Here is a 56,925-nt window from a genome sequence, read left to right as displayed (position 1 = left end):
GATCGGGTTCAAGCCCGGAGAGGGCCGCCGTGAGGGTGTGCTCGGCTCGATCGCGCTGGCTGTTAACGAGGACGGCAAGCTGCGCTACGCGGGCCGCGTCGGTACGGGCTTCAGTGATCGGGTGCTGGTCGACCTGACCGAGCGACTGCTTCCGCTCCAGACCGACAGTTGCCCGGTCGAAGACGTCCCGCGGGCCGAGGCCCGCGGCATGATCTGGGTACGTCCCGAACTGGTCGGCGAGGTCACCTTCGGCGAGTGGACACCCGACCATCACCTGCGCGCCGCCAGCTGGCGCGGGCTGCGTCGCGACAAGAATCCCTCCGACGTGGTGCGGGACAGCTGACGAGCCGACCCCTGCTGCTGACACTGCCGCTGACCCCTGCTGGCGATCGGCCCTTGTCGTGTGCTCTCCTGCGGCAGCCTCTGGCAATGCTCCGCGAGACGGAGCACCGCCAGAGCCTGCTCCACAACACCCCCTCGCTCGCTCCGGACCGCTCGAAATGATCTTGATCGGGTGCACTGTCGGAGGCATGTGCCATGGTTCAAGCAGCTCTGGAACACCTATCGAACGGATGATCGGCAGGGGCTCATCCGGCAAACCGAAGGGAGCAGTGTCATGGGGGGACGCGAGCGGCGGGGAACTCGGATCAACTCTCGTCCGTCGGCCGGCGGCGCAGGCCGGCCGTCCGGTGGCGCAGGAAGCGTGCAGCTGCGCAAGCCGGCTCTGCACCAGCGCAGCCTGTCCGAGCGGACGCCGGCAGCCAATCGGACGGCCAAGTGGGCCGGGCTCATCCGCCGCGTCCGCCGAACGCTCGACCTGAGCCAACGCGACCTGGCCGAGGCAATCGGGGTGAGTCCAGCGACCATCGGCCGGGCCGAGACCACCGGAGCCATCTCGATCACGGTGCTCGCCGCGATTCTTGAGCTCGGCGGGATCCGGTTGGTGGCCCTTGATCAGGACGACGAGCCGGTCACCCCGATGCGTGAAACGGCGGCCCGTAACCACGCCGGCGCGCGCTATCCGGCTCACCTGGACGCGTGGATCCCCACCCTGCGCGATGCGCCGATCGGCGGGTGGCGGCACGATCGACCGGTACCGCGGCTCACCTTCCACCACCGGCACTGGCGTGACGAACGGCGGCAACGTATCGGGGCGGTCGGATCGGATCACTCCAGCGAGCTGGAGCTGCGGCTGCGCCGTCCCGACCGACGGCGCGCCCGAATGTTCGAGCGGCTGCACCCGTCGCCGCACCGGGAATGGGTTTATGAAGAGTGCCAATGCGGGCCCGAGTGTGAAACCACCTGTCACCCCAGCTGTCCGTGCCAGTGCGAACCGCCCGGCTGTAACGAGGGGTGGAGCTTTGCCGGAGGCTGACCGAAGGGGCCATCGTCCTGGGTAGGCTGACCGGCGGATCCACCCGCCGCCCGAAAGGCCACCCTGTCATGACCACCGAGCCGGCCCTCGACGAGCCGGTCCGCGTCGACGCGGCGGCGGATCCCAGGCGCGCGGTGAGAAGGCTGAGCATTGCCGGGCTGGTCGGCATCGCGATCTCCTGCGCGCTAGAGATCGTCATGCACATCACCCCAGGCGGCCGCCGGCTGGATCCGTTGCGCACCACCATCAGCGAGTACGCGCTGGTCCCCGGCGCCTGGATGTTCGCGGCCGGGGTGCTGGTGCTGGCAGCGGCATCGGTGCTCATCGGCGCAGCGCTGCACCACAGCGGCACCATTAGGTTCCGCGGTGGCTGGGCGGTCTGGTACTCGCTGTGGTGCGTCGGCCTGGTCGGTCTCACCGTGATCACCAAGACGATGATCGGACCCGACCCAACCGTCCAGGGCCGCATCCATTGGTCGTTCACGCTGCTGGCGTTCGTATCGCTGCCCATCGCGCTGCTGCTGGTGGTCCGTCGGCACGTGCGCCGGCAGCTGGATTTCGGCAATGCTCCGCGAGACGGAGCATTGCCAGAGCCGCCCGCACCACACCGCGCCGTTCGGATCATCGCCATGCTCACCTGGATCTCGTTCGGCTGGTTCGCGGTGTTGGCCGCGCAGACGGTGCTCAGTCTGCTCGGCAAGGACGGCCTACTGCCGTGGGTGGGGATCATCGAGCGCGGAGTGGCGACCACCGAGATCGTTGCGGTCGGGGTGCTTGCCTGGTGGGTGCTCGATCGCACCGCGGAAGGGCGGCCCGCCGGGCAGCCGGATACCGTGCTGTCATGACTTCAACGCAGGACCTGGCAGCGCGGCTGGCTCCGGAGCTGATCGCGCTGCGCCGCAAGATCCACGCGAACCCCGAGCTGGCGTTGGACAACCCCGTCACCCAGCAGACCATTCTGGATGAGCTCGCCGGGCTCGACCTGGAGATCACCAAGGGTCGCAAGCTCAGTTCGGTGGTGGCGGTGCTGCGTGGTACCGCGCCGGGAGCCAGCGGCACCGACCGTCCGGTGGTGTTGCTTCGCGGCGACATGGACGGGTTGCCGGTGGTCGAGCAGACCGGCCTCGACTACGCCTCCGAGAACGGGCTGATGCACGCCTGCGGTCACGACCTGCATGTCGCCGGCCTTGTTGGTGCGGCCAAGATCCTGCACGAGCTGCGCGATCAGCTGCCCGGCGACGTGGTTTTCATGTTCCAGCCGGGTGAGGAAGGCCCGGGCGGGGCCGATCCGATGGTGCGCGAGGGCCTGCTGGAAGCGGCCGGACGCCGGGTGGACGCCGCCTATGCGCTGCACGTCACCAGCGCGGGGGAGGCCAAGGACATGTGGTTCGGTCGGCCCGGGCCGTTGATGGCCGCCGCCGACGAGTTCTTCGTGACCGTGCGCGGCCGCGGGGGCCACGGCAGCCAGCCGCACAACTCCCTCGACCCGGTGCCGGTGGCCTGTGAGATCGTGCTGGCGGTGCAGACCATGGTGACCCGCAAGTTCAACGTCTTCGACCCGGTGGTGGTGACCTGCGGGATGATCGCCGCCGGCAGCAAGGACAACATCATCCCGGACGACGCCCGGCTGGAGATGACGGTCCGCACCTTCTCACCGGACACCAACGCCAAGATCAAGGACGAGCTGACGTCGGTCGCCAACCATGTTGCCGCGGCGCACGGCATGAAGGCCGAGATCGACTACCGGCGTGGTTACCCGGTCACCGTCAACGACCCGGACGAGTACAGGTTCCTCACCGACGTGGTGACCGATCTGTTCGGCGCCGATCACTACACCGAGATGCCGTTCCCGGAGGCCGGCTCCGAAGACTTCTCGTTCGTCGCCAACGAGGTGCCGTCGGCGTTCATCTTCTTGTCCGCCTGCACCAGCGACGACCCGAAAACCGCGCCGGACAACCACTCTCCGCGCGCCGCGTTCGACGACTCCGTTGTCCCGGACGGGGCAGCACTGCTCGCCGAGACCGCGCTGCGCCGCCTGCAGAAGGCCACCGCGGAGCGCTAGCGGAGCGCGACAGGCCCGCGGAGCGCTAGCGGAGCGCGAACCACCGACCACCGGGTGTCACAAACCCGGCACGGTGAGCGTTGATCAGCCATGACGCACACCGGCTTCGCCGAATTCGCAGGCGCCGAGCTGCCGCAGTTGCTGCGGTTCGCTTCCGCGCTCACCGGCAGTCCCGATACCGGCGGCGATCTGGTGCAGGACGTCATGGTCAAGGTGCACACCCGCTGGCGCCGGATCGCGCCGATGCAGCACCGTACCGCATACCTGCGTCGAATGATCACGAATGAATGGATCTCGCAGCACCGCAGGTGGCATACCAGGCAGGTGCGGCCGACCGATCAGGACGAGCTGGTCCAGCTGGCCGGCGACCACAGCGACGACCCGGCGCTGGTGATCACCGACCGCGCCGAACTCCGGCACCGCCTCGCGACTTTGCCGCCGCGACAGCGGGCCGCCGTTGTACTGCGGTTCTACGTCGACCTCGATTACCACGACATCGCCACCGATCTCGGGTGCAGCCAGGTCAACGCCAGGGCGTTGGTCAGCCGCGGGCTGGCTGCGCTGCGTCGGGACGCCGCCGAACCGCGCACAGCCGAACCGCGCGCCGCCGAACCGCGCGGCACGGCCCCCCACCCCACCGGCCCCCTTTTTACCGAATCGCAAGGAGTTCTCCCATGAGCACCACAGCCCTGCACGACGAGCTCACCGCCCAGGCCGCCAACGCTCGCGATGCCGGCGCCGCCATGGCGGCCATCGAGGCCGCCATCGGCGCCAGGCAACGCAGGCGCCGGCTCGCTTACACCGCGGGCGCGGGGGTCGCGGCGGCCGCGATCATCCTGACCCCAGCGCTGCTGGTCAACACCCCGGGTGAGCCGACGCAGCCCGCCGCGGCGCAACCACGGGCCACGTCCGGATTGGTCGCCGCAGCCACCCCGGCCAGTGCGCCGTTCGCGTTGCCGCAGTTGCCGAACGGCTGGGCCTTCGCCCGCAGCGACAACGGCGCGGTCGAGTACGGCCCAGGGGGCATGGTGGTCAGCGAGACGTCCACCGAGGGTCCCGGACCGGACATCAAGATGTCGTACCCCTCCATGATCGTGGTGCTGCTCGCCGAGCCGAAGTCGGCGCCAGGCGCCATGGACCGCACCGTGAACGGGCGACAATTGTTGCTGCGCAACGACAACACCAACCCGGCAGGTGGCAGGACGGTGATCGTCGACGTGGGTCGCGGTCTCCGCGCGATGGTGCAGTTCCCCGCCAGTACCGCTGACCTTCCCGATCAGCAGCTGCTTCAGATCGCATCGAAGGTGCAGATCCGTGACTACGCCGCGCAGGGGGTCGGCTGACGCGACTCATCGACCGGCGCCGAGCACCAGCCACGCGTCCCGTCGGTAGCGCAGGCCCAACGTCACCGCGCGGGCGGTCAAATACACTGCGGTGTAAGCGATCCAGAGCCAGAGCAGCCCGACCGGCCCGGCCGGCGCCCAGGCCGCGACGGCCCAGGCGAATGGCAGGTACACCAGGACCGCGAGGCAGCCGGCCCACGCCAGGTACTTCCCGTCGCCGGCGCCGATCAGCACCCCGTCCAGCAGGAACACATAACCGGCCAGCGGCTGCGCCACCGCGACCACCAGCAGTCCCAGCGTGATGGCGTGCCGCACACCGGAATCCGGCGTGAAGACAGCGCCGACCCAGGGCGCGGCGAGCAACACCAGCAGCCCGATCACCGCGCCGGCCCCCAGCGACCAGCACACCATGGCGCGCGTCACGCCCCGTACCTCGGCGGCGTCACCCGCCCCTAAAGTCTTGCCGGTCAACGCTTGTGCCGCGATCGCGAGTGCGTCCAGCGCCAGCGCGAGGAAGTTCCACACGGTGTTCACCACCTGATGCCCGGCCAGCCCGACCTGGCCGAGCCGTGCCGCGGCCATGGTGGTGGCCAGAATGCCCACCCGCAGCGCCAGGGTGCGGATCAACAGTGGGACGGCGGCGGCCCCGGCCCCGCGAATGCCGCGTCGGTCCGGTCGCAGGCTGGCTCGGTGGTGACGAGCGTGCCGCACCACCACCGCGACCAACGCCGCCGCCATCAGGGTCTGCGCGATCACCGTGCCGATCGCCGAACCGGCGACGCCCCAGCCGAAACCGTTGACCAGCAACAGGTTCAACCCGATGTTGGAGATCGCCCCGGCCACCGCGACCCACAGCGGGGTGCGGGTGTCCTGCAGGCCGCGCAGCACCCCGGTGCAGGCCAGCACCACCAGCATGCCGGGCAGGCCTGGCAGCGACCACAGCAGATAGCTGGTGCCGTACCGGGCAGCATCGCCGCTGGCGCCCAGCGCCCGGATCGCGGCCGGCCCGGCCAGCATCCCGACGACGACCAGCGCAAGGCCGATCCCCAACGCCAGGTAGATGCCGTCCATGCCGAGGCTGAGCGCGCGCCGCAGGTTCCCGGCGCCGAGCAACCGTGCCACCTGCGCGGTGGTGCCGTAGGCCAGGAACACCGACAGGCCAACGGCGGTGGTGAGAATGGTGGCGGCGACCCCGACGCCGGCCAGCTGCGCCACTCCGAGATGGCCGATGATCGCCGAATCCACCAGCAGGAAGATCGGCTCGGCAATCAGCGCGCCGAGCGCCGGCAGCGCGAGGGCGAGGATCTGTCGGTTCAGGCTGGGCGCAACCACGTCCCGCATGCTCTCAGACCGGCACCGGCCGCCGACGCGGCGACCACCGGCAGGACCGGACCACCGGCAGGACCGAACCACCGGCAGGACCGGACCACCGGCAGGACCGGACCACCGGCCGCACCGTCAGCGGCTGGCCACGGTGATCCGCACCGCGCTGGACGCCGACGGCAGGTAACCGGCGCTGCCGGCGAAGGTGGCCCGGTAGCTGGCCGCGGTCTTGGCCCCGTAGATGCGGAAGGCGTAGTTGCCGATGGCGTTGGTGGTGCCCGTTGCGCCCAGCATCCACTGCCCGCCGACCAGCTGATACAGCTTCACCTGTTGCCGGGGGACGCGGGCGGTGCCGGATCGCAGCCCGACGTTCACGGTGCCGGCCTGCCCGGGGCGCAGGGTGGAGTCGTTCACCGCGATCGCTACCGAGGTGCCCCGTTTGGCCGGCGCGGCCGGCTTGTCTGCCACCGCCGTCAGGTGGTAGTAGCCGATCAGCCGAGACGTGTAGTACGAGCTGAACGTGCTGGTATGCACCACGGTGCCGGGGGTGCTGTTGTGGATCAGCGTCGGCACCCCGGCCGCATTGCGTCCGGCGTAGATGCCGACGTGGGTTGCCGGACCGCGTCCGCCGCTGCCGAAGAACGCCAGGTCGCCCGGCTGCGGGCTGCTGGTCTTGGTGAAACGGCCTGAGGTGCGGACGCTTTCGGCGCTGCCGGCGCCGATGTCGTAGCGGAAGCCCTGGTAGTAGGCCCACCGGGTGAAGCCGGAGCAGTCGGTGTTCGCCGGGCTGCTGTTGGGGGTGGGGCCGTGGCCGCCGCCGTACCGATAGGCGGCGTTCATGGTGGTGGCCCGCTTGGCCGCGGCCAGCGTGGCGTCCAGCTTGGGATGGGCCGACGCCGCGGCCGCGACGGTGACGCCGGGCCCGGCGGTGGGCACCAGGGCGGGGGAAAGGGTCGCGGTGGTGGGCACCACGAGCAGGGTGAGAACGGCGGACAGCAGGCGTCGTCGCATCAAGGGGGCTGCTTTCGGCTGTTGGAGAGCCAGCCCCCGACAGCTGGCGTACCACGATGCCGAGCACCGTGGTGACGTGCAGGGACCGGCGCACGCTACCGCATCACCGGCCCCCGCCGCCAACCGTCACCCGGTTGTGTGCTAGAGATGCAGCTTCTTCTTGAGCTCGTCGAACCGCTTGTCCCTGTCCTCCTTGCGCTCCTGCTTCTTCTGCTTGCGCATCTCCTCGCGAGCGGCCTTCGCGGCGGCCTCGGCGGCGGCCTGCTGGGCCTCCAGCTCGTCGATCACCTCGTCCAGCGGCTGGCGGATCAGGGTGCCGCCGGCCTGCGCGACGAACGCGTCGAGCGGCTCGGTGCTGGCCTCTTCGGTCTCGGCGATGATCGCGTTGTGGCCCGGCTTGATCAGCTCGCTGAACGCGGCGATGGCGTCGTCGCCCTTGTCCATCCGGCTGGCGTCCACCAGCGCGCCGGTGGTGGCGCCGACGCCCCAACCCAGCAGCATGCCAAGGGGACCGCCGAGCACCCCGACCAGCATCCCGATGATGGAACCGGAGGCCAGACCCGCGCCCCACTTGCTGTCGGTCTGCTCCGGAATGCTGAAGCGCCCGTCTTCGGCCCGGTCGACGATTGCCGCGGCAGTGATGCCAACCCCGCCGGCGTTCTGCAGCTCTGAGAACGCCTGAAAAGTCTTGGCGTTGTCGTCGAAAGTTATTGCCACCGCGTACTTTTCGGCCATCCAAACCACTCCTTGCGTTGCGGGCGGCTGAGGCCTGATCGGCCCCAGACGGAACCGGTGGCCACCGGCTGTCCGTGTATCGAGCCTAGGCGCGATGGCCGGTTTGCGATATCCGAAAGTGAAGTAGTTTCGTGTCCGGACAACGACCCTTTCGCCCGGTAACAAATCGAGACCCGGTAACACATCGAGAATTGCTGCATCGACCACCTGGTCGGCGGTACCGCGCCGATGATTGTTCGCGCTCAGCTGCGGCCGGCGGTTCGACCGGCAACTCGTCCGGACAACAAACAACCGCCAAGGAATGTCCCTTCCAGAGCCCGATAACCGTGCATGCCGCCACCGCCGAAGCCGGCGGCCTCACCCGCGGCCAGCAGCCCGTCCAGCACGCTGCCGTCGCTGCGGCGAACCGCTCCGGTCAGGTCGGTCTCCAAGCCCCCCAACGTTTTCCGAGTGAGGACGTGCAGCCGCACCGCGATCAGCGGGCCCTTGCGCGGGTCCAACAGCTCGCCGTCGTCGGCGATCCGCATCATCCGATCACCGCGGAATCGGCGGGCGGCGGCGACCGCGGCGATCTGCGGGTCCTTGCCGAGGCCGCTGCGCACCTGCAGGTCGCGGGCTACGATGACGCGCTCCAACTCGCCGGCATCGATCAGTTGGCCGCCGCCCAGCTCGTTCATCTTGCCGGCCAGCTCGGCAACGGTGTCCGCGGTGACGAAGTCGACGCCACCGTCGACGAAGGCCTGCACTGCTGCGGTGGGACCTTTCCCGAGACGTGATTTTGCAAGCTGCACAACGGATTTGCCGGTGAGGTCAGGGTTTTGTTCCGATCCGGACAGGGCGAACTCCGGGCCGATGATCGCCGAGTTCAACACGAACCAACTGTGCGCGTGACCGCTCGCCGTCACCTCGCGCAAGGCGCCGAGCGCGTCGAACCCGGGGAACAGCGGGCTGGGCAGCCGCCGGCCGGTGGCGTCCAGCCACAGTGACGACGGCCCGGCGAGAATGCGGATGCCGTGGTTGCTCCACACCGGGCTGTGGTTGACGACGCCCTCGGGGTAGTGCCACATCCGGTCCGAGTTGATCAGCCGGCCGCCGGCCCGCTGCGCGACGCCGAGCATCAACCCGTCGGTGGAATCCGGTACTCCGGAAATCATCTCGGCAGGGGGATCGCCGTAGCCGACCGGCCAGTTCGCCCGCACCAGATCGTGGTTGGCACCGATCCCACCGGAGCTGACGACGGTGACACCGGCGGCGATCACGAACTCACCGGCCACCTCCCGGCTGGACCGCTCACCCCTGGCGGCCGCCGACTCGGCGAGGATCTCGCCCCGCGCGCCGGTCACCGCCGCTGCGTCGCCGGTATCGGTCAGCAGCTCGGTGACCCGGTGCCGGAACCGCAGCTGCAGCCGGCCGTCCCGCAGGTGCTGCTGCGCGCGCCGGACGAACGGCGCCAACAGGCCGGGTCCGGTGCCCCAGACCACGTGGAAGCGCGGGACCGAGTTGCCGTGTGCGGTCTCCAGCAGGCTGTCGCCGGCGGCCTGGTAGCCGCCGCGCTCGGCCCACTGCACCACCGGGAACACCTTGACGCCCAGTTCCCGCAGCCAGCCGCGCAGCTCACCCGAGGCGAAGTCGACGAAGCCATGGGCCCACTGCCGCGGCCAGTAGTCCTCGTCGCGGTCGAAACCGGCAGAGCCCAGCCAATCGGCCAGTGCCAGCTCGGCGCTGTCGTGCACGCCCATCCGCCGCTGCTCCGGGGAGTCGACCATGAACAGCCCGCCGAACGACCACCAGGCCTGCCCGCCGAGGCTGGCGCCGGGTTCCTGGTCGACGACGATCACCCGCTTGCCGGCGTCGGCGGCCTCCACCGCGGCGACCAGTCCGGCCAGGCCGGCCCCGATCACCAGCACGTCGGTGCTGTCGGAGCTGCCGAACGTCTCGGGCGTCTCGGGCATCTGGCCTCCTCGGGATGAGGTTCCAGTGTGCAGCACGCGCACCTGGCCGGCAGCGATGCAGGCCCCCGGTCGGTCGAAGCTCCCGCTGCATCGCCGGGCGTTATGCGGCAGGCTTGGCCATGCGGTACTTCATCGATGCCGGCCGTCTGAGCGCTGGCATCGCCAGCGGAAGGAGCTGTGATGGCGGAGCAGAACCGAACCGGCAGCGATGCCGAGCAGAACGCCGACGCGGTCACCAAGGTGGCCGAACTGATCAAGGGTCAGCGGATCTGCATGATCACCACCAACAGCGCCGACGGGCTGGTGTCCCGGCCGATGACGTGTCTGGACACCGAGTTCGACGGCACCTTGTGGTACCTCGGTCTTGCGGATTCACCGCTGGCCAACGAGCTGGCCGCGAACCCGTCGGTGAATGTGGCGTTCACCGAGCGTTCGTCGTGGGTGTCGTTGCGCGGCAACGGATCTGCCACTCACGACCCGGAGCGGGCCAACCAGCTCTGGAGTGATTTCGCCAAAGACTATTTCCAGTGCGAGCCGGACGACCCGAAGGTCGCGGTGATCAGGGTGGACGCCGAGGGTGCCGAGTACTGGGACTCGCCCGGACCGGTCGGCATGCTGCTCGACATCGCCAAGGCCAGGGTGACGGGCAAGCGCCCCAACCTCGGCGTGAGCGGTTCCGCCGATCTCTGACCAGTACCGGCGCCGGCGCGTCGGCGACTCGGATCCGGTGCCGCGCGGATGACGCGCTCGGTGATGTGGTTCCGGCGCGACCTGCGCACCGTCGACCAACCGGCGCTGGCCGCCGCGGCCCGCACCGGGCAGGTAGTGCCGCTGTTCGTGCTCGACCCAGCGTTGTTGGGGTCGGCGGGGACGGTGCGCCGGGACCGGTTGCTGGCGTCGCTGCGCGCCCTGGACGCTGCCTGTTCAGGGGCGCTGGTGGTGCGCACCGGCGACCCGGTCGCCGTGGTACCGGCACTCGCCGCGGAGCTGGGTGCGGCAGCGGTGCACGTCACCGGCGAGCCGAGTCCGTACGGCCGCCGGCGGGATGCCAAGGTGCGAGAAGCGTTGCACGCCAAGCACATCGACTGGGCGGTCACCGGAACGCCGTACGCCGTCGGGCCGGGCAGGGTGACCAAGGCGGATGGCACGCCCTACCGGGTGTTCACGCCGTTCAGCCGGGCCTGGCGCGATCACGGTTGGCATTCACCCGCCCGTGACGTGCGGGTGCGCTGGGCGCGCGGCGTCGACACCGAACCGCTGCCGGGCGACGGACCGACGGCGGCTTCACCCGGTTCGCCGGACGAGCGGGTCGGGTACCCGGCCGGGCAGGCCGCCGCCAGGCAGCGCTGGCAGCAGTTCCGCGACGACGCGCTGGCCGGTTACGACACCGGGCGGGACCGGCCGGATCTGGACGGCACCAGCAGGATGTCGGTGTACCTCAAGTTCGGCGAAGTGCATCCGCGCACGTTGCTGGCCGACCTGGTCCGGCCAGGGCGCAGCATGAGCGCGGCGGAGCAGCGCTACGTCACCGAGCTGTGCTGGCGCGAGTTCTATGCCGACGTGCTGTGGCATCAGCCGGGCTCGGCCTGGGCCGATCTGCATCCGATCGCAATGGATTACGCGGAGCCGGATTATGCGGAGCCCGATGCGGACTTCGACCGCTGGCAGGCCGGCCGCACCGGCTTCCCGATGGTGGACGCCGGCATGCGCCAGCTGGCCGCGCAGGGGTGGATGCACAACCGGTTGCGGATGATCACCGCGAGCTTTCTGGTCAAGCACCTGCACGTGTGGTGGCCGCACGGGGCCAGGCACTTTCTGAACCTGTTGGCGGACGGCGACATCGCCTCGAACAACCACGGCTGGCAGTGGGTCGCCGGCACCGGAACCGACGCCGCCCCGTACTTCCGCATCTTCAACCCGGTCACCCAGGGCAAGCGCTTCGACCCGAGCGGCGACTACGTTCGCCGCTGGATCCCCGAGTTGGCACACCTTGCCGGCGCCGCCGCCCACGAACCATGGAAACACCCGGACGGCTACTCGGGCGGCTATCCCGAGCGCATGCTCGACCTCGCCGAGCAACGCCAAGAAGCACTGCGCCGCTATCAGAACCGCTAGTGCGTGCGGCGTGGGGTGCGACCCACGTTGCGGTTGCCGCCGAGATTGGGTCGGTCTGCTTCCTGTCGACTACCGTCGCAGCGTGCCCACCGCTCCGACAGCCGTAACCTGACAATGTGGACTCCGCGGACGTCCTGGTGATCGGGGCAGGGCAGGCCGGGTTCGGCTGCCCACCACCTGGACCGCACGGGCACCGACCATCTGATTCTCGACGCCGAAACCGCCCCTGGCGGAGCTTGGCTGCACCGCTGGAAATCGCTCACCATGGCCCACCGTCAACGGCATCAGGGAGCTGCCCGGCTCGCAGCCGCCCGAGGTGGGCAGCGACGTCCCGGCGAACATCGCGGTGCCCGACTACTTTGCCGACTACGAAAAGCGTTTGGCCACAAGGGTTCGCCGCCCGGTGCAGATCGTGCAGGTGCGCGGCGACGGCACCGGGCTGCTCGCCACCGACACGGCCGGCCGACAGTACCGGGCCAGGGTGCTGATCAACGCCACCGGTACCTGGAACCGGCCGTTCTGGCCGTTCTACCCCGGCCGCGCCAGCTTCGCCGGCCAGCAGCTGCACGCCCACGACTACACCGGGCCGGACGCGTTCGCCGGAAAGCGGACCGTGGTGATCGGCGGCGGCATCTCCGCCGTGCAACTCGCCATGGAGATCGCACCGGTGGTGGCGTCGCTGCGCTGGGTCACCCGGCGCCCGCCGGTGTGGGTGGAGCGCGAGTTCACCGCGGAGCTGGGCCGGGCCGCGGTGGCGATGGTGGACGAGCGGGTGCGGCGCGGGCTCACCCCGAACTCGGTGGTCTCGGTGACCGGTCTGCCGCTCACTCCCGCGCTGCGCGCGGCCCGCGACGCCGGTATCCTGGAGCGGCACCCGATGTTCAGCAGTATCGAACCGGGTGGGGTGCGGGACGCAGACGGCACCTTCCGCCAGGCCGACATGCTGTTCTGGTGCACCGGTTTTAGAGCCTCGCTCGGGCACCTGGGGCCGCTGCGGCTGCGCGGGCACGGCGGCGGCATCGCGATGGACGGCACCCGCACCGTCGTCGACCCGCGGGTGCACCTGATCGGCTACGGCCCGTCCGCGTCCACCGTCGGCGCCAACCGGGCCGGCCGCGCCGCGGTCCGCGATATCAGGGCACTGCTGGGACTTTCCGCGAAGCGGCCGCGGGGACGCCACAGCGTGGTCAGCTAGAGCGGTCGGCTAGCCGGCCCAGTCCGGGTCGGCAGCATTGCGCTTGGCCGGGTCGACATCCGCCGCGCTGGCGCCCTCGTCCAACGCCAGCGCGAGTGCCCGGTCGATGCCGACAGTGCCCTCCGGCAGCAGGGTGTCAACGCCGCGGCCGTCGTCATGCACCACGGTGTCGTGGATGAGGCTGCCCACCAACGGTTTTGCCAGGTCAGGCGGGAGCGGTGTGATCAGCCCGATCCATTGCGACGCCAGCCACGGCGTCAACAGCGGAACCGTGATCATCAGCGGCCGGCGCCGGCCGTCCGCCTGTGCGAAGCGGTCGATGAGCTGCCGGTAGCTGAGCACCTCGGACCCGGCGATGTCGAAAACTCCGCTGACGTCGGCGGGCAGCCGCGCGGCGCTCCGCAGCGCCGTCAGCACGTCGGTGATGGCGATCGGCTGCACGCGGTTGTTGAGCCAGCGCGGCGCGACCATCACCGGCAGTCTGCGGGTCAGGTGCCGGAGCATCTCGAACGACGCCGACCCGGCACCAATAATGATGGACGCTTGCAGCACCGCGGTGGGCACGCTGGAGCCGAGGAAGATCTCGCCGACCTGAACCCTTGAGGCCAGATGAGGACTCAGCTCGCGGGTGTCGGGGTGCAGCCCGGAAAGGTAGACGATGCGCCGCACCGCCGCGGCCTTCGCGGCGTCGGCAAAGGTGTGGGCGAGGGCGGCGTCCTGCTCCTGGAAGTTGTCGGCCTTGCCCATCGAGTGCAGCAGGTAGTAGAGCGTATCGACCTCGGTGCAGGCGCGCCGCACCGCCTCGGCGTCGGACGCATCACCCTCGACGACCGACAGCAACTGGTTCTGCTCGGCCGCGCGCGCCCAGGCCTGCTCCCGCAGTTTCGCCGCCGATCTGGTGAGCACCGTGAGCCGGACCCCGTCGGCGAGCAGCAGCGGGCAGAGCCGGGAACCGATGTACCCGGTCGCCCCGGTGACCAGGGCGCGGCGCGGTGTCGATGTCGCGGAGCTCGCCGGTGCGGAGGACGTCACGTGGCCATCTTGACACGCCGAGCGGGCATTGTCGCTTGCCGATAGTGTCGGCACACCACTGACGCAGCAGGAGAACCCGAAATGGTACATGTCAGCAGAACTTTCACCGTCGAATGTCCAGCCGAACGGGCCCGCAGCTACCTTGCCGATTTCTCGAATGCACCTGAGTGGGATCCGGGGACGGTGAGTTGCGAACGCGTCGGCGACCGCGGGGCGCCGGTCGCCGTCGGCGCACGCTGGCGCAACGTCAGCAAGTTGTTGGTGATCACCACCGAATTGGACTACGAGCTGGTCGAGGACACCGCCGAGCGCATCAGGCTGGTCGGTCGCAACAAGACGGCGACGTCCACCGACACCGTTTCCATCAGGGCGCTCTCGGCTGCCAGCACCGAGCTGACCTACGACTCGCGGGTCCAGTTCAACGGCTGGGCCAAGGTGTCCGACCCGTTGATGACGCTGCTGTTCCACTACCTGGCCGGCAAGACGGTGAGCGGGATCACCGCGGCACTGCAGCGACCCACGGCGTCGTGAGGCTGCTGCTGACTGCAGGTATGGGAGCCGGCGGCCGCCTCGGGGCCCGGTGAAGAGTCGTCGCGGAGTGATGATCAGTGGGGTGCTGAACAGCTCGGCGAAGCGCTCAGGGGTGCCGAACAGTGCTCCGAACCGTTCGGTGTACTTGGCCAGGTAACCCGGATTCGCGCTTGGCGGTGGTATCTCGCCGGCGCCGGCCGCGCTGGCGTCACCTTCGATGCGGACGTTGCTGCGCCCGATGTCGGTGACGTCCAGCCCGAAGGCCACCCGCGGGTTGGGGGCCAGATTGCGCAGCTTCTTCTTGCCTGGCTGGCTGTAGATCAGCACCGTCTCGTCGTCGGATCCGCCGATCGGGGAGTCGCGCCACAGGAACCACACCGGCACGCTGGTCAGCTGTCCGCTCGGGTCAACGGTGGTGAAACAGGCCATCAGGTTCGATCGCAGGCGGGCCTCTGTCAGCTTCACCGTTCGAATGCTACGGACGCACACCGACACCGTCCCCGCCACAGGGCGAGACCCCGCACACACCAACGCCGCCGACGAAAGACTCGTCGGCGGCGTTGGTGGTGTTGGGTGAGATCAGACCGGGGTGACGGCGGTGGCCTGCGGCCCCTTGTTCCCCTGGGTCACGGTGTACTCGACCCGCTGGTTCTCGTCCAGCGAGCGGTACCCGGAGGACTGGATCTCCGAGTAGTGCACGAAAACATCAGGCCCGTTGTCGTCCGGGGTGATGAAGCCGTAGCCCTTCTCGGCGTTGAACCACTTGACGGTTCCCTGTGCCATGCAACTTCTCCAAATACTTGGTGAGGCGGGCCGTACCGGATGTACATGCCCGGGTCCGCCAACCTCGAACGACCTCAGGGAACCGAGAACCGCTGGACATCGACGTTCCCGGGAAGGCGCCCCGGGAATGACCGCGCAAAGTGTCGCATGGATCACGCATGGATCGCTACCCGGGTCGGTCAGTTGTTGATGAAAGTGTCGATCGAACTGCTTCAGCCCAGCATCCGGCGCAGGAAACGCTGGGTGCGCGGGTCCTGCGGCGCGGCGAGCACCTGCTCGGGCGGCCCGGACTCGGCGACCTGCCCGTCCGCCAGGAACAGCACCCGGTCGGCGACGTCCCTGGCGAAGCTCATCTCGTGGGTGGCCACCAGCATCGTCATGCCCTCGGTCTTCAGCTCGGTGAGCAACGCCAGCACCTCGCCGACCAGTTCGGGGTCGAGCGCGGAGGTCACCTCGTCGAACAGCATCAGTCGTGGCTTGTTCACCAACGCGCGGGCGATCGCCACCCGCTGCTGCTGTCCGCCGGAGAGTTGGTCGGGACGGGCCTTGGCCTTGTTCGCCAGCCCGACGCGTTCCAGCATGGCCATGGCGTCGGCCCTGGCGGTGGCCTTGCCGACGCCGCGGACCTTGCGCGGGGCAAGCATGATGTTGTCCAGCACGCTCATGTGCGGGAACAGGTTGTACGACTGGAACACCATGCCGACGTCAGAGCGCACCCGATCGGCGTTGACCCGCGGGTCGGTGATGTCGGTGCCGTCAAGGGTGATGACGCCGTCGTCCACCACCTCGAGCAGGTTGATGCAGCGCAGCAGCGTCGACTTGCCGGAGCCGGACGCGCCGATCAGCACGATGCACTCGTGTTCGGCGGCGGTCAGCGAGATGTCGCGCAGCGGAACGTGATCGCCGTACGACTTGCGCAGGTTGCTGACCGTCAGCAGCGGGCCGGTGCCGCCGCCACCGCCTTTCGTGCTGCCGGCACCGTGGGCACCCGCGGCAGTGTGATCGCTGCCGGCACCGTGGGCACCGGCGGTTCCGTCCGGGCCGGACGACGATGGCTGCTGCCCCGCAAGGGGTTTCGTCAGGTCTGTTGGGTCGGTGGGCTGGCCCGCCGCGCTCATGGGCTCGCCTGCCGCACTCATACCGTCCCCCCGACGCCGTGGAAGCCCTGCCGCCGGGCGATCCAGTCGGTCACCCTGGTCAGCGGGATGGTGAGGATGACGAACAGCAGGCCGGCGTACACATAGGGCGTGTAGTTGTAGCTCTGCGAGGTGGCGATCTGCGCGTTCAGCACCGCGTCGTACACCACGCCGAGCACCGAGATCAGGCCGGTGTCCTTGAGCAGCGAGACGAAGTCGTTCAGCAGCGCCGGCAGCACCCGGCGCACGCCCTGGGGCACCACCACGTACCGCATGGTCTGGCCGTGGGTCAGCCCGAGTGAGCGGGACGCCGCCCGTTGTGACGGGTGGATCGACTCGATGCCGGCCCGCAGCACCTCCGAGACGTAGGCGCCGTACGAGAGCACCAGGCCGACGGCGCCCCAGAACAACGCGGAGTTCGGCAGCCAGCTGATCTGCAGGGCCGGCATGCCGAAGCCGAACATCAGCAGCACCAGAATCTGCGGCAGCCCGCGGAACAGGTCGGTGTAGCCGATCGCCAAGGCGCGCAACGGGAACCACACCGGACCGCGGAGTGAGCGGGCCAGCGCCGCCGCCAGCGCAACGATCAGAATGGCGATCTCCGCGATCACGGCGATGCGCACGTTCAGCCACAGCCCCTTGAGCACCTCGAGGGCGATGACGGTGCCGTCCCGCTGCCGCTCGAACACGTACCCGACGTCGAAGAACGTCTCGCGGAACCGGTCCCAGCCGGAGCTGTTGACCACCAACACCGCGATCACCCCGACCACCACGACGGACGACACGGCGGCGATCAGCGTTGAGCGTCGGGCCCGGCCCAGGCGGTACGCGTCGCGCTGCTGCTGCAGCGGCGACGGACTCCAGCCGTCGTTGGTCGAGGTGCTCACGCGATCACTTGGTCAGGACCGGTGCGGTGTCCTTGCCGGAGAGCCACTCGGCGTTGAACTTCTCCAGCGAACCGTTGGCGCGCAAGGCATCGACGGCCTTGGTCGCGCACGCCGTGATCGGCGAGTTCTTGGCCAGCAGCAACCCGAACTGTTCCTTCTCGCTGGTGGTGCCGGGCAGCTGGCCGACGATGGCGCCGTTGTCCAGCTGGGCGCTGGTCATGTAGAAGGCGGTGGGCAGGTCGACGACGAGGCCGTCGATCTGCTTGTTCTTGAGTGCCTGCGCCGCGGCGGCGTTGTCCTTGAACACCGAGGGTTTGCTGTTCGGGGCGATCACGTCGTTGAGCGCGGTCAGGCTGGTGGTGCCGATCATCGCGCCCAGCTTGGCGTCCTTGAGCTGACCGACGGAGGTGGCGCCGTCGATCGGGCTGCCCTTGGTGGTGATGACGGTCTGCGTCACGTCGTAGTAGCCGGACGACATGTCGACCCGCTTCAGCCGGTCCTGGCTGATCGAGAACTGATTGATGTCGAAGTCCCAGCCCTGCTGCCTTGCCACCGCCTCGTCGAAGCCGACCCGCTTCCAGGCGACCTTGTCCTTCGGGTAGCCGAGCTGTTCGGCGACGGCGTAGGCCACCGCCGATTCGTAGCCCTTGCCGTTGGTCGGGTCGTTGTCGACCATCCACGGCTCGTACACCGGCTCCGAGGTGGCGATGGTCAGCGTGCCCGGTGTGGTGGTCTGCAGCTTGTCCGGGGTGCAGTCGCCGCCAAGGGCAGCGCCGCCGGAACCCGCCGCACCCGAACCAGCAGCACCGGAACCAGCAGCACCGGAACTGGAACCGGCATCCGATCCCGCCGGTGCGCCGGTGGTCTGCCCGGTGGCCGCGGAGGTGTCGGACCCGCCGCCACTCCCGGCACTGTCGGAGCTACCGCACCCGGCGAGCGCCGTCAGCCCGGCGGCGGCCAGCACCGCCAGCGTCCGCGCGGACCGCAGCGAGCGCCGACCCGTCGTACGGGTGAGCGTGGCCGGCACCGAACGATCGGCGGGAGGGACCGAAGACATGCGCACTCCTGGAATCACTGGGCGCCGGTGGCGCCGATGGTGGGCAGTGGGCCCGCCGCGCCCCGATGGGGCCAGCCCACGCGATACCCATCGAGCATACGGAGCGGGTGCCGCCGGACGGAATTCGCTCGGGCCGCGCCCGCGGCATCGCGATCAGCACCGGCGGGTCCACCGTCAGCACCGGTGTCCGGGCCGGCGCCGCCACCGGTGTTCACCAGCTGGACGGTGAGCACCGGGACCGAGCCCGGTCAGGTGGCCATCAATCACGGCTACGACGACGTGCAGCTCACCGGTTTACCCTGATTACTGTGAGCCAGAATCCGGAGCAGCAGGCCGACCAGATCATCGCGTTGTTCGACGCCGACGTGGTGGACAACGAGGGCGCCAGGGTCGGCCCGGTCGACCAGGTCTTTCTGGACGAGAGCGACGCCCCGTCCTGGATCACCGTCGACATCAGGCTGCTCGGCAAAGATCTGAAGTTCGTGCCGCTGGCCGGGTCCACCCTCGCCGACGGTGTCGTGCAGGTGGCGTACTCCAAGCAGCAGATCCACGATGCGCCCGAGCTGGAGACCCCGGACGAGGCGAAGAGCACCGAAGCCAGCGCGGCGAACAACCTGTTCGACTACTACGGGGTCGCGGCAACATCGTTGCGCCCCAGCGGTTCCGCCTGAGCCGGCGGTACCAGCTGGACCGCAGCTTCCGCCGGTTCGCCTGACCCAGCGGGTCCGGTGCGGATCAGCGGTGCCTGCTGGTCGCCGCGCCGGTCAGCGCTTTTCCTGGATGGGCATCACGACCTCGCGGACGATCAGCTGCACCGCCGCCGCCACCGGCACCGCCAGCAGCGCGCCGGTGACGCCGAGCAGCGCACCGCCCACCAGGATCGCCACGATCACCGCGCCGGTGGAGATGTGCACGGTACGGCGCATCACCCGCGGGTACAGCCAGTACGCCTCGAAGAGGTGCTGGCACAGGTACACCACGCCGGAGATGATGCCGAGGGTGATCGAGTGGGTGAAGCCGAGCAGCGTCATCGACACCCCGACCACGATCGGCCCGACCACCGGCACGTAGTCCAGCAGCGCGGCGCCCAACGCGATCGCCCACGGATACGGCAATCCGACGATGGTGGCGTAGACGCCGGCGAAGATGCCGGCCTGCACCGCGATGATGGTGGCGCCGGCCAGATACCCGCCCATCTGCTTGAGGATCTTGTCGCCGAGGTCGGTCACCCGCAGCCGCTGCGACGCGGGCGCCAGCCGGAACGCCGCCGCCTTGATCCGCGGGAAACCCGCAAGGAAGTACAGCGTCAGGATCAGCACGACCACCAGGTCGAACAGCACCCCGGCCGCGGTGAACAACCCGGCAGCGGCGTTGCTGGTGAGGCTGTCCAGCAGTGCCGAGTTCTGGATCTTCTCGATCAGCCCGAACTGCTTGTCCAGATCGCTGATGGTGGAGTTGGAGCGCAGGTTGTTCAGTATGTTCGGAATATTCTGAATGAATGCGGTCAGCTGGGTGACGATCGGCGGGATGATCGCGTAGATCGCCAGACCGATCACCGCCAGCAGCGCGAGGAAGACGATCGCCACCGCGCCGCCCCGCGGCATCTTGCGTCGTTCGAAGAAGCGCACCGCCGGGTCGAGGCCGATGGCCAGAATCGTTGCCACCGCAATCACAATCAGCGTCGAGCGGATGCTGTCCAGCGACAGGTAGGCGATGTAGGCCAGCAGCAGTCCGACCCCGCCGAAAAAGCCGGCCTTGAAGGGGGAGAACACCCGCTCCTGCTGGTATTCCTCGGCCGCGGCCGCCGCCTTGGTGGCCGCGGCCGCCGACTCTTCCGCCGCCCGCATGGTGCGCTCGGCCGCCGTCACCTTGGTGACGAGCTGGGTGAGGCTGTCCCGCAGGCTGCGCCGGCTGTCCTGCTCCGTCGCGTCAGTGTCGGTGTCGGTGTCGGCAGTGGCAGCGGTCGCTGCGTCAGTGGTGGTGGCGGTAGTGGCAGTAGTTGCAGCGGCGGTGGCTGGGTGCGCCCCGGCGGCGGTGCCGATCGGGGCAGCGGCACCGGCCTCCGCAGCGACCCCGGCGTCCGCAGCGACGCCGGCGCCGCTGCTGCCGCCGGCGCCGCGGGTGGGGCTGTCGGCCGGTTGCTGCCCCGACCCGGACGTCGGCCGGTGCGCGAAGCTGAGCCGGCCATCGACCATGCGGCCGCGGCTGTCGTCCATCGCGGCCTGCTCGCGCTCCCGCGGAGAGCGGTGCCGGGGTGGACTGTCCGGGGCGTCACCGCCGATCGGATCGGGTGCCGGTCCGGGGCCGGGCATCGGCGCCGACCCGGCGCTGCCCACCGGGCGCGGCAGCGGGCGGTCCACCGCGGTGGGGCTGTCCGGGCTGCTGGGTGCCGGTCCAGGGGTCGGCCAGTCGAGCGCGGGCTGGGGCCGGCCGGGGGTCAGCGGCCGGGGACGCCGCCGCGACTCGTCCTGGGTGCCGGAACCGTCCTGGGCGCCGGAACCGTCCGGGGTACCGGAGTCGTCGCCGGTCCAGTCGTTGGTCACGGCAACGATCGTGGCACACCACGGATCGACAACGCGGTGGGTAAAACGCCCAACCGGGTTGGCGTTCCGGCGATCGGTCGGGCGCTACTCCCTGATGGTCCGTGATGGCCGAGTAACGGGCGGGGACGAACACGACAACGGCGACGCCGGGGACGCAGTGCCCGTCCCCGGCGTCGCCGGATGGTGTCGACCGCCCGCTGAGGTTCAGTCTCAGACTCAGCGGTCGGTGCCGTTCTGCCTGCCCTGCAAGCGATCGGGCACGCCGTCGCCGTCCCGGTCGATCTCCACTTCTTCGCGGCTGACGTCGGTGGTGACGTCCCGGTTCTCGGTGACGGTGTTGCGCTGGATGCCGATCCGCTCGGCATCGACCACCTGCTTGTCGGCCACTGGCTCCTCGGCGCGCAGGGTCACCTCGACCTCGTCGTCGCCGAGGGTGCCGCCGGACTGGCCGCCGCTGATCGGCTCGCGGACCACCTGAACCTCTTCGCGCTCCACCGGCACGGTGACGGTCTGCTGTTCGGTGACGACGTGCTTGCGTATCCGCAGCCGGCCGGCTTCGACCTGCTGCTTGCCCACCTGCAGTTGCTCCTCGCGCCGGACGATGGAGTCGGGCACGTCGCCGCCCGCGGTGGTGCCTGCCTGAGTTCCGGCAACTCCGGTCCCGGCTGTCCCACCGCCGACAGCGCCGGTGTCGGCAGCGGTGCGCGAGCTGGTGTCGTCGTACCCACTGGTGCCGGTGTCGGCACCGCGGTTCACCTCGCGATCGGTGCCGTAGCCGGCGGTGTCGTTGCCGGTGGTGTCGTTGCCGGTGGTGTCGTTGCCGGTGGTGTCGTTCGCGTCCTGGCCGCGGGTGCCGGCAGTGCCGCCGAGGTTGTAGTACTGGTACAGGTTTTGCTGGTCGTTGTCGTCGAGGTGGCTCTCACCGTCGATGTTCGGCGCGTCCTTGATGAAGTCCTTGGTGTAGGGCACCGTGATGGTGCTCTCCGAGATCGAAGCGTCCTGCAGCGGCACGAAGGTCTCGTTGTTGCCGAACAGTCCGGTCTTCACCGTCACCCACGACGGCTGGCCCGACTGATCGTCCAGGTACACCTGGCCGACGCCGCCGACCTTGTCGCCTTCGGAGTCAACGACTTCCGAGTCGTAGAGGCTCTGGATCTGATCCGATGAAATCGTCATGTTTCCTCCTGTTGTCCGCAATGGCTGCACACAATCGGCGTTGGCGTCGGTCACCGCGTCGGCACGGCCCTCGGGTAGTTCGCTGGGTAGTTCGCTGCCGCTCGGGTCCGCTGACGTGGCTGACGGGACAGCGCCGACACTGATGACCCGGCAACGGTTCTCGGCTGCTCACGAGCGTCGACGCAACGTGATTGCTGCCCGTACCCCTACGGTAGACCGGTGGGGTGGGTGCGCAAGTCGACACCGGAGTTTCACCACATCGAGCGATGGTGGTGGGGTGCGGGGATGCGCCTGTAGCGTCCGGTCCGTGCCGGCCGTTCAGCGCAGAACTGTTGTGCGGCAACGGTTATCGGCGCGCAGTGGACAGGTATAGCGTGATGCCCGCTATCGGAGGAATCCGAGGAATGCCGGAGAATAACGAGAATCAGTGGCGCGCAAGCGCATCCGGCCGTGCACAGAGCGTCGTGCGAGTCCGATGGACGCGCCATTCGCGACGGCTGCCGTCACCCGATATAGCGATGCGGACTCTCGCTTCTACACGCTGCGACCGCGCAGGGCTCGATGCTCGCGCCGCACCTGCTCTACTGCAACTGGTTTCACGCCACATTGCCGAGCAATCCACATGAACGCACCGTGAATACGCGGCAACCGACGGCAAACGACGGTGGGTTGGGGTCGGTCAGCGCCGGCCGGCAGCAGTCGAACCGGGCAGTCGAAACGAGCAGACCTCGCGGTGGCGCTGAACTCAGCGCTGCACCAGGTGGCTCATCAGGTCGGCGTCGATCTGGTTGAGCTCGGCGTTGACCGCCGACAGGGTGTTCCGGCGCCGCCCGGCCGGCATGCTGACCGAGGCGCGGACCGCGGCGGTGAGGTCGGTGATCCGCCCGTTCGCGACCTCGGCGAACCTGGTCACCTGCAGGTCGCCGCTGCGCCGGCTGCGCAGGTCGTTGATGGAGCTGCGCAGGCCGTCCAGCCGCGCCTCGACAGCGCCGGTGGGGCCCTTGTAGGCGCCGACCTCGTTGATCGGAACGCCGAGCTTCACCGCCCGCCGGCTGTCCATCCAGTCCCGGGTTCCGGTGGCGGCGCGCAGCGCCAGCGGGGCCAGCACCGGCCCGATCACCTTGGCGACGCTGAGCGCGCGCTTGGCTGACTTCGGGTCGGTGGCGCGCTCGAACAGCGTCTGCGGGTGCTTGGCCAGCTCCTTGGCCATCTTCTCTTCGGCCTTGATGGTCTTCTTCTCGGCCTTGGTGGGTTTGGCGGCGGCTTCCTCCGCCTTGCGGGCGGACTTGGCCTGCTTGCGCTCGAGCGCCGTCATCTCCTTGAGCTGCTTGCGCTCGGCCTTGCGCTGGGTGTCGGCCACCTTGGCGGCGGCCTTGTCGGCCTTCGCCTGCTCCTTGGCGGCAGCGGCGATGGCCTTGGCCTCCGTCTGCTCGGCCGCCTTCGCCGCCCGCGCGGCCGACTTCTCGGCGGATTTGCGCAGCGACTGCACCTCGGTCAGCGAGCCGGAGAGTTCGCTGAGAGTCTCCGACGCCCGGCGGGCCGCGCTCTTGGCGCTGTTCTTGCGTCCGAACACTGCGGGTCCTTTCGGTGCCCTGCACCGGGCCGTTGCTCGCTGCCGGTGCACGTCTGTTGCTGTTGACGAGCATCAATGACGATCCGTCCGCTGCCCGGCCGGACAGCAGTGACAGCCTAAGCGACCGTCAAGCTACCGGGGCTGTTCAGCCCGCCCTCCCGCTCAGCCGGCACCCGCCCCCGGCAACGCGCAGCTGGGGCCGTCGGTGCGGCGGCATAGGCTCGCGGAGATGATCGCTTCCGGGTCGGGCGGGGCAGCGCCGCCGCAGCCAGTCGCGCCTGCCCTCGGGCCGGCCACGGCCGGCCGCTGCCCGCGCCGGATTCACCTCGAGCACGCTCCCGGGGCGCCTCGGGACCGTCGCACCGAGCCGGAAGAGGGCGCGAAGATGCGCATCGAGTCCGGTATCGAGCACGGTCTCGCGGTGCTGCAGCGGCTGCCCGAGGCGCCCAGCGACCTGCCGGCCGCCGCCTTCGGGCGGCTGCGCCCCGCCCTGGTGCGCACGCCGCGGCTGGCCAACGCCGAACGGTTCGGCCGGCCGGAATTGCTGGTGGCCGACGGCCGCGGCTACCGGCCGGTGATCGTCCGCGCCCACCGCACCACCGACGCCGGGACATCGGTGCCGCCGCTGCTCATCTCATCGGTGGACCGGCCGTTCGCGGTGGTCGAGCAGCCGGACCGGCACCGGCGCCGCCAGCAGGCCGACCTGTGGCAGCTCGCGCACTTCGTGGTGATGCTGCAGCAGGCCGGGCTGGCCGGCGACCCGGTGGGCGGCGTCATCGGCCGCGGCACCTGGAGCGACGCGGTTCCGCCGGCACCGCCGGGCACCGATCCGGCCGGCGCGCCCACCGACGACGCCGAGGTCATCGTCTGGCACGATCTCACCCCGCTGCTGGACGAGTACCGCGAGCGGTTCGCCTTCCGGCAGCGGGTGGCCGCCGCCGCCGTCGCCGGTGGGGAACTGGTCCACCCGTCGCGGGTGTCCGAGTGCCGGCGCTGCCCATGGTGGTCGGTCTGCTCGGAAGAACTGCAAGCGGCACAAGACATTTCGCTGTTGGCCGCCGGTATCGATGTTCCGGTGCTGCGCGCAGCGGGCCTGCACACCGTGCCGGACGTGATCGCCGCCCCGCCGGCGCTGCTGACCTCACTGCAGCTGACGTCCATCCCGGCGGGTGAGCTGCGGGTGCGGGCCATCGCCCACCGCGACGGGTTGCCGTTGGTGCCCAAGGGCAATCCCGCCGCCCCGCGGGCCGACATCGAGCTGGACATCGACATGGAGTCGTACCTGGACGAGGGGGCCTACCTGTGGGGCACCCTGCTCGGCACCGGCCGCGCCGACGCCAGCCCCGACGAGCTGATCTCCATCGCCGGCGGCTACCGCGGCTTCGCCACCTTCGATGCCGATCTGGCGGCCGGTGAGGGCCCCAACTTCGCCCGGTTCTGGGCCTTCCTTGATCGGGCGCGGGCCGCCTGCCGCGCGCGTGGGCTCAGTTTCGCCGCCTACTGCTGGTCGCGGCAGGCCGAGGAGCGCTGGCTGTTCTCCACCCCGCGGCGCTATCCAGAGGTGCCCGGCATGCCGACCATCGAGCAGGTCAAGCAGTTCACCGACAGCAGCCAGTGGATCGACCTGTATGCCGAGGTGAAATCGCGTTTCGTGGTGCCAGGGTCGTTGCGGCTCAAGGCCATCGCCCCGGTGGCCGGATTCTCCTGGCGCGACCCCGAGCCCGGCGGCGAGAACTCGATGGCCTGGTACCGCGCCGCCGTCGGCAAAGATGCGGCCGGCACCGGCGCACCCGATCTGCCGAAGCGGCAGCGGGTCTTGGACTACAACGAGGACGACGTCCGCGCCACCGCCGCCGTCCGCGCGTGGATGAGCGGCCCAGCGCGAGAGCTGCCGACCGCCGCCGAGCTGGACCGCGCCGCGGCAGGCTGAGCGCAGCCGCCTTGGTGTTTTCGTTTTGTTCGAATTACCCTGTCCTCATGAGCGCCGTTCTGGACGTCACTGTGCTCCCGCCGCCAGCAGCCGAGGGAGCCGACTCCCTTGCGCTTATCGCTGACTCTGACGTTGCTGGACAGACACTCAACCTTCCAGGGGGTGTCCGGGTGGCCGTGCCCGCCGAATTGGCCGAAGTGATCCGCGCCGCGAGTGCAGCGTTGTTGGCGGGGCGAGCAGTCAAGGTTGAACAGCAAAGCACCGTGCTCACCACGCAGCAAGCCGCCGACCTTCTCGACATCTCGCGCCCGACGCTGGTGCGGCTACTCGAAACCGGTCAGATCCCGTTTCAGCAACCAGGTCGGCACCGCCGGATTGCGCTGTCCGACCTCGTTGCCTATCAGAACAAGATCCGACGCACGCGACGCGCAGCGCTGGACGCGATGTCGGAACAAGCTGGCGCCGACAACCTCTACGTCCATAACGAGTTTCACCGAACGCGCTGATCGCGCGCGATGACATTCCGCGTCTTGATCGATGCTTGTGTACTGATCAACTACCCGGTAACCGATTCGCTTTTGAGATTCGCTGAAGTGGGCCTTTATCATCCGGTGTGGTCATCGCAAATCCTCGACGAGGTGGAACGCAACCTGATCGCCAGGCTGCACGTGCCTGAAGCTAAGGCGCGCCGCCGCATCGCGGCAATGCAGGCAGCTTTCCCAGCGTCTGAGGTCACCGGATACGGCGGTTTGATATCGGCGATGAGCAATGACGCGAAGGATCGTCACGTGCTGGCCGCGGCTGTGCGAGCCCAGGTCGATCTGATCGTGACCGCCAATCTGAACGACTTCCCGCTAGAAGCGTTGCAGCCGTATGGGATTGAAGCTCTCCATCCCGACGAGTTCTTCCTCGCCCAGTTGACTCTCGATTCGATGCTCGTGGGGCGATGCCTTCGTGAGCCGCACCAGGCGTTGAAGCGTCCGACGATGAGCCTGGCCGAGCTGTACGGCGCCTTGCGAAACGGCGTGCCGCGGTTCGTGGCGGAGGTCGAAGCTCTCGACTACGGTTCCGACGAGGATGCGACCGGAGCGCCGGCTAGGTGACAGAACAGCAGGAACCGGGTGCCGATCACGGGTCGATCAGCCGCAGCCAGACCTCACTGGCGGTGGGATAGCTGGGCACGGCGTCCCGCAGCGCCTCGACCGGCACCTTGCCGACGATGGCGATGGTGGCCGCGTGCAGCAGCTCGGCGACGTCCGGCCCGACGAAGGTGGCGCCCAGCAGCACACCGGAGTCGTTGTCCACCACCAACTGTGCGGTGCCGGCGGCGTCGTCCCGCAACAGCCCGGCCCCGGCCGCGCTGGTGTACGCGGCGCGCAATATCCGCACCGACGCACCGGCGTCGTTGGCCTGCTGTTCGGTCTGCCCCACCCAGGCCACCTGCGGATCGGTGAAGACCACCTGCGGTACCGGAACATGGTGCGGCTGCCCAGGTTCCGGGCCACCGTCCGCCCTGGCGGCGATCAACCGGCCGACCTGCCTGCCCTGGTACTTGCCCCAGTGGGTCAGCGGGGCGACACCGTTGACGTCGCCGACGGTGTACAGCCAGCCGGGGAGTTCCCCGCCGGTGGTGCGGCCGTGCAGCGCCTTCTCATCGACCCCGATGGTCTCCAGCCCGATGCCGGCGGTGGCCGGCCGGCGCCCGGTGGCCACCAGCACCTCGTCGACGGTCAGGTTCCCGCCCGGGTCGAGGGTCAGCTCGACCGGGCCGCCGTGCACCTTGCCGAGCCCGGTGTCCGCGACCTCTTCTCGGGCGGCGGCGCGCACCGCGGTGTCCAGCCGGACGTCGACGCCGGCCGCCCGCAGACCGTCGGCCACCGCGTCGCCGGCGAACGGTTCGGCCGCCGCCAGCAGGCGGTTTCCCCGCACCAGCAGGGTCACGGTGGCGCCGAGTGCGGCCAGCCAGGTGGCGGCCTCGCAGGCCACCACCCCGCCGCCGATCACCGCGATCCGGTCGGGTACTTCGACGATGCCGGTGGCGTCGCGGGAGGTCCACGGGTTCAGGTCGGTGAACGGGTCGGGGATCACCGCGGTGGAGCCGGTCGCGATCACCACCGCCTGGCGGGCCCGCACGGTGCGGGCGGCTCGGCGGTCGCCGCGAGCCGCGGAATCGCCGTCGTCACCGGAATCGCCTGACTCACCGTCATGGGGATCGCCGTCATGGGGATCGCCGGCACCGGAATCAGCGGGCTCGACCGACACGGTGCGGTCGCCGGTGATCCGCCCACGTCCGCGCAGCACGGTGATGCCGGCCTGCTCGGCCCAGTGCGCTTGCCCGGAATCGTCGTAGTGCGAGACCCAGTCGTCGCGGCGGGCCAGCAGCGCCGCCCGGTCCAGCCGCGCCCCGGTGACGCCGCCCAGATGCTCGGCGGTGTGCACCACATCGACCGGCCGCAGCAGCGCCTTGCTCGGCATGCACGCGTAGTAGGAACATTCACCGCCGATCAATTCCGTCTCGACAATGGCCGCGGTGCGGTCGGAACCTCGGATGGCGAAGTCGGCGGCGTTCTCGCCCGCGGGGCCGGCGCCGATCACCACCACGTCGAACTCGTCAGCCGTCGGTGCGTTCGCGCTGGTGTTGCTGGTGTCCGGCATCCTGCGTCCTTCTGCGTCCTTGTGCATCGTCCTGCGTGGTCCCCGCCGCGGCCAAGGCGCCAAGGCTACGGCAGACCGCCGGCCGGCGTCGGGCGCCGACATGTCAGGCTGAGCCCATGACCGACACGTCCGGCAGGCCGGCCGGTAAGCCAACAGCAGCCGCCCGCACCCAGCTCGCGCGGATCATGACGGTGGTGGACGCGAACCTGCTCGGCACCGTGCACGGCGGGGTGATCATGCGGATGGTGGACGACGCCGCCGGTGCGGCCGCGCAGCGTCATGCCGGCGGTCCGGCGGTGACGGCGGCGATGGACGGGATGACGTTCCTGCAGCCGGTGGCGGTGGGATCGCTGGTCACCGCGCACGCGCAGATCAACTGGGTCGGCCACACCTCGATGGAGGTCGGGGTGAAGGTGCTGGCCGAGCCCTGGAACGAGGCGTCGGGCACCCAGCACGTGGCCTCCGCCTATCTGGTGTTCGTCGCGCTGAACGCCGACGGTGCTCCGCGGCCGATCCCGCCGGTGCTGCCCGAGGACGCCGTCGATGCGCGCCGTTTCCGGGAGGCGGAGATCCGCCGGGACGCCAGGCTGGCCCGCCGGGCCGCCATCGAGGCCTCCCGCGACACCGAGTTGTAGCGCGGCGGCGCTGTTGCGTTCCCGCCAGGGGCGCAACCGTCTCAGGCCACCCGGACGGCGCCGATGAACGCGGCCAGCGACCCGACGCCCAGCACGGTGCGGACGATGTTGAGGCGAATCCAGTTGTCGGCGAAGGCGTTCCGGGCCGCCTCGATCCCGCCGGGGCTGCTGACGTCGGCGGCGTCGAGGGCATTGTTCAGCGGGATGTTGCCGGCGAACGTCACCAGCAGCACCCCGAGGTAGAGCGCCACCGCGGCCAGCAGCCACCACCGGGCCGGGCCCGGTGCTGCCGAGCTGAAGCTGAGGACCAGCGCCAGCGCCCCGAGCAGCAACGGGCCGAAGAAGATCACCGCGAACACCGGGTTCACGATGGCGCTGTTGATGCTGCGCATCGCCAGCACCAGGGTCCGGCTGTCGGCCGCCCGCAGGCCCGGCAGCACCGCGACGGCGAAGGCGGCGAGCAGCCCGGCCGACAGTCCGGTCAGCCCGGTGGCGCCGTACAGCGCCGCGGCGCGCAGCCCCGTCATGCCGCACCGCCGTCGGCGCGGTAGGCCCCGGCGGCGGCTGCCTCGGCGATGACGTCGGTGTACGCGCGGCCGGGGCGGCCGAGCGCCCGCTGGATGCCGTCGGTTGGTTGGCTGTTGCGGCCGTCCAGGATCATCTCGAACAGCCAGGCCAGGCCCTCGGCGTCCGGCTCCGGCACCCCGATGGCGGCCATCCTGCGGACAAACTCCGCGCTGCTGACCTGTTGGAAGCCAACGGTTCTGCCGGTGGCCGCGCCGATCGCCGCGCCCACCTCGGCGAAGGTGGGGGCGGTCGGTCCAGTCACCTCGTACCGCTGGCCGCGGTGCCGCGGGTCGGTGAGGGCGGCGGTGACGACGGCGCCGATGTCTGCGGTGTCGACGAACGGCTCCGGCAGGTCGGCGGCCGGCATCACGATCTCACCGGACATCGCCATCGGCTGCAGCAGCCCCTCGGTGAAGTTCTGGGTGAAGAACGACGTGGTGACGATGGTGGTGTCGATGCCGGTGGCGCGCACCGCCTCCTCGGCCTGCTGCGCGCCCGGCTCGTTGCGTCCGGACAGCAACACCAGGTGCTCAAGACCTTGCCGGACGGCGAGCTGCGCGAGGCTGCCGACGGTCTCGGCGGCCCCTGGCATGGCCAGGTCCGGCTGGTACACCAGATAGGCGGCGCGGGCGCCGGCCAGCGCCGGGGTCCAGGTGCTGGCGTCGGTCCAGTCGAAGGCGACCTGCTCGGACCGGCCCACCGGGCGGATCGAAACCCGTTGCCGGGTCAGGCTTTCCACCACATGCCGGGAGGTTTTACCCCGCGGGCAGGTGATGACGACGGGTGCTGCGCTGTGCGGAGCGGGCGCGGCCGACGGCCGGTCGGCGGTGCGGTTGGCGGTGCGGTCGGAGGAATGGGCCGAGGTGTTGCCGGTGTTTGTCGTGGCCTCAGTTCACCCGCCCGCTCCGAGACGATCAATGCTTTGAGGTCTGTAAAACATACGCAAACGTCTCGTCCTGGGTTACGGTACGGCTATGGATCTCGTCGGATCGGTGGTCAGCGGCCCACGTGCACAGCGCGCCTTCGCGCTGCGGGTGGCGCTGCGACCGGGGTGGCGACTGTGCATCGAGGACGAAGCCGCGCTGTGCCTGCTCATCGCCGTCGGGTCGGCGCTACAGCTGCGCTGGGCCGACGGCCGGACCGCTCGCATCGAACCGGGTCAGATTGCGCTGGTGCGCGGGCCCGACCCGTACGACGTCACCGACGTCATCGACCGAGCCGATGGGACCGACGTCATCGACGCAGCCGACGACACCGACACACCGGACGCCACCGACACACCGGACGCCACCGACACACCGGACGCCACCGACGCAGCCGCCGTCTCCGACGTCCCGGCGGGCACCCAGCCGCCGACCCCGGCGACTTCGGAGCCGCTGGCCGTCATCGGCCCCGACGGTCGGTGCCGGACCCCGAACGGCGAGCCGCTGCACAACAGGCTGAGCCTCGGCATCCGCAGCTGGGGCGACGACCCGTCCGGCGAGACTTCTTTTGTCACAGCCAGTTACGCCAGTGGCAACGAGGTGGGGGAGCGGCTGCTGGCCGCCCTACCGCGAGTGTTGGTGGTGCCCGCGGACGATCTCGACTGGCCGGTGGCCGAGTTGCTCAAGGCCGAGCTGGGCAGCGAGCGGGCCGCGCAGGACGCGGTGATCGACCGGCTGCTCGACCTGTTGTTGCTCGGGGTGTTGCGGAGTTGGCAGGAGCGAGCCGAGCCGGGCACCGGGGTCGGCATCGGCGGGCAGGACGAGCTGATCCGGCGGGCGCTCGCCGCGCTGCAGCACAACCCGGCCGAGCCGTGGACGGTGGCGTCGCTGGCCCGGTTCTGCGGCGTCTCGCGGGCGGTGCTGGCCAGGCGCTTCACCGATGCCGTCGGGGAGAGCCCGATGGCGTACCTCGCCGGCTGGCGGATTCAACTGGCCGCCGACCTGCTGCTGGATGGCGCCACCCTTGAACGCGCGGCCAGGGCCGTCGGCTATGCCTCGCCGTTCGCGCTGAGCGCCGCGTTCAAGCGCGTCAAAGGCGTGAGCCCGCAGCAGTTTCGCTCGCGCGCCGGCTGATCGATCGTCCGGCACTGCGAGCGCATCCTCCGCTGCGAATATTCCGACTGGAGTATTCGCAACGGAGTAGCTAGCATCGTCCTGGTGTCCTCCGTGTTGCCCACCACGCTGAACCCGCTCGCGCTCGTCACCCTCGGTCTGCTGGCCGAGGGGCCGCGCCATCCCTACGAGATGTATCAAATTCTGATGCGCAGGCGGGAAGACATCAATGTCAAGATCCGGCCGGGGTCGCTGTATCACGCGGTGGCCAAGCTCGACGATCTCGACTACGTGCAGGCGATAGGTACCGACCGCGACGGCAACCGGCCGGAGCGCACCACCTACCAGATCACCGCCGCCGGCGAACTGGCACTGGCCGCGTCGTTGCTGCACCGACTCGGCACCCCGGTCAACGAGTACCCGATCTTCCCGGTGGCGCTGGCCGAGGCGCACAACCTGACCGCCGGCGAGGTGGTGCATCAACTGCGCGCCAGGATCAGTGCTTTGCAGCGCGACGTCGACCATATGCAGGCCGCCCTGGACAACATCATCGGCCAGGGCAAACCGCGCAGGTGGATGCTCGATCTGGAGTATCTGATCGTTACCAAACGCGCCGAGATCGGTTGGCTGGACGGCATTGTCGAGCAGATCGACGACGGCACGCTGCCGTGGGAGAACCCGCCGGACTGTCAGCCGGCCGCGCCTGGGCAGCCGCCGGCACCGACCTCTCGCCGGTCACCCTCCGCGGGCAGCAGCCAACCGGCCGCCGAAGCCACCGCCTCGGCCCGGCCCGGCACCGCCGGCCGCACAAGAGCCACATCAAAAGCCAATCCGAGAACCAGCACCAGCAAGGACAGCACATGACCGAATCGACGTCCAAGCCGACGGCAGCAGATCCGTTGGCCGGCGGCCAGAATCCCGATGGCCGCAACCCGTGGCTGGCGCTGTGGGCGTTGGTGCTCGGGTTCTTCATGATTCTGATCGACTCCACCATCGTGTCGGTCGCCACCGACTCGATCATGGTCGGTCTGCAGACCGACCTGAACAGTGTGGTGTGGGTGACCAGCGCCTACCTGCTGGCATATGTGGTGCCGCTGTTGGTTTCCGGTCGGCTGGGCGACCAGTTCGGTCCGAAGAACATCTATCTGATCGGCCTGGTGATCTTCACCCTGGCCTCGGCCTGGTGCGGACTGTCCGGCAGTGTCGAGATGCTGATCGCCGCCCGCGCGGTGCAGGGCCTCGGTGCCGCGCTGATGACGCCGCAGACCATGGCCGTCATCACCCGCACCTTCCCGCCGGCCAAGCGCGGGACCGCGATGAGTCTGTGGGGCAGTGTCGCCGGTATCGCCATTCTGGTCGGCCCGTTGGCCGGTGGCTTCCTGGTCGACAACTTTGGTTGGGAATGGATCTTCTTCGTCAACGTGCCGGTCGGGGTGGTGGCGTTCGTGCTGGCGATGCAGCTGGTGCCGCAGCTGCCGACCCACCGGCACCGGTTCGACGTGCTCGGCATTGTGCTCTCTGCGGTGGGGTTGTTCCTTCTCACCTTCGGCCTGCAGGAGGGGCAGAAGAACGATTGGGACGCCCGTATCTGGCTGATGATCGGCGGCGGTGTTGTGGTGCTGATCGCGTTCATCGGGTGGCAGGCGATCTGCAAGACCGAGCCGCTGATGAGCCTTGCGCTGTTCCGCGACCGCAACTTCTCGCTGGGCAACCTCGGCATCGCCACCATGGGTTTCGCGGTGACCGGCATGGCGATCCCGCTGATGTTGTTCGCCCAGAAGTCGATGGGGCTCTCGCCGATGCGTGCTGCCCTGCTGATGGTCCCGCTTGCGGTGACGTCGGGGATGCTGGCCCGTCCGGTCGGCATGCTCACCGATCGCGCGCACCCGCGCTACATCGCCGGTTTCGGATTCACCCTGACGTCGCTGGCGCTGTGGTGGCTGGGTGCGGTGGCGTCGCCGACCGCGTCGGTGGTGCAGATTCTGCTGCCGATCGCCGTGATGGGCATTGGCAACGCGTTCATCTGGGCGCCGCTGTCGGCGACCGCCACCCGGAACCTGCCGTTGCGGCTGGCCGGGGCCGGCGCCGGTGTCTACAACATGACGCGGCAGGTCGGTGCGGTGCTCGGCAGCGCCGCCGTCGGGGTGCTGATGCAGAACCAGATTCAGAGCAAACTAGCCGCGGCCGCGCGGCAACTGCCGGCCGGTTCGCCGCCGCCGAGCCCGGAGGCGCTGCAGACCGCGCGCGGCCCGCTGCCGGCGCCGCTGCGGGAACCGTTCGCCCAGGCGATGGGCCACAGCCTGTGGCTGCCCGCCGCGGTGTTGATCGTCGGGCTGATCGCGGTGCTGAGCTTCGCCCGGCCCGCTCACGTCGGACACCGCCGGCCGGCCGGGTCGTCGGACGCCACCGACCCGCGGTCCCCCGAACCCGCTTCCGCGGAAGCACACCAGGCCGCGGCCGGCCATTACCAGCCGGCAGACGGCCGTCATGAGGTGGCGGGCGGCAGGCATGAGGCGGCCGGCAAGCATGAGGTGACGGCCGGCAGACACGAGGCGACCGGCGTGGCCGCGCCCAGTGACGCCCCCACCCGCCACCGCGCCGACTGACCAAGACGACCGACCAACGACGACCGACCAATCCGACCCCGCCACGAGAAAAATGTGCGGCTCGACCGGGCCAACCCAAATCTGACCTGGTCGTTTGCCGTTCCAGCCGCACATTTTTCCGCCGTTGCCCGCGCAGCCGATAGGGCCTCTCGCACGACGCTCTGGCAATGCTCCGCGAGACGGAGCATTGCCAGAGGCGCTCGCGACGGCCACCGGCCGGAATGGCCAGCCACCCCGTTAGCGCAGGTCAGCGGGCATGGGCCGATACGGCGGCAGCCGCTACTGGCGCGGTGAGCCATGTTCTGTCCGGACAATCGACCCCAGGGGCGATCGTGCCGGGAGCGGCTGCCAGGATGGGCCTATGCGCCTGGATCATGTGTCGTATGCCGCCGGACCCGACGGACTGGACGCCACCGCGGCGCGGTTGGCCGAGCAACTCGGCACCAGGACCATCACCGGCGGCGTGCATCCGACGTTCGGCACCCAGAACCGGTTGATCCCCCTGGCCGACCGGCGCTACCTGGAGATCGTGGCAGCGCTGGATCATCCGGCCGCCGACCAGGCCCCGTTCGGGCAGGCCGTGCGGGCCCGCACCGAATCGGGCGGCGGCTGGCTCGGCTGGGTCGTGTCGGTGGACGATCTCACCCCCTACGAGCAGCGGCTCGGGCGCCCGCGCACCCAGGCGCACCGGGTCTGGCCGGACGGGTTCAAGCTCACCTGGGAGCAGATCGGCGTCTCCGGGTTGATGAACGACCCGCAGCTGCCGTTCTTCCTGCACTGGACGTCGGCACCGGAGCATCACCCGAGCCAGGCCGGCCCGCCCGCTGCGACCCTCGCCTCGCTCGACATCGCCGGCGACCCGCGGTTCGTCTCGGCGTGGCTGGGCGAACCCGAGGACGACCCGCTTGGCGATGTGAAGGTGGACTGGTCGGCGCCGAACGGGCAGTCGGGGCTCAGGTCGGTCACCTTCGTCACCGACACCGGCGAAGTCACCATCTGATCGGGCCGACCCGGCTCGCCGCCGCGAATCGCGCTACATGCGCTCCGGCGAGCGAATGCCGAGCAGTTCCAAGCCCTGGGTGAGCACCCGCAGCGTCAGCGCGCTCAGCGCCAGCCGCGAGTCGCGCACCGCCGCGTCGTCGGCCTTCAACACCGGGCACTTCTCGTAGAACGACGAAAAGGCCTGTGCCAGCTCGAACAGGTAGCCGGCCAGCCGGTGCGGCTCCAGCGCGTCACCGACCAGCGCCACCGTGCTGCCGAACTGCAGCAGCGCCAGCACCAGGTCCCGCTCGGCTGCCTCGGCGACGACGATCGGGGCGGTCGCCGCGTCGGGCGCCATGCCGGCATTGCGGAAGATCGAGTGGATGCGGGCGGCCGCGTACTGCAGGTACGGGCCGGTGTTGCCGGTGAGCGACACCATCCGTTCCAGGTCGAGCACGTACTCGGTGTCGTGCGCCACCGACAGGTCGGCGTACTTGATGGCTCCGACGCCGATCTGCGGGGCGATCTCCGCGCGAATAGCCTCGTCCAGGTCGGGCCGGGCCTCGTCGATCACCTTGCGCGCCACCGTGTTTGCCTCGTCCACCAAGCCCATCAGCCGCAGTGGGTTGCCGGAGCGGGTGCGCAGCATCTTCCGGTCGGAGCCGAGCACGTTGCCGATCTGCACGTGCACCACCTCGACGTCGTCCGGTAACCAGCCGGCCGCACGGGCGGTGTCCCACACCATGTTCAGGTGCAGCGACTGCGGCGAGCCGATCACGTAGAGGATCCGGTTGGCGTGCAACTGCTGCACCCGATACTTGACGGTGGCCAGATCCGTTGTGCCGTAGCCGTAACCGCCGTCCGACTTCCGAACGATCAACGGCACCGGCTTGCCCTCGCGGCCGGTGTATCCCGGCAGGAAGACGCACAGTGCGCCGTCGCTGATCACCGCGATCCCGCGGTCCTCCAGCTCGTCGCAGACGGCCTGCAGCTGGTCGTTGTACATCGACTCGCCGGCCAGATCGCCGTCGGTCAGGGTGACATCCAGTGCGCTGTAGATGCGATTGAAATACACCTTGGAGAGCCCGACCAGCCGGTTCCACACCGCCAGGGTAGGGGCGTCACCGGCCTGCAGCTTGACCACCCGGCCGCGCGCCCGATCGGCGAAAGCCGGGTCACTGTCGAACTTTTCCCGTGCGTGCTGATAGAAGCTGTTCGGGTCGACCTCCAGCAGCGTCGCCTCGTCCGAGGTCTCGCCGACGTCGAGCAGATGCTCGATCAGCATGCCGAACGGCGTGCCCCAGTCGCCGATGTGGTTCTGCCGGATCACCTGGTGGCCCAGGTGTTCAAGGGTGCGTGCCAGCGAGTCGCCGACGACGGTGGTGCGCAGGTGGCCGGCGTGCATCTCCTTGGCCACGTTGGGTGCCGAGTAGTCGATCGGCACGATCTGCCGCTCCTGCCGCGGCACCCCGAGCCGCTCGTCGCCGGCCATCGAGGTGGCGGCGCCGGACAGCCAGCCGGGGGAGAGCGTCAGGTTGATGAAGCCGGGCCCGGAGATCTCAACGGACGACGCCAGGTCGGAGACGTCCAGCGCCGCAACGATCTTCTCGGCAACGTCCCGCGGTTTCGCCCCGACCTTCTTGGCCAGCGACAGCGCGACATTGGCCTGCAGGTCGGCGAACTGGCTCGGTCGCAGCAGCGGGTCCACCCCGGCGTACTCGGCGCCGAACGCCGCCTCGATCGCGGCGCCGATGCGCGGCGCCAGCACATCGGCCGGCGCGAACGGGGACACCGTCCGGGAGGAACCAGAAACAGCTGCGGGGGAAGGACCAGTCACCAGCCCATGATATTGATTCCAGCGACCGCTGATGTTCGCCGGCAGTACTCCTTGGCCCTGCCGCAGATCTGACCACAAGTTGCCAAAACTCGAGGGTCGGGCACCTGCCGTGCCTATGGTTCGGACATGGCAGCGCATCGGGGCCAGGCGGACGACGCCGGGTCGGGTCGGGGTTCGTCCTCCGACTCCACTTTCTCCGACTCCAATCCCTCAGACCTCAAACCCTCCGGTTCCCATTCCTCAGTCTCCAAACCCTCCGGTTCGAATTCTTCAGCGTCCAAGCAAGACTCGACGGACCAGCAGCGGATCGAGCGGGAGGCGGGGTCGGTGGCCGCTTCCGTCACCGGCGGCGACCCGACGGCCGTAGCCGACGCCGAGTCGGTCGCCGCCGGGGAAAACGCCGCTGACCAGGCTGCCGACAAGCCCGGCACCTCGCCCGACGCCAGTTCGGTGCGCGGCGACAGCGACTTCCACAAACTGTGGTGGGCCAACAGCATCTCGATGTTCGGCAGCGCGTTCGCCAACGGCGCGGTGATGCTGGTGGCGATCTTGCTGGTGAACGCCGCCGACTGGCAGGTCGCGATGATGATGGCGATCAGCGCGTTGGTGGCCGGCGTTTTCGGGCTGCCACTGGGTCGCTGGGTGGAGTACCGGCGCAAGCGGCCGGTGCTGATCGGTGCCGACCTCGTGCAGTTCGCCGCCTGGGCTTCCATTCCGATTATCGGCCTGCTGACCGACGTCACGCTCACCCAGCTGATCGTGGTGGCCTCGATCGCCGCGGTGGCGACGGTCGCCTTCCAGTCAGCGGCCGGCGCGCACACCGTCGCGTTGGTGGGCAGGCAGCGGATGGCGGACGCTTCCGGGCGATTGGAGTCGGCGACCTGGATCTCCCGTGGGATCGGTCCGCCGCTGGGCGGCGCCGCCATCTCGCTGATCGGCCCGCTGGCCACCGTCGCGGTCGACGCGGTGAGCTATCTGGCGTCGCTGCTGTTCATCCCGCGGATCCGCCGCCCGGAACCGCCGCCGCCGAAGCCGGCCGCGGAAAGGCCGTCGCTGTGGACCGAAAGTGTCGCCGGATTCCAGCACATCTGGCGGCACCCGCAGCTGCGCTCGCTGCTGCTCAACACCATGCTGTTCGGCGGCGCCATCACCATGCTGGCACCGCTGCTGACCCTGATGATGCTGCGGGACGTGGGCCTGGCGCCGTGGCAGTACGGGCTGGAGGCCGGGGTGGCCTGCCTCGGCCCGCTCGCCGGTTCGATGCTGGCCAAACGCGCGCTGGAACGGTTCGGGATCATCGAGGTGCTGGTCTGGTTCGGGATCGCCAGGATCGTCACCCTGGTGCTGTTGCCGCTGTCGCCGCACGGCTGGGCCGGCTTCGCCTGGATCGCCATGTGCGAGGGCATCGCGATGTTCTTCTTCGCGCTCACCAACCCGGCGATGGCCACCTATCGGGCGCAGCAGACGCCCGATCACCTGCTGGCAAGAGTCGCCGCCGCCTGGGCGGTGGCGCTGCGGGTGACGTTCCCGTTGTTCATTGCCGCCGGGTCGCTGCTGACGGTGGTGATGTCGCCTCGGCATGCCCTGTGGGTGACGGCAGGGGTGCTGGTGCTGTCGGTGATCTTCCTGCCGTACAGCGGCCTGACGTCCCGGCAGAGCCCGGACGCCGCGGCCGACCGCGCCGAGTCCACCGACCCCGCCAGATCGCCGTGATGCCACGGCTTTTCACCCTGCAGTGGGGCAGTGTTCATCTGCTGCCTCGCTCGCCGACACCGACGGAAAGTTGGCTCCCCACATGACATTCGCACAGTCCACCGCCAGGAGCGGACGCGTCGCCGGCTTGCTCGCCGCCCTGATCGGAGCCCTGCTGGTGATCGGATTGTTGAGCCCTCCCGGCGCCGGGGCCGCGCCGTCCGAGCGCACCCTGAAGGTGGCGACCTACAACATCCACCACGCGCAGGGCGCCGACGGATTGCTCGACCTGGAGCGGGTCGCTCGGGTGCTGGAGGATTCCGGGGCCGAGGTGATCGCCCTGCAAGAGGTCGACCGGTTCTGGGGCGAGCGTTCCGGCTACGTCGATCAGGCCGAGTGGCTGGGACGCCGGCTTGGCATGGACATGGTGTACGGCAAGAATCTGCAGGCCGACCCGGCGGCGCCGGGTCTGCCCGACGCCCAGTACGGCACCGCGATCCTGTCCAAGTACCCGATCCGCGACTGGTCCAACACGGCGCTGCCGAAGTTCCCCGCCGGCGAACAGCGCGGCCTGCTGCAGGCGGACATCAAGGTGCGCGGCGTTTCCGTCCGGGTGCTGGGAACTCACTTGCAGCACAACAACTCTGACGAGCGACTGGCCCAGATCGACGCGATTCTCGGCATCACCTCCGCCGATCCCCGGCCGACGGTACTGCTCGGCGATATGAACGCCGAACCGGACTCGGCCGAGCACGCCAAGCTCAGCACCGAGTACACCGACGCCTGGCAGGCGGTCGGCATCGGCCCCGGCTACACCTTCGACGCCGACGACCCGAAGGGCCGCATCGACTACGTCTTCACCCGCGGCGGCGCCACGCCGAGGGCAGCTACCGTGCCGAGCACCCTGGCGTCCGATCACCTGCCGGTAGTGGTCGACCTGGTGCTGCCGCACCCGTCCGGCAAGTAGCCGGCAAGGCCCAGCGACCAAGGTCGGGGGCCAAGGGAGGGGACCGCGGGCGAGCGACCAACAGCGAGAGACCAACGGAGAGAAAGCGCTGAAATAGATGAAGCCCCACCAAGTATGAGTTGGTGGGGCTTCGACTCCGTCCGGCCGAAGCCTTCTGGAGATCCGATGGGCCGAAGCCCTTCGGACTCGTTATTTCTACACCCGCGCCGGGACGGCGCACAAGACCCCGAACCAAGAAAGTTTTGCCGAGCGTTCATCTTCGGCGCGGCGTGTCGAGGTCGGCGCGATCACCGCGCTGCGGTACCAAGGGCTTGGGCCTGCGGTGTATGAGACCGCGGGCCCGATACTTTCCCTGCTTGCCCCCCAGCGCCGGCACCAGCGCTGGGCTGGGTTACCGCGGCGCCATCCGCAGCGAGCCGTCCATCCGGATCACCTCGCCGTTGAGGTAGTCGTGCTCGGCGAGCATCAGCACCAGCTGGGCGTACTCGTCCGGCCTGCCCAGCCGCGCCGGGAACGGCACGCTCGCGGCGAGCGACTGCCGGAACTCCTCGGTGATGCCGGCCATCATCGGGGTGTCGATGATGCCGGGCGCGATGGTCATCACCCTGATCCCGTACTGCGCCAGATCGCGCGCCGCGGGCAGGCACATCCCGGCGACGCCACCCTTGGACGCCGAGTACGCGATCTGCCCGATCTGCCCGTCGAAGGCGGCAACGGACGCGGTGTTCACGATCAGCCCGCGCTGGCCGGCGTCGTCCAGCGGTTCGCCCTTCGCGAGTTGCTCGGCGGCCAGCCGCATCACGTTGAAGGTGCCGACCAGATTCACCGAGATCACGGTCTTGAACAGCTCGTAGTCGTGCACGCCCTTCTTCGACAGAATGCGGCTGGCCCAGCCGAGCCCGGCGCAGTTCACCGTCAGCCGCAGCGGCGCGGTAGCAGCGGCCTGCGCAACAGCGGCCCGCACCTGGTCCTCGCTGGTGACGTCGGCGTCCACCCTGGTCACGCCGGCCGGCGGCGCGCCGACCTTGTCCCAGCCGGCGGCCAGGTCGATGCCGAAGACGGCGACCCCGCGGTCGGCCAGGGTAGCGGCGGTGGCGGCGCCCAGCCCGGAAGCGGCGCCGGTGACGAGTGCGGACGAGTCGGTCAGCTCCATCCGGCAAGGTTAACCGGCGCTCACCGGGCCGCTGCCGGTGCCGGCCCGGCTACCAGATGTGCACCCGCTTGGCGGGTTCCAGCCACATGCCGTCGCCGTCGGCGGTGTGGTAGCTGCTGTGGAACTCGTCGAGGTTGCGGGCGATGTTGGCGCGCAGATCCGGTGGCGAGTGCGGGTCGATTTGCAGGTACTGCACGGCCAACTCCTTGCGGCGCTTGGTCCGCCACACCAACGCGTACGAGGAGAACAGCTCGCGCCGGCGTTCGTCACGCTGTGCGTCGTCCGCGGCATCCGAACCGCCGCCGGTGCCGCTGCCACTGTCGGCGCTGTGGGCACTGTCGGTGCCGGGTGGGTTCGCCATCTCGTAGGCCTTGAGTGCGATGGTCAGACCGCCGAGATCGCCGATGTTCTCGCCGACGGTCAGCGCTCCGTTCACCTTCTTGCCCGGCACCTCGAGCGGTTCCAGCTGCGAGAACTGCTCGATCATCTGGTCGGTGCGCTCGGCGAACGCGGCGCGGTCGGCGTCGGTCCACCAGTCCTGCATGTTGCCGTCGCCGTCGTACTTGGCGCCCTGGTCGTCGAAGCCGTGGCCGATCTCGTGCCCGATCACCGCGCCGATACCGCCGTAGTTGGCGGCGTCGCTGGCGGCCAGGTCGAACATGGGCGGCTGCAGAATCGCTGCGGGAAAGCAGATCTCGTTGGTACCGGGGTTGTAGTAGGCGTTCACGATCTGCGGCGGCATCAGCCACTCGTCCCGGTCCACCGGTGCGCCGATCTTGGCCAGCTGCCGGTCGGTCTCGAAGGCGGCGGCGCGGCGCACGTTGCCCAGCAGATCGTCCGGCCTCACCTCGATGGCCGAGTAGTCGCGCCAGCTGTCGGGGTGGCCGATCTTGGCCCTGAACTTGCCGAGCTTGTCGAGGGCCCGCTGCTTGGTCTGCTCGCTCATCCAGTCCAGCTCGGTGATGCTGGCCCGGTAGGCGGCGATCAGATTGGCCACCAACTCGTCCATCCGCTGTTTCGCCGCCGGTGGGAAGTGCTTGTCCACAAAGAGTTTTCCGGCAGCTTCCGGCAGCGTCCCGTTCACCAGCGAGACGCCGCGCTTCCAGCGTTCGCGCTGGGCGGTGGTACCGGCCAGGGTCCGCGAGTAGAAGTCGAAGTTCTCGTCGACGAAGCGCTGCGGCAGGTAACGGGCCCTGGCGCGCAGCACGTTCCAGCGCAGCCACAGCTTCCAGTCGTCCAGCGGGAGGTCGGCAAGGGCGCGGTTCATCGTTTCCAGGTAAGACGGTTGCCGCACCACCACCTGGTCCAGCGGGTCGGCCGAGCCGCCGTCGCGCATCGCGGTGATCCAGCCGGTCCAGTCGAAAACCGGTACGGCGGCGGCGATCTCGGCCGCGGTGCGCAGGTTGTACGTCTTGGTGGCGTCGCGGCTCTCCACCTGGTTCCAGTGCCCTTCGGCCAGCGTCGCCTCGAGGGAGTAGACGCGGCCGGCGGCCTCGGCGGGGTCGTCCACTCCGGCCAGCTCGAACATCCGCTCGAGGTGGCCGCGGTAGGCCTCGCGGATCGGCGCGAACTGCTCGAGGTGGTAGTAGCCCTCGTCCGGCAGTCCGAGCCCGCCCTGGGCGATGTTCACCAGGTAGCGGGTCGAATCTTTGTCGTCGGTCTCGACGAACGCCGACACCACCCCGGCCACCCCGGTGCGTTCCAGCTCGCCGAGCACCCGAGCGAAGTCGGCCGGTGACGAGATCGCGTCGATGGCAGCGAATTCGGCCTGCACCGGCGCCAGGTCGAGTTGCTCGACCCGGTCGGCGTCGAGGAACGAGGCGTACATCGTCTGCACCTGCGCGCGCACCGGATCGGCGTCCGCCGCCGGCGCTTGCTGGAACAGCTCGCGAAGCTGTTCCTCCGAACGCAGGTGCACGTCGTACATCGAGCCGGTGGCCGGCAGGTCGCCGGGAATCTCGGCGGTCGCGTACCACTGCCCGTTCACCGCGAGGTACAGGTCGTCCTGCGGCCGGGTGGTGGTTGCGTCAGCGGACCCAGCGGACCCAGAGGCGGACTCGGCGGAACCAGCGGGGGACTCGTCAGCGCGGGTGGTGTCAGCACTCATGCAGCCACCCTATGCGCGCCGCCCGGCGCGCGGCGTTGGCCGCCGTCCGCCCGCCTTGGCCCCGCGGGCGAAGGGTGGCTACTCCGGCAGGTAGGCCAGCTGCACCAGCTGCGGCCGCCGGCCCCGGCGAATCAGGGTGCCGCGTCCGGGTGGCTGCGGCGACATGTAGGTGCCGGGGAACAGCGCGCCCTCCTGGCGATCGCCGGACAGCAGCAGTCCGGTGGCGCCGACCTCCTTCAGCCGCTGCGGGACGGGTTCGTACAGCGCGCGGGACGCACCGCCGGAGCGCCGGCACAAAATGATGTGGAAGCCGAGATCCCTTGCCTGCGGCAGGAAATCCATGAACGGGGCGAGCGGCCCCGACCCGCCGGTGGCGACCAGGTCGTAGTCGTCAACCAGCACAACGATTTCCGGGCCCTTCCACCACGAGCGGGATCGCAGCTGCGCGGCGGTCACGTCGTCCGGCGGCAACCTGTTGGTCAGTTCCTGCGCCACCACCGTCGCGGTCCCGGCCGCCACCTGGGCGGTGCCGGCATAGCCGCCGAGATAGTTCTCGGGCACCACGTCCAGCAGCGTGCGGCGCACGTCGAGAACGGCGAAGACCAGCTCCTGGTCGGTGTACCGGCTGGTCAGATCGGCCACGATCGAGCGCAGCAGGGTGGTCTTGCCGGATTCGCTGTCGCCGAACACCATCAAGTGCGGTTCGGCGCCGAACAGATCCAGCTCGACGGGGCGCAACTCGGCCTCGTCGATACCGATCAGCACCCCACTGTTGCTGCCGCGCCGGCCGGCCCGCTGTTGCAGGTCGGCGAAATCCACCCAGCCCGGCAGCATCCGGATCGCCGGCACCGGCTCGCCGGTCCAGGCGGCGGCAATCTTGCCGATCAGCACCTCGGTGGCGCCGGCGCCGTCCGGCACTCCGCTGCCCGGTGAGGGCGGCTGCAACCCGGCGGCAGCGGCGCCGTCAGCCGCACCGTCAGCACCGGTAGCGTCGGCCCCGGTTTCGGGATCCGGCTCACCGCCGGGCCCGCCGCGGCGGGCGATCGCATCCAGCTCGTCGGCCAGCGCCGACCGTTCGTCCCGGTCTCCGGGCGCGGCGTCGTCCGGTCCCGCGCCGCCAGGGCCGGACGCATCAGAGGTGCCAGAACCGTTGCCGCCCACCGAGATTCCGGCCAACGGGTCGCTGCCCGCGGAGTCCGGCTCGCCGGCGAGGTCGGGGTCAAGGGCCCGGTCGGCGGCCAACGTCGGCAGGCAGACATGTACCTGCAGGCCGGGCTCCACCAGTACCCGGCCGGGGGTGTCGGCCCGCAGGTTCTCCGACATCTTGCGGCCGATCACCGACTCGAGCGGATCGTTGATGCGCAGTTCGACCTTGGTACCGATGGTGGCCTGCAGCTGCATCCGCAGATCGGTCCAGCGGGTGGTGGCGATCACCACGTGAATGCCGTAACCGGCGCCGCGGGCCGCGAGCTCCTGCACCTCCTCGGCCAGATCGTCGAAGTCGTTGCGCAGCACGGACCAGTTGTCCACCACCAGGAACAGATCCGCGGCCGGCAGTTCGGGCAGTCGCCCGGTCCGGTACCGCTCCCGCATCTGCTCGACCGAGTCGATGCCGAGCCGTGCGAACATTTCTTCCCGCTCGCCCAGCGCCGCCGTGACCTCGGCGACGGTACGGCGCACCCTGTCGCTGTCCAGCCGCGGCGCCACCCCGGCGACATGGGGCAAGCCCTCCAACGCGCGCAGCGCGCCGCCGCCGAGATCGACGCAGTAGAACGCCACCTCGCCCGGCAGGTGGGTCAGCGCGGCGGAAATGATCAACGTGCGCAGCAGCACCGACTTGCCGGTCTGCGGTGCCCCGATGATCGTCAGGTGCCCGCCGGAAGCCGACAGATCAAGCAGATACGGTTCCTGCTTCTGCTCGGAAGGCTTGTCCACCAAGCCGATCGGCACCTGCAGGCCGCCGCCGAGACCGGCGCGCAGCCCCTTGACCGGGTCGGTGCCCACCCCGCCGGCGACGGTGTCGATGTCCAGCCGCTTGGGCAGCGGCGGCAGCCAGATCGCCCTGGTCCGGTCGCCGACCTCGGCCATCTGCCGCACCGCGACGTCGAGCACGGTCGGCAGCATGGCCTCGTCGTCGGAGTCGTCCTTGGCCGATTCCTGTTCGCTGTCAACGGGTGTGATGGACTTCAGGTAGTCGGCGGTGTCGTTGAACAGGCCGAACGGCGCCACCACCGGGTCCGAGTCCACCAGCGTCTCGCCGGTCACCGGCGGCCGGTACACCCCCGAGACGTAGCCGGCCTTGAAGCGCTGGAACACCGTGGTGTCGACGGCGAGGTAGCCCGACCCCGGGATCGGCGGCAGCTCGTAGGCGTCGGCCACCCCCAGCACGGTGCGGGACTCCTGCGCGTTGAAGGTGCGTAGCCCCAACCGATACGACAGGTACGACTCCAGCCCGCGCAGCCGGCCCTCCTCCAAGCGCTGGCTGGCCAGCATCAGATGCACACCGATCGATCGGCCGATCCGGCCGATGGCCAGGAACAGCTCGATGAAGTCGGGCTTGGCGGTCAGCAGCTCACCGAACTCGTCGATCACCACGAACAGGTTCGGCAGTGGCTCCATCGGGGCGCCGGCCGACGGGTCGGCCAGCACCGCGTCGCGCCGTCGGTTGTACTCGGTGACGTTGGGCAGGTTCCCGGCCTGGGCGAGCAACTGCTGCCGGCGCTTCATCTCCCCGAACAGCGCGTCGTGCAACCGATCCACCAGCCCGTCGTCGTCCGACAGGTTCGAGATCATGGCGGCGCAGTGCGGCGTCTCTTCAAGTCCGGCGAAGGTCGCCCCACCCTTGTAGTCGACCAGCACCAGTGCCAGCCGCTCGGGCGGATGGTTGATCGCCATGCACAGCACGATGGTGCGGAGCACCTCGGACTTGCCGGAACCGGTGGCGCCCACACACAATCCGTGCGGCCCCATCCCGCCCAGCGCGTTCTCCTTGATGTCCAGGTACACCCGCTCGCCGGACGGACCAAGACCGAACGGCACCTTGAGGAAGTCCGGCATCGGCCGCTTCACCCAGGTCTGCCGTGGATCGAAATGGCCGGGGTCGGGCACCCCGGTCAGGTCGGACAGGGTCAGCGTCGAGGCCAGCGGCGCGGACGATCCCGACTCCTCGACCAACCGGACGGCGGTCAGCTCGCGGCTGAGCGCCCGCAGCGTTGCCGGCGAAATCGCTTCAACCACACCGGACTCGGCGCCCATCGCGCGTTCCCTGGCCTGCAGCCTGGCCAGTTCCTGCTCACCCAGTTGCTCCTGGGGCCGGCGCGGCCGCTGCACCTGCACCTGGCCGTCGACGCACACCGCCCGAACGTCGGCCTTCTCCGGCTCGTTGTGCGGTTGGTCTACCAGCGAGATGCAGTGCACATTGATGCTGGCCGGTCCGATCTCCGAGGGGATGGCGCCGAGCACGTCGGGAGCTTTGCCGCCGGCGCCGTCCACCACGATCACCAGCGCCGGCCCGAACGACGAGGCGTCACGGCCGCGGACGGAGCCGATCCTGGTCAGCTCGCCGACCCGCCTTGACAGCTCCGCGGAGATCTCCTCCGCCAACGCTGCGGGGTCGGCATGCACCTGGCGGGCCGGGGCGGTGCCGTCGATCTCGTCGGGAGAAAGACTGTGCGGCATCCATTTCAGCCAGTCCAGCCAGCGGGCGCTGCCCCGCGGAGTCAACAGGAACAGCCGCACCTCCTCGGGTCCGTGCATGGTCACCAACTCGGCCAGGGCGGTGGTCATCATCCGGCGCACCTCGCCGCCAGGACCGAGCACGGTGACCCGCCCGGACACCGGCAACCCCACCGGCATCCCTGACACCATGCGGTCACGTTCGGTCACCCGGTGCAGCGCCGCGGCGGCCATGATGTCGGGCTCGGACATCGGATCGGTGCCGCCGCCCGCCGAAACCTTTTGCCACAGCGGCGATACGCCGGTACCGACGCGCACCACCAAGAAGTCGGAGTCGGTCGGCCGGCGCTCCCAGATGCGCAGCGGATCGCGCGCGATGTCCGGCAGCTTCTCCGGGACCGGATGGTGATGCTCAGCGGTGCCGCGCTGCCGCTGCGCCGCCTGGTACAGCTCGGCCCGTAGGTTCTCCATGTAGTCGAGGTAGCGGCGGCGCATGGTGACCACCTGCTTGGCCTGCCCGGTGCGCTGCGCAACGAACATGCCGATGCCGCCGAGCACCATCACCGCCATCATGATCCCGCCGGTGATCAGCATCACCGGGTTCTTGTTGGCGACGATCATCACCAACATCCCGGCGCCACCCATCACCGGCATCAGCACCTGCATCACGCCCTGGGCGCTGCCGGTGGAATCCGGCAGCGTCGGCGGTTGGATGATCGACACCGGGCGCAACGGCGGCTCCGGGGGTCGGCTGCGCGCCGGGCGGTGAATCACGCGCTGGGTCACGGTTGCTCCACTTCGATTCGACCGATGCTTGCCGGTCGGCCACTTAGACTACGGCCGCTGCCCGTGCCAGGGTGGCAGTTGCCACTTCGGCCCGGAGGAGCTTCATGGCCACGCGGTTCACGCGGGTGACGGTTGTCGCGGACGACCGGCAGGTGGACGTTTCGCTGCCGGCCGGTACCGCCATCGGCGAACAACTGCCGATGGTGCTGCGGCTGCTGTCGGTACCGCCGACCGCAGCGCCAAGGGGCTGGGCGCTGTCCACGCCCGAGCTGGGTCGGGTACCCATCGACAGCACCCTTGACGGCATCGGGGTGCTGGACGGCACCGTGCTGTTCCTGACGCCGGCCTCGGAGGCGGCCGCCCAGCCGTTCGTCGACGACGTCGAAGAGACCACCGCCGAATTGGTCGCCGCCGACGTTCCACTGTTCAGCGGCGCCGATCGCGCCTCGGCCGTCGCCGCGGTGCTCGGGCTGTTGTTCCTTGGCACCGTGGTGATCTCGGCGCTGGCCCCGGCTCCCGCGTCCTGGATCGGCGCGGCGCTGGCCGGGATGGCGGCGTTGGCCGTCGGCGCCCTGGTACCCGGCCGTGGCGGGTCGTTCGCCGCAGCCATGGCGGCGCCCGCCGGCGCTGTGGTGGTGCTCGGCGCGGGCGAGCGCACCGCTGTCGACCTGTTCGCCGCCGTTGCCGGCGGCGGTGCCGCGGTCGGGCAGATCCCGGGCGGCCCAGTGGGTTTGAGCGCCACCCAGTTGATGTTCGTGGTGTTGGCGGCGACGCTCGGGCTGGCCGGCGCCGGGCTGGCACGGGGACGCACCGGAATGACGGTCGGCGGCATCACCGCGGCGGTGCTCGCCGCCATCGGCCTGATCGCTGTCGCCGCCGGCGCACCCGGCTACCGGATGGCGGCCATCGTCGGGCTGGTGTGCGTGGTGCTCACCGGCTTCGCCGGGCAGCTGGCGTTGGGCGGTGCCGGTCTGGTGAACCTGATGACGGCCGACGAGCGCGGTGAGCGGGTGCCGAGAGTGACGGTGGTCAAGGCCGTTGAGCGGGGCCAGGCCATCGCCACCGGAGTGGTGTGGGCGGTCGCCGTGTTCGGCGCGGTCTGTGCCTGGATGCTGTTGCGCACCAAGCTGTCCGGGTCGGTCGGCTGGGCGCCGCCGGTCTTCGGTGGGGTGCTGGCGCTGGCGCTGGCCGCCCGCAGCCGGGTGTTCACCAGGGTGCGGCAGGTGGCGCCGTTGCTGGGTGCCGGGGTGTTCGGGGCGATGGCGGCGGCCACCATGCTGCCGCAGTGGCTGGGCACCGAGTCGGCCTCGGCGGCGGCGATCAGCACCCTCGGCATCCTTGCGCTGATCGGCATTGTGGTGGCGGGCACCGGCTTCTCCTCGCTCGCCGAGATCCCGCGGGTGCGGATGCAGCGGTTCCTCGACGCTGGCGAGTTCATCCTGGTGCTCGCCCTGATCCCGTTGCTGCTGATGGTGTTCGACACCATCGGTGCGCTGCATCGACTGCTGACCTGACCGTCAGTTCTTCGGCAGCGAGCCAAGCCTGATGGCGATGAAGAACGCGACCGTGATGATCAGCGCGACGATCACCCCGGTCAGCAAGGCGGGCAACGGTTTTCGCAGCTGCCGCGCCGTGCGCTCATGGCTGTGCAGTAGCAGCGCCTGCGCCACCGACGCCCTGGTGGCATGTGCCTGCAGAATCACCTTGGGCAGCACATCGGGGCGCCGGCGGCGACCCTGGTGCTGCTCACCGTCATGCTGGTCCGGGTCGGCAGGGCCGACGGAACCAACGGGGCCAGCAGGACCCAGGGAACCGGCAGGGCCCACGGAACCAGCGGGGCCGGTGGGCGGCATCGTCATCAGCGCTGACCCTGTCCTGGATCGGCGCGGTTGTCGGCGTCGGGCTGGCCGCCGGTCAGCCGGCGTTGCACAAAGGTGGTGAAGCCGCGCTCGATGCCGGGGCCCTTGCGGGTGTCGCGGCGTTCGTACCCGGCGGACTCGTCCGGTGCGGGTGAGCCGTCGGCGCCGGCCGCGGGTGATCCGTCAGCGGCGGCGTCGGCACCCGAGGCCGGGCCGGTATCGGAGTCGGCCAGCCGAAAATCGGCAACCACCTCCGTCAGCAGCTGCTGCAACGCCGGCGTCAACTCGGGAAAGGCGCTGGCGGAAGCGAAGATTGCCGTCCAGCTGGTGTCCGGGATCGGGATGTACGCCTGCAGGCTGGTCAGCGCCACCACCTCGGACGCGCCCGGCGGGACCATGGTGGTGCGCTCGGCATGCAGCAGCGCGGGGCCGACACCGGATTGCAGGTCGGTGATGGTGCCGGTGCGCGGCAGCTGATCGCGAATGCGGCCAACCGTCGCCGGCTGATTGTCGTTGCGAAAGGCCAGATGCAGGCCGAGGCTGGCGGCCCGGCCGCGCTGGCGCGCCGGACGCGAGGTACCGGATTCGGCGGCGGTGTCGGCGAGCCGGCCGACCAGGATCAGGCTGACTGACGCGCCGGCCCGCTGGCAGTCGGCGACCAGCTGCTCGAAAAATCCCATCACCTGGCGGCGTTCGCCGGCCGGCAGCCGGGAGCCGTGGAAGGTGGTGTCGATCATCCGCTCGGCCGAGCGCTCCCAGGTCTGCGGGTTGGTGTCGAGGATCGACCAGGCCGACGGCAGTCGCAGAGCGAGCGGGAACGGTGGCCGCGGGGCGTTCGGGTCGAGCGCGAGGGTCTCGCCCAGCTCGCCGATGGTGCTCACAGTCGGGTGCCCGCCCGTCAGGTCTTGTCGCCCTTGAGGCCTTTGGCCAGGCCGTCGTCGGTCTGCTGGGCCATCCCGGCAACCTGCGTCGTCACCTTGCCGGAGTCGCCGATGTTCTCGATGATCTTGCGGGCCGACTGCTCCCACTCGCCGGCGAAGTCGCCGAGGGTGGAGACGATGTCGCCCTGGTCCGAGCCGAGCCCGTTGACGTTGTAGGCGCTCTTGCCCTTTTGAATGTTCTGCTGGATACCGGTGAGCTTGGTGCCGACGCTCTGCAACGTTTGATATGGATACTGCGCGACCGGATCGGTCATCTGCGTACTCCTTCCCGTGGTGGTGCTTCCGGCCACCAACACTAGGCAGTGGCGCCCGGCTTGTCCGCCGGATGCCGACATCTGGGCAGCACTCCCCATGCCCGGCCGGGGCGCTCGGGCCGGGGCGTCGCACCGGCGGGTGCCGTCCGTGGTGAGGTAGGAACCATGGCGAACGACCCATCATGGCTGCTGCGCCAGGCGGCCGCGGCGCTGAACCCGTTGCTGGGTCGCGATCTGCAGTCCTATCTGGCCGCGCGCGCCGCCTTCGCAGCCGCGCCGACGCAGCCGGCGACCATCGCGGTGGTCGGCCTCACCCCCGGCGAGGGCCGCAGCTCGGTGGCGGCGCTGCTGGCCGCGACCGTGGCCGCCTACTCCCAGCGCACCGTGCACCTGCTGGATCCAACCGCGAGCGACCCTGGCGAGCAGGGACGGTCCGCGGCTGCGCTGCTGGGTTCCGACGAGCGCGCGGGCGGCTGGTTGCGGCTGATGGCCGCGACCGCCCGCTCGCCGATGGTGCACCGGCGGGCGCTGGCCGCCACCAGGACGCCGGGTTCGGCGGTGCCGGTGCTCAGCAACCCGCCGGGCGTCCGGTGCGGGCCGGGGCAGGTGGTCCGCACACTCCAGGCGCTCAGGCAGCGCGCCGACATCGTGGTGATCGACACCCCGGCCGACCCGGGGGCGCCGGTGCTGGCCGGGGTGCTGCCACACGTCGACCACTTCGTGATGGTGGTGCGCGGCGAGGGTGCGGTGGACCGCCGGTTGCACACCGTGCTCGGGTGGCTCGCCGAGCGCACCCGGACGCCGTACACGGCCTCGGCCGTGGTGGTCGGGCGTGGGCTCGGCTCACCGAACTGGTCGCTGCAGGACGTGCCGGTGGTGCTGCTGCCGCGCGACGAGGGCCTGCGCCGGCGCCGGCTCGACCGGCTGGGCAGGCAGGCCGCCACCGCTGGTCTCGTGCTCGCCACCGAGGTGCTGACCTCGAGCGCACTGGTACCGGAGCCGGCCGGCCGCCGGCTGGGATGGGGAGTTGGACCCATGCCCCCTGAGCTGGCGGCGCAGTTGCGCATCGCCCCGGGACCCAACGCCACCGCTCGCCGCTTCTGAGCGCTCTGGCCGATTCGGAGACCGATCCGCAAAAGTCTTGTGGCGCAAGCGATCCAGCACTCGCTGCGCTGCTTCCCGCTGCCTCCGGCCGCGTCAAGAGGGCGGATGCCCGACGCCGGCGGGCGCCGGCCGGATGCGTGCCGCGCGAGGGGATTGTGGGGACCACTGCCCATCTCAAACAGCTGCGGGAACCGACCGACGCGCTCTAGCGTCGGCTCTGTCGGATGCGGGATGGGCCTGCATCACCGCACGATTACGGAGGGAAGACCATGAGTGCAGCTGGCGGCAGTATGAGCTTCAGCTTGAACGAGGGTGCGCTGGGAAGTCACCACACCAACCTCGGCACGTCGGAGGGGGACTTGCTGAAGCTGGCCAACGACTTCATCACCGCGGTGGGGCAGCTGGACGGCGTCTGGAAGGGCACCGCCTTCGGCTCCTGGGGGGAACTGGTCAGTGCTTGGAAGCTGGCCATCGGTGGCCCCAATTCGGGTGGCCCGTCCAACGGAGGTCTGATCGGTGCGCTGACCGACATCAAGACCAAGGTCAAGGACGCCGACGGCAAGTACCAGCAGTACCACGCCAACCAGGCGTCCGAGCTGGCCCGGCAGGCTGCCCAGGCAGGCCAGAGCAATCCGTTCGGCGCCAAGGCCTGACGGCCACCGCGAAGCTTCGTCAACCACATCAATCTTCGGCAGGCGTGACGGTACCCGGTCAATCGGAGCGAGCCGGCGCCTCCATTCGAAAGGAATGAATCATGTCGCAGGGAGTGCAGTCCTACCACGAGGGCACCGCGGAGACGGTGCACGGTGACATCACCGGCCAGATCGCAGCGATGGAAAAGGCGCTGCTCGACCTCACCGGCTTCGTGAACTCGGTGAAGGGCCAGTGGGACGGCAACGAGAAGGACGCCTACGCCGCCATCCAGAACAAGTGGGACACCAACGCCGGCACGGTGCAGAGCATCCTGTCGTCGGTGGCCAGCGCGCTGGGCCAGAACACCCAGTCGGTCAAGGAGATGCGCGCACAGGTGATGGCCGTCCTGGCCTTCAACTGATCCGGCCATGACGACGTGCCTGATCGCTGCGGCGGGGTGAGGGCGCCGGCCGAGTGGGCAGCAGCCCCGCCGGCCTGGTGTTGCACCTCGCCGCAGCAAAGCCACCGCGTTTCCGCACCTAGGGACGCCGTGGCTCGATATTCCTTGAACCGCAGGGATTTTGACTGTGTTCGGGGTAACGTGCTCGCCGCAAGTACACGGTGAGTTCCAGATGGGGGCGGGCGCAGCGCCCGCCGAGTAGTGGTGTGGGGTGACGTGATGGTTCAGCTGACGTTGTCGGGCGATGCTGCGTCGATTCGTGCGTCGGGCGTTGTCTGGAACACATTCGGTTCCGACGCGCGCGGCGCCAGCGCGGACATCGGCGTCCTGCAGACCGACGCCTGCAAGGGCGAGGAGCTGCGGCAGATCGTCAGCACCTACAAGGAGGGACTCCCGCCCAGGCTGGACAAGATCGACCAGGCGTGGACCAAAGTCGGTGGGGCACTGAAGGTTTACGCCGACACGCTGGAAAAGCTGCAGACCAGGATGCAGGCGGTGGCGCAGCGTCATGCGGCGCAGCAGACCACGGTGAACAATGCCAACAACGCGTTATCGACAGCCAGGTCCAACGACCGCAGCAACGCGGCCAGCCGCCAACGGGCCCAGGACGCGCTGAAGCCGGGGGAGACGCTGCCGGCAGACACCTATGTTTCGCAGGTGGGCAGCAGGCAGTCGGCATTGACCAGCGCGCAGAACGCCCTGAACAACATTGAGGGCGAAGCGCGGCAGATCCTGGAAGAGCATGCCACCGCGATGCGCACCCTGACGGGAGCGATCAACGAGGCCAAGGGATTGCGGCCGGACGACCCGCCGAACTGGCTGGAGAAGGCCTGGCAGGGTTTCACCGATTGGGTGAAGGACAACGCCGACGTTCTGAAGAAGATCTCCGGCGTTCTGAAGATCATCTCCGCGGTGGCCGGCGTGCTCTCGTTCATCCCGGTGCTGGCCCCCATCATGGGCCCGATCGCCCTGGTGACCGGCGGAGCCGCGCTGCTGATCGACGCCGCCCTGGTCGCCGCCGGCGAGGGCTCGCTGACCGACCTGATCATCGACGCGGCAACCATGGCCCTGCCGGGCGTAGGAAAAGTACTTGGGAAGGGTCTCAAGGCCGCCATCGGCGCTGAACGCGTGGCCGCCGCCGGGAGCAAGGTCGGCGGCGCGATGAACAAGGTCGGCAACATGCCGGGCGTGCGTCAGGCCGTCAGTGGCATCACTCGGGCCAACAGCGCCTTCGAGCGGGCAGCTCTGCGCAATCCGCTGATCCGCGCCGCTAACGTGCGCGCGGGTCGTGTTTCGACAAACGCGTCGCCGCGCTTCAACAACGCTGATGACGCCATGGCCTACGCCCAGCCACGCCTGCAATCTGCCGCTGACGATGCCTGGAGGTCGGCGAATGCACGCAGTGATCCGAACTATTTCAAAAACGGTGGATACGGGCCCCGAACCAGGTTCGACGACTTCGTGGTCCGAAAAGGGCGCGATCCCAACGCCCAGGTACTGGGTACCTGGGCTCACACTACTTTTGAGCAGACGGTGAGACGCACGGCCGACGACATCGTGCCTTCGTCTTCCGGATATCGCCTGCGTCCCGAAGTCTCGTACGACGCGGCAGGTAACGAGGTGCGTCGTAACGCGCCGGGCACCCTGCGGCCGGACGCTGTGATGGAACAACAAGTTTTGGATAATTCGTGGTCACCGGCAGGCGCTTGGGACCTCAAGACGGGTAAGGCGGGCATCGAGGACGCTTGGCGCACCGACCTCGCCGATCGCATGGACGTGGATCCGTCCCGGATTGTCGAGCTGCGGCCAGGGGCCGGCGCGAGTCCGTCGCCCGCCGTCGGCTCGACGACAACATCGACCGGGGGGCCCACCGCTCTCTGGGCTACCCCGGTACTCCCTCAGCCAAGCACAGGCAGCTCGTAGGCTGATGGGATGAGCCACGCTGGACGATGGTCGACGGTCGCGGCTGAGCTGGCGAAACGCTCCGACGGCTTGTGGGCGTGCGTCGGCACCGGTGTTCAGACCGAACTGGTGCAACAGCCGGTCGCTTGGTGGCTACCAACGGTCGGGGTGGAGCCCCAGCGCGACGCGCGGTTGCTCTATGCGGCATATCGGCCGGCTTTCATGCCAATGCCGAACACCATCGGTCTCCGCCAGGACGACGTTCGACCCGGATCGTCGTACAGCGACGGAGCTGACTGGTCTGTCGGCTTCGATCACGATCCATCGGACGGTCTAGCCAAGCTGGAGCGATGGGTCAACGGCCCAGCGGGCCAATATCTGGCCGCTCAGGTATCACCGGATGGGCAGCTCTACGAGCAGATGTGGGCGGGTCAGATTGGTAAGCGGCGTGCGACTTGGTTGCCGCTGGCCGGAACGCGAGTCATTTATCAAACGGGCTCCGCCTCCGAGGTTGTTGATGCGGCGCTGCCGTTGATGCAGAAGTGGGGATTTGATGAGGCGACTCGGGAGTACTGGGAAAACTTCGCCATCGCCATTGCTGATTCCCGCCCCGAGGCGCTGAGGTTCCTGCGTTCCTTTCGCGCTGTGACACTGACAAGAGCCGGACTGTCCGACCATGCGGCCGTTGAGGAAGCTGGCTGATGTCGTGAGCGACGAGCTGTCGGAAATCCGAGTGCAAATCGCTCCGCTGGAGTTGGTCGACCATGACGCACGAGCTCGTGATCTTGGTGGGGGCCTGGTCGAGCGGTTAGTCACTGTCGACGAGGGAACGGTGATGCAGGCAAACGTTCGGGCGCACCAACCGTTCGCTTCGGCTGAGCAAGCGACATATACAAACAATTTGCAAGGGTTGGATGTCCGTGACCACGCGGTACACGGGGTACGTCTGCGGGTGGGCGCAATCGACGGAAATCCGCTCGTCACCGCGGCGCTGTTGTGGCCAATCGCCACCCTGAACTTGCCGCACGCGTCGGATCTCCTCGTCGCGTTACCGCGGTTCTCCGCCGTGATAGCTCGCCCCATCTTCACCCGCCGAGAGATCGGTGCGGCAGCCGTGATGGCCTCTGTTGCGCGACTGTGGCTGCGGGACTCGAACGATGGCTGCAGCCCATTCGCGTACTGGTGGCGGCTCGGCCGATTCCACCGGATCGACATCGATGACGACGGCACTGTTGTCCTTGATGCCGCGCTCGACGACGCCGTTCAAAGTCTCCCGGCTTAGCCGGGTTCGGAGCTCATCGGATCGACCGGTGATCCCGGGTCAGCTGGCTCAGAATGAACCGCACCGCCGCGCGCTGCGCGACGTCGGGCCGGGCCAACGCGGAGATGATGCGGGAGGCGGCCACTCCGGCCAGCGGCTTCAGAACCAGGCCGTCCAGCGGCGGGGTGGACAACCGCGGCAGCAGCCCTATGCCGATCTCCGCGACCACCAGCGCCGCCACCAGGTTGTTGTCCCGCACTCGTTGTTGCACCAGAAAAGCCTTGCGGGCCTTGGCTTCCAGCTCTTTCCGGAGGTTGTCGAAGGGGAATCCCTCCGGGACGCCCACCCAGCGCTCGCCGGCAATGTCCTTGGCGCGCACGGCCTGCACGCCGGCAAGTGGATGCGAGATCGGCATGGCCACGTCGATCGGCTCCCGTAGCAGGTCGAAGCGTGCCAGCGCCGACCACTCGGCGGGCGGGTGCTCGGTCATCCGGTGGCCGATCACCATGTCGTGGTCGCGGGCCAGGTCGGCGTAGCGGGCCTCGGCGACGTCGTGATCGTGGATCTGCAGCTCGATACCGGTGCCCTGCAGCCGATGCAGCAGCGCCGGCAGCAACACCGCCCCTGCGCTCGGCAGGGTGGCGATCGACACCGTGCCGCCCACCGAGCCGGTGAACTCGTCCCAGCGGCGCTGCACCGCCGCCATCGCGCTGGCCACGTCCACCGCACCGTCCGCCAACAGTCGTCCGGCCTCGGTCAACCGGATCCCACGCCCGGCCGGCTCCACCAACGCCGCACCCCACTCGCGCTCGGCCGAGCGCAACTGCTGCGACACCGCCGACGGGCTCACGTGCAGCGCCTGGGCGGTCGCCGCGACACTGCCGCGCTCGGCCAATTCGCGCAGCAGTATGAGGTGGCGAAGCTCCATGAAAGCGGCTCTTCACAGTTGACGGTGTAGTTGGGGTCTGAATCCGCCGGCTTCGAGTAGGGATCTGGCGATGTAGTGGATGAGGTTGCGGAACCCGAGCGCTGACCCGCGTAGGTGCTCGAGCCGG

General features: G+C 69.4%; 50 protein-coding genes and 2 pseudogenes (1 of these 52 only partly in view). 28 read left to right on the top strand and 24 right to left on the bottom strand.

The window, feature by feature from the left end:
- The 6 genes from ligD to HKD39_RS11580 all read left to right on the top strand — a co-directional run.
- Positions 1–343: the final stretch of a non-homologous end-joining DNA ligase gene (ligD, locus tag HKD39_RS11605; RefSeq protein ID WP_171200048.1), read on the top strand. It extends 1,988 nt beyond the left edge of the window; only the last 343 of its 2,331 coding nucleotides appear in the window; its start codon lies beyond the left edge, outside the window; it ends in the stop codon at positions 341–343.
- A gap of 273 nt (positions 344–616) precedes the next feature.
- Positions 617–1,375 carry a helix-turn-helix domain-containing protein gene (locus tag HKD39_RS20070; RefSeq protein WP_281361895.1) on the top strand — a complete coding sequence of 253 codons (759 nt, stop codon included), beginning with the start codon at positions 617–619 and terminating at the stop codon, positions 1,373–1,375.
- A gap of 68 nt (positions 1,376–1,443) precedes the next feature.
- Positions 1,444–2,220 carry a DUF998 domain-containing protein gene (locus HKD39_RS11595; RefSeq protein WP_171200046.1) on the top strand — a complete coding sequence of 259 codons (777 nt, stop codon included), beginning with the start codon at positions 1,444–1,446 and terminating at the stop codon, positions 2,218–2,220.
- Positions 2,217–3,437, top strand: coding sequence for a M20 metallopeptidase family protein (locus HKD39_RS11590; protein ID WP_171200045.1), 1,221 nt, complete (start codon positions 2,217–2,219; stop codon positions 3,435–3,437). Before HKD39_RS11595 ends, HKD39_RS11590 begins: the two co-directional genes overlap by 4 nt.
- Before the next feature lie 90 nt (positions 3,438–3,527).
- A complete protein-coding gene (locus HKD39_RS11585) occupies positions 3,528–4,115 on the top strand; it encodes an RNA polymerase sigma factor (RefSeq protein ID WP_171200044.1) in 588 nt (195 codons plus the stop codon).
- A complete protein-coding gene (locus tag HKD39_RS11580) occupies positions 4,112–4,780 on the top strand; it encodes a hypothetical protein (protein ID WP_171200043.1) in 669 nt (222 codons plus the stop codon). Before HKD39_RS11585 ends, HKD39_RS11580 begins: the two co-directional genes overlap by 4 nt.
- 6 nt (positions 4,781–4,786) lie before the next feature.
- On the opposite strand, the gene HKD39_RS11575 is transcribed toward HKD39_RS11580, so the two are convergent.
- The 4 genes from HKD39_RS11575 to HKD39_RS11560 form a co-directional block, all read right to left on the bottom strand.
- Positions 4,787–6,121: an MATE family efflux transporter gene (locus HKD39_RS11575; RefSeq protein ID WP_171200042.1), complete on the bottom strand. Its 1,335-nt coding sequence runs from the start codon at positions 6,119–6,121 to the stop codon at positions 4,787–4,789.
- Between the two features lie 117 nt (positions 6,122–6,238).
- Positions 6,239–7,114, bottom strand: a complete 876-nt coding sequence (locus HKD39_RS11570; protein WP_171200041.1) for a C40 family peptidase — start codon at positions 7,112–7,114, stop codon at positions 6,239–6,241.
- Positions 7,115–7,255: 141 nt separating this feature from the next.
- The gene (locus HKD39_RS11565) at positions 7,256–7,849 is read right to left on the bottom strand and encodes a DUF1269 domain-containing protein (protein WP_171200040.1); all 594 of its coding nucleotides are present in this window, start codon (positions 7,847–7,849) and stop codon (positions 7,256–7,258) included.
- A gap of 242 nt (positions 7,850–8,091) precedes the next feature.
- A complete protein-coding gene (locus HKD39_RS11560; RefSeq protein ID WP_171200039.1) occupies positions 8,092–9,801 on the bottom strand; it encodes an FAD-binding dehydrogenase in 1,710 nt (569 codons plus the stop codon).
- A gap of 180 nt (positions 9,802–9,981) precedes the next feature.
- Between HKD39_RS11560 and HKD39_RS11555 the strand changes: the two genes are divergently transcribed.
- The 3 genes and pseudogenes from HKD39_RS11555 to HKD39_RS11545 all read left to right on the top strand — a co-directional run bounded on the left by HKD39_RS11555 (position 9,982) and on the right by HKD39_RS11545 (position 13,111).
- Entirely contained in the window at positions 9,982–10,491 is a 510-nt protein-coding gene (locus tag HKD39_RS11555; RefSeq protein ID WP_171200038.1) for a pyridoxamine 5'-phosphate oxidase family protein, read from the top strand.
- A 48-nt stretch (positions 10,492–10,539) separates the two neighbouring features.
- On the top strand, positions 10,540–11,916 hold the full coding sequence (locus tag HKD39_RS11550) for a cryptochrome/photolyase family protein (protein ID WP_171200037.1): 1,377 nt from the start codon (positions 10,540–10,542) through the stop codon (positions 11,914–11,916).
- 116 nt (positions 11,917–12,032) lie between these two features.
- A pseudogene (locus tag HKD39_RS11545) lies at positions 12,033–13,111 on the top strand (FAD-dependent oxidoreductase).
- A 9-nt stretch (positions 13,112–13,120) separates the two neighbouring features.
- On the opposite strand, the gene HKD39_RS19620 reads toward HKD39_RS11545, so the two are convergent.
- The gene (locus HKD39_RS19620) at positions 13,121–14,143 is read right to left on the bottom strand and encodes an SDR family NAD(P)-dependent oxidoreductase (RefSeq protein WP_343074690.1); all 1,023 of its coding nucleotides are present in this window, start codon (positions 14,141–14,143) and stop codon (positions 13,121–13,123) included.
- 81 nt (positions 14,144–14,224) lie between these two features.
- Here HKD39_RS19620 and HKD39_RS19615 point away from each other — a divergent pair, with 81 nt between their 5' ends.
- Positions 14,225–14,674 carry an SRPBCC family protein gene (locus HKD39_RS19615; protein ID WP_171200176.1) on the top strand — a complete coding sequence of 150 codons (450 nt, stop codon included), beginning with the start codon at positions 14,225–14,227 and terminating at the stop codon, positions 14,672–14,674.
- Between the two features lie 246 nt (positions 14,675–14,920).
- On the opposite strand, the pseudogene HKD39_RS20780 reads toward HKD39_RS19615, so the two are convergent.
- The 5 genes and pseudogenes from HKD39_RS20780 to HKD39_RS11510 all read right to left on the bottom strand — a co-directional run.
- Positions 14,921–15,103 (bottom strand): annotated as a pseudogene (locus HKD39_RS20780) (pyridoxamine 5'-phosphate oxidase family protein); the annotation flags it as partial.
- A 150-nt stretch (positions 15,104–15,253) separates the two neighbouring features.
- Positions 15,254–15,457, bottom strand: coding sequence for a cold-shock protein (locus HKD39_RS11525; protein WP_171200036.1), 204 nt, complete (start codon positions 15,455–15,457; stop codon positions 15,254–15,256).
- 212 nt (positions 15,458–15,669) lie between these two features.
- Entirely contained in the window at positions 15,670–16,575 is a 906-nt protein-coding gene (locus HKD39_RS11520; protein WP_171200035.1) for an ATP-binding cassette domain-containing protein, read from the bottom strand.
- A 17-nt stretch (positions 16,576–16,592) separates the two neighbouring features.
- Positions 16,593–17,480, bottom strand: coding sequence for an ABC transporter permease subunit (locus tag HKD39_RS11515; RefSeq protein ID WP_171200034.1), 888 nt, complete (start codon positions 17,478–17,480; stop codon positions 16,593–16,595).
- 4 nt (positions 17,481–17,484) lie between these two features.
- Positions 17,485–18,537 carry an ABC transporter substrate-binding protein gene (locus tag HKD39_RS11510; RefSeq protein ID WP_171200033.1) on the bottom strand — a complete coding sequence of 351 codons (1,053 nt, stop codon included), beginning with the start codon at positions 18,535–18,537 and terminating at the stop codon, positions 17,485–17,487.
- Between the two features lie 308 nt (positions 18,538–18,845).
- On the opposite strand from HKD39_RS11510, the gene HKD39_RS11505 reads away from it, so the two are divergent.
- The gene (locus HKD39_RS11505; RefSeq protein WP_171200032.1) at positions 18,846–19,208 is read left to right on the top strand and encodes a PRC-barrel domain containing protein; all 363 of its coding nucleotides are present in this window, start codon (positions 18,846–18,848) and stop codon (positions 19,206–19,208) included.
- Between the two features lie 93 nt (positions 19,209–19,301).
- Here HKD39_RS11505 and HKD39_RS20530 read toward each other — a convergent pair whose 3' ends face one another.
- The 3 genes from HKD39_RS20530 to HKD39_RS11490 all read right to left on the bottom strand — a co-directional run bounded on the left by HKD39_RS20530 (position 19,302) and on the right by HKD39_RS11490 (position 23,829).
- Entirely contained in the window at positions 19,302–21,080 is a 1,779-nt protein-coding gene (locus tag HKD39_RS20530; RefSeq protein WP_171200031.1) for an AI-2E family transporter, read from the bottom strand.
- A gap of 216 nt (positions 21,081–21,296) precedes the next feature.
- On the bottom strand, positions 21,297–22,256 hold the full coding sequence (locus HKD39_RS11495) for a DUF2382 domain-containing protein (protein ID WP_171200030.1): 960 nt from the start codon (positions 22,254–22,256) through the stop codon (positions 21,297–21,299).
- Positions 22,257–23,001: 745 nt separating this feature from the next.
- Entirely contained in the window at positions 23,002–23,829 is an 828-nt protein-coding gene (locus HKD39_RS11490) for a DUF6474 family protein (RefSeq protein WP_171200029.1), read from the bottom strand.
- 229 nt (positions 23,830–24,058) lie between these two features.
- Here HKD39_RS11490 and HKD39_RS11485 point away from each other — a divergent pair, with 229 nt between their 5' ends.
- Genes HKD39_RS11485 through HKD39_RS11475 form a run of 3 tightly spaced genes read left to right on the top strand, consistent with a single transcriptional unit; the run spans position 24,059 to position 26,862 of the window.
- Positions 24,059–25,759, top strand: a complete 1,701-nt coding sequence (locus HKD39_RS11485; protein ID WP_212754460.1) for a TM0106 family RecB-like putative nuclease — start codon at positions 24,059–24,061, stop codon at positions 25,757–25,759.
- A gap of 47 nt (positions 25,760–25,806) precedes the next feature.
- The gene (locus HKD39_RS11480; RefSeq protein WP_171200027.1) at positions 25,807–26,265 is read left to right on the top strand and encodes a helix-turn-helix domain-containing protein; all 459 of its coding nucleotides are present in this window, start codon (positions 25,807–25,809) and stop codon (positions 26,263–26,265) included.
- A gap of 9 nt (positions 26,266–26,274) precedes the next feature.
- A complete protein-coding gene (locus HKD39_RS11475) occupies positions 26,275–26,862 on the top strand; it encodes a PIN domain-containing protein (protein WP_171200026.1) in 588 nt (195 codons plus the stop codon).
- 25 nt (positions 26,863–26,887) lie between these two features.
- On the opposite strand, the gene HKD39_RS11470 is transcribed toward HKD39_RS11475, so the two are convergent.
- Positions 26,888–28,414, bottom strand: a complete 1,527-nt coding sequence (locus HKD39_RS11470; protein ID WP_171200025.1) for a dihydrolipoyl dehydrogenase family protein — start codon at positions 28,412–28,414, stop codon at positions 26,888–26,890.
- A 116-nt stretch (positions 28,415–28,530) separates the two neighbouring features.
- Between HKD39_RS11470 and HKD39_RS11465 the strand changes: the two genes are divergently transcribed.
- Complete coding sequence (locus tag HKD39_RS11465) at positions 28,531–29,049, top strand: acyl-CoA thioesterase (protein ID WP_171200024.1); 519 nt, start codon at positions 28,531–28,533, stop codon at positions 29,047–29,049.
- 41 nt (positions 29,050–29,090) lie between these two features.
- Here HKD39_RS11465 and HKD39_RS11460 read toward each other — a convergent pair whose 3' ends face one another.
- Together HKD39_RS11460 and HKD39_RS11455 are read right to left on the bottom strand one after the other, a co-directional pair.
- Entirely contained in the window at positions 29,091–29,576 is a 486-nt protein-coding gene (locus tag HKD39_RS11460) for an anthrone oxygenase family protein (RefSeq protein ID WP_171200023.1), read from the bottom strand.
- Positions 29,573–30,316, bottom strand: coding sequence for an NmrA family NAD(P)-binding protein (locus tag HKD39_RS11455; RefSeq protein ID WP_212754459.1), 744 nt, complete (start codon positions 30,314–30,316; stop codon positions 29,573–29,575). The genes HKD39_RS11460 and HKD39_RS11455 overlap by 4 nt, the downstream gene beginning before the upstream one ends.
- A gap of 274 nt (positions 30,317–30,590) precedes the next feature.
- On the opposite strand from HKD39_RS11455, the gene HKD39_RS11450 reads away from it, so the two are divergent.
- From HKD39_RS11450 to HKD39_RS11435, 4 genes are all read left to right on the top strand, one after another.
- Positions 30,591–31,673, top strand: coding sequence for an AraC family transcriptional regulator (locus tag HKD39_RS11450; protein WP_171200022.1), 1,083 nt, complete (start codon positions 30,591–30,593; stop codon positions 31,671–31,673).
- Positions 31,674–31,757: 84 nt separating this feature from the next.
- Positions 31,758–32,516 (top strand): PadR family transcriptional regulator, encoded by a 759-nt coding sequence (locus HKD39_RS11445; protein ID WP_212754458.1) that lies wholly within the window; start codon positions 31,758–31,760, stop codon positions 32,514–32,516.
- Positions 32,513–34,258 (top strand): MFS transporter, encoded by a 1,746-nt coding sequence (locus HKD39_RS11440; RefSeq protein ID WP_171200021.1) that lies wholly within the window; start codon positions 32,513–32,515, stop codon positions 34,256–34,258. The genes HKD39_RS11445 and HKD39_RS11440 overlap by 4 nt, the downstream gene beginning before the upstream one ends.
- Positions 34,259–34,619: 361 nt before the next feature.
- Positions 34,620–35,258 carry a VOC family protein gene (locus tag HKD39_RS11435; RefSeq protein WP_171200020.1) on the top strand — a complete coding sequence of 213 codons (639 nt, stop codon included), beginning with the start codon at positions 34,620–34,622 and terminating at the stop codon, positions 35,256–35,258.
- A 33-nt stretch (positions 35,259–35,291) separates the two neighbouring features.
- Here HKD39_RS11435 and argS read toward each other — a convergent pair whose 3' ends face one another.
- A complete protein-coding gene (argS, locus tag HKD39_RS11430) occupies positions 35,292–37,076 on the bottom strand; it encodes an arginine--tRNA ligase (protein WP_425488446.1) in 1,785 nt (594 codons plus the stop codon).
- Positions 37,077–37,202: 126 nt separating this feature from the next.
- Between argS and HKD39_RS11425 the strand changes: the two genes are divergently transcribed.
- Both HKD39_RS11425 and HKD39_RS11420 read left to right on the top strand, forming a co-directional pair.
- On the top strand, positions 37,203–38,789 hold the full coding sequence (locus HKD39_RS11425) for an MFS transporter (protein WP_171200018.1): 1,587 nt from the start codon (positions 37,203–37,205) through the stop codon (positions 38,787–38,789).
- Between the two features lie 82 nt (positions 38,790–38,871).
- The gene (locus tag HKD39_RS11420) at positions 38,872–39,735 is read left to right on the top strand and encodes an endonuclease/exonuclease/phosphatase family protein (RefSeq protein WP_171200017.1); all 864 of its coding nucleotides are present in this window, start codon (positions 38,872–38,874) and stop codon (positions 39,733–39,735) included.
- A gap of 391 nt (positions 39,736–40,126) precedes the next feature.
- Here the strand turns inward: HKD39_RS11420 and HKD39_RS11415 are convergent, their stop codons facing one another.
- The 3 genes from HKD39_RS11415 to eccCa form a co-directional block, all read right to left on the bottom strand.
- On the bottom strand, positions 40,127–40,888 hold the full coding sequence (locus HKD39_RS11415; RefSeq protein ID WP_171200016.1) for an SDR family NAD(P)-dependent oxidoreductase: 762 nt from the start codon (positions 40,886–40,888) through the stop codon (positions 40,127–40,129).
- Between the two features lie 49 nt (positions 40,889–40,937).
- Positions 40,938–42,995, bottom strand: a complete 2,058-nt coding sequence (locus HKD39_RS11410) for a M13 family metallopeptidase (protein WP_171200015.1) — start codon at positions 42,993–42,995, stop codon at positions 40,938–40,940.
- A 78-nt stretch (positions 42,996–43,073) separates the two neighbouring features.
- Positions 43,074–47,456: a type VII secretion protein EccCa gene (gene eccCa, locus HKD39_RS11405; RefSeq protein ID WP_171200014.1), complete on the bottom strand. Its 4,383-nt coding sequence runs from the start codon at positions 47,454–47,456 to the stop codon at positions 43,074–43,076.
- A gap of 104 nt (positions 47,457–47,560) precedes the next feature.
- Here eccCa and HKD39_RS11400 point away from each other — a divergent pair, with 104 nt between their 5' ends.
- A complete protein-coding gene (locus HKD39_RS11400; RefSeq protein ID WP_171200013.1) occupies positions 47,561–48,970 on the top strand; it encodes an EsaB/YukD family protein in 1,410 nt (469 codons plus the stop codon).
- 3 nt (positions 48,971–48,973) lie between these two features.
- Here the strand turns inward: HKD39_RS11400 and HKD39_RS18820 are convergent, their stop codons facing one another.
- The 3 genes from HKD39_RS18820 to HKD39_RS11385 are packed head-to-tail and all read right to left on the bottom strand — an operon-like array spanning position 48,974 to position 50,510.
- A complete protein-coding gene (locus tag HKD39_RS18820; RefSeq protein ID WP_212754457.1) occupies positions 48,974–49,315 on the bottom strand; it encodes a hypothetical protein in 342 nt (113 codons plus the stop codon).
- Complete coding sequence (locus tag HKD39_RS11390; RefSeq protein WP_171200012.1) at positions 49,315–50,196, bottom strand: hypothetical protein; 882 nt, start codon at positions 50,194–50,196, stop codon at positions 49,315–49,317. The genes HKD39_RS18820 and HKD39_RS11390 overlap by 1 nt, the downstream gene beginning before the upstream one ends.
- Before the next feature lie 17 nt (positions 50,197–50,213).
- A complete protein-coding gene (locus tag HKD39_RS11385) occupies positions 50,214–50,510 on the bottom strand; it encodes a hypothetical protein (protein ID WP_171200011.1) in 297 nt (98 codons plus the stop codon).
- Positions 50,511–50,675: 165 nt separating this feature from the next.
- Here HKD39_RS11385 and HKD39_RS11380 point away from each other — a divergent pair, with 165 nt between their 5' ends.
- The 6 genes from HKD39_RS11380 to HKD39_RS11355 all read left to right on the top strand — a co-directional run bounded on the left by HKD39_RS11380 (position 50,676) and on the right by HKD39_RS11355 (position 55,891).
- A complete protein-coding gene (locus tag HKD39_RS11380; RefSeq protein ID WP_171200010.1) occupies positions 50,676–51,614 on the top strand; it encodes a hypothetical protein in 939 nt (312 codons plus the stop codon).
- Positions 51,615–51,904: 290 nt separating this feature from the next.
- Positions 51,905–52,267 (top strand): hypothetical protein, encoded by a 363-nt coding sequence (locus HKD39_RS11375; protein WP_171200009.1) that lies wholly within the window; start codon positions 51,905–51,907, stop codon positions 52,265–52,267.
- Between the two features lie 101 nt (positions 52,268–52,368).
- Positions 52,369–52,668, top strand: a complete 300-nt coding sequence (locus tag HKD39_RS11370; RefSeq protein ID WP_171200008.1) for a WXG100 family type VII secretion target — start codon at positions 52,369–52,371, stop codon at positions 52,666–52,668.
- 258 nt (positions 52,669–52,926) lie between these two features.
- Positions 52,927–54,630 (top strand): hypothetical protein, encoded by a 1,704-nt coding sequence (locus tag HKD39_RS11365; protein WP_171200007.1) that lies wholly within the window; start codon positions 52,927–52,929, stop codon positions 54,628–54,630.
- Between the two features lie 9 nt (positions 54,631–54,639).
- On the top strand, positions 54,640–55,311 hold the full coding sequence (locus tag HKD39_RS11360; RefSeq protein ID WP_171200006.1) for a hypothetical protein: 672 nt from the start codon (positions 54,640–54,642) through the stop codon (positions 55,309–55,311).
- A gap of 4 nt (positions 55,312–55,315) precedes the next feature.
- Positions 55,316–55,891, top strand: coding sequence for a hypothetical protein (locus HKD39_RS11355; RefSeq protein ID WP_171200005.1), 576 nt, complete (start codon positions 55,316–55,318; stop codon positions 55,889–55,891).
- 13 nt (positions 55,892–55,904) lie between these two features.
- On the opposite strand, the gene HKD39_RS11350 is transcribed toward HKD39_RS11355, so the two are convergent.
- A complete protein-coding gene (locus HKD39_RS11350; protein WP_171200004.1) occupies positions 55,905–56,798 on the bottom strand; it encodes a LysR family transcriptional regulator in 894 nt (297 codons plus the stop codon).
- Between the last annotated feature and the right edge of the window lie 127 nt (positions 56,799–56,925).

Source organism: Nakamurella aerolata (assembly GCF_013002705.1).
Lineage (GTDB): Bacteria > Actinomycetota > Actinomycetes > Mycobacteriales > Nakamurellaceae > Nakamurella > Nakamurella aerolata.
The sequence above is the reverse complement of the archived record's forward strand: the minus strand, read 5'-3'. Positions and strand labels throughout refer to the sequence as shown.

Excerpts from the sequence above, each read along its gene's own strand:
- HKD39_RS11385 (WP_171200011.1), bottom strand. The coding sequence starts at position 50,510 with ATGACCGATCCGGTCGCGCAGTATCCATATCAAACGTTGCAGAGCGTC.
- HKD39_RS11550 (WP_171200037.1), top strand. The coding sequence starts at position 10,540 with ATGACGCGCTCGGTGATGTGGTTCCGGCGCGACCTGCGCACCGTCGAC.
- HKD39_RS11475 (WP_171200026.1), top strand. The coding sequence starts at position 26,275 with ATGACATTCCGCGTCTTGATCGATGCTTGTGTACTGATCAACTACCCG.
- HKD39_RS11555 (WP_171200038.1), top strand. The coding sequence starts at position 9,982 with ATGGCGGAGCAGAACCGAACCGGCAGCGATGCCGAGCAGAACGCCGAC.
- HKD39_RS11375 (WP_171200009.1), top strand. The coding sequence starts at position 51,905 with ATGAGCTTCAGCTTGAACGAGGGTGCGCTGGGAAGTCACCACACCAAC.
- HKD39_RS11575 (WP_171200042.1), bottom strand. The coding sequence starts at position 6,121 with ATGCGGGACGTGGTTGCGCCCAGCCTGAACCGACAGATCCTCGCCCTC.
- HKD39_RS11415 (WP_171200016.1), bottom strand. The coding sequence starts at position 40,888 with ATGGAGCTGACCGACTCGTCCGCACTCGTCACCGGCGCCGCTTCCGGG.
- HKD39_RS11595 (WP_171200046.1), top strand. The coding sequence starts at position 1,444 with ATGACCACCGAGCCGGCCCTCGACGAGCCGGTCCGCGTCGACGCGGCG.
- HKD39_RS19615 (WP_171200176.1), top strand. The coding sequence starts at position 14,225 with ATGGTACATGTCAGCAGAACTTTCACCGTCGAATGTCCAGCCGAACGG.
- HKD39_RS11425 (WP_171200018.1), top strand. The coding sequence starts at position 37,203 with ATGGCAGCGCATCGGGGCCAGGCGGACGACGCCGGGTCGGGTCGGGGT.
- HKD39_RS11565 (WP_171200040.1), bottom strand. The coding sequence starts at position 7,849 with ATGGCCGAAAAGTACGCGGTGGCAATAACTTTCGACGACAACGCCAAG.
- HKD39_RS11480 (WP_171200027.1), top strand. The coding sequence starts at position 25,807 with ATGAGCGCCGTTCTGGACGTCACTGTGCTCCCGCCGCCAGCAGCCGAG.
- HKD39_RS11580 (WP_171200043.1), top strand. The coding sequence starts at position 4,112 with ATGAGCACCACAGCCCTGCACGACGAGCTCACCGCCCAGGCCGCCAAC.
- HKD39_RS11410 (WP_171200015.1), bottom strand. The coding sequence starts at position 42,995 with ATGAGTGCTGACACCACCCGCGCTGACGAGTCCCCCGCTGGTTCCGCC.
- HKD39_RS18820 (WP_212754457.1), bottom strand. The coding sequence starts at position 49,315 with ATGACGATGCCGCCCACCGGCCCCGCTGGTTCCGTGGGCCCTGCCGGT.
- HKD39_RS11460 (WP_171200023.1), bottom strand. The coding sequence starts at position 29,576 with ATGACGGGGCTGCGCGCCGCGGCGCTGTACGGCGCCACCGGGCTGACC.
- HKD39_RS11485 (WP_212754460.1), top strand. The coding sequence starts at position 24,059 with ATGATCGCTTCCGGGTCGGGCGGGGCAGCGCCGCCGCAGCCAGTCGCG.
- HKD39_RS11435 (WP_171200020.1), top strand. The coding sequence starts at position 34,620 with ATGCGCCTGGATCATGTGTCGTATGCCGCCGGACCCGACGGACTGGAC.
- HKD39_RS11590 (WP_171200045.1), top strand. The coding sequence starts at position 2,217 with ATGACTTCAACGCAGGACCTGGCAGCGCGGCTGGCTCCGGAGCTGATC.
- HKD39_RS11470 (WP_171200025.1), bottom strand. The coding sequence starts at position 28,414 with ATGCCGGACACCAGCAACACCAGCGCGAACGCACCGACGGCTGACGAG.
- HKD39_RS11510 (WP_171200033.1), bottom strand. The coding sequence starts at position 18,537 with ATGTCTTCGGTCCCTCCCGCCGATCGTTCGGTGCCGGCCACGCTCACC.
- HKD39_RS11525 (WP_171200036.1), bottom strand. The coding sequence starts at position 15,457 with ATGGCACAGGGAACCGTCAAGTGGTTCAACGCCGAGAAGGGCTACGGC.
- HKD39_RS11560 (WP_171200039.1), bottom strand. The coding sequence starts at position 9,801 with ATGCCCGAGACGCCCGAGACGTTCGGCAGCTCCGACAGCACCGACGTG.
- HKD39_RS11570 (WP_171200041.1), bottom strand. The coding sequence starts at position 7,114 with ATGCGACGACGCCTGCTGTCCGCCGTTCTCACCCTGCTCGTGGTGCCC.
- HKD39_RS11350 (WP_171200004.1), bottom strand. The coding sequence starts at position 56,798 with ATGGAGCTTCGCCACCTCATACTGCTGCGCGAATTGGCCGAGCGCGGC.
- HKD39_RS11495 (WP_171200030.1), bottom strand. The coding sequence starts at position 22,256 with ATGACGATTTCATCGGATCAGATCCAGAGCCTCTACGACTCGGAAGTC.
- HKD39_RS11450 (WP_171200022.1), top strand. The coding sequence starts at position 30,591 with ATGGATCTCGTCGGATCGGTGGTCAGCGGCCCACGTGCACAGCGCGCC.
- HKD39_RS11360 (WP_171200006.1), top strand. The coding sequence starts at position 54,640 with ATGAGCCACGCTGGACGATGGTCGACGGTCGCGGCTGAGCTGGCGAAA.
- HKD39_RS20070 (WP_281361895.1), top strand. The coding sequence starts at position 617 with ATGGGGGGACGCGAGCGGCGGGGAACTCGGATCAACTCTCGTCCGTCG.
- HKD39_RS11585 (WP_171200044.1), top strand. The coding sequence starts at position 3,528 with ATGACGCACACCGGCTTCGCCGAATTCGCAGGCGCCGAGCTGCCGCAG.
- HKD39_RS11465 (WP_171200024.1), top strand. The coding sequence starts at position 28,531 with ATGACCGACACGTCCGGCAGGCCGGCCGGTAAGCCAACAGCAGCCGCC.
- HKD39_RS11420 (WP_171200017.1), top strand. The coding sequence starts at position 38,872 with ATGACATTCGCACAGTCCACCGCCAGGAGCGGACGCGTCGCCGGCTTG.
- HKD39_RS11440 (WP_171200021.1), top strand. The coding sequence starts at position 32,513 with ATGACCGAATCGACGTCCAAGCCGACGGCAGCAGATCCGTTGGCCGGC.
- HKD39_RS11400 (WP_171200013.1), top strand. The coding sequence starts at position 47,561 with ATGGCCACGCGGTTCACGCGGGTGACGGTTGTCGCGGACGACCGGCAG.
- HKD39_RS11365 (WP_171200007.1), top strand. The coding sequence starts at position 52,927 with ATGGTTCAGCTGACGTTGTCGGGCGATGCTGCGTCGATTCGTGCGTCG.
- HKD39_RS11370 (WP_171200008.1), top strand. The coding sequence starts at position 52,369 with ATGTCGCAGGGAGTGCAGTCCTACCACGAGGGCACCGCGGAGACGGTG.
- HKD39_RS11520 (WP_171200035.1), bottom strand. The coding sequence starts at position 16,575 with ATGAGCGCGGCGGGCCAGCCCACCGACCCAACAGACCTGACGAAACCC.
- HKD39_RS11380 (WP_171200010.1), top strand. The coding sequence starts at position 50,676 with ATGGCGAACGACCCATCATGGCTGCTGCGCCAGGCGGCCGCGGCGCTG.